The following is a 57,528-nucleotide window of genomic DNA, read 5'->3' on the forward strand; positions in this document are numbered from 1 at the left end:
AATATCTTTTCCGCTTTGTCAAGGTCATCAAACAATTCATAGAGTTCAAGCTTTTTCCAAGTTTCAACTTTAGAAGGTTCCTTTTTTCTATTTTTAAAAATCCCTTTGAACATATTTTTTTGCTTGTGACTAACGCCTAGCTAAAATGAGTATGCGCCCCAGTTGCTAGAAGCAGAAAAGATTCTTGTGTGCAATGTCATGTCAAAATGCTCAGTTCGCGTATTCATTTTAGTGTTTGTTAGACTTATTTCTTTTTAGGTTCAGTTTTGGCTTCTTTACCTTTTTTCTTCTTAATCTGATCTAATAACCCAATGAATGCTTTTTCAGGTAATTCTCTTATCACAAATTCCTCTTTGAATAATTCTTTAAATGTGTCTTTGAAAATCTTATTTTCTCTAAATTTCTGAAAGAGAGGCCACTCTTGATAGGCATCCTTATCTAATCTTTCATCATTCGAACCTATCTTTAACATCATTTGTCGAGCTTGGTCATAATCCTCTTTTAGAACAGCAACAGCCAACTTAAACTCATTTCCAATAGACCAGTCTTCCTTGTTAAGAATTTTAAGACACCCTTTGTTGTCTCCATCCAAGTAATACGAAAGAGCTCTATTTATCATTAACATTTTACGTGTTTCTTCACTTCCCCGCTTTGGAACTACCTCAGTGGCAAAATGTAAGAGCTCTTTTGCCAAGTCGAAATAGCCCGTTACAATCAAGTCGTAACAAATGCTATTGATATTCAAATTGGCTTCTTCTATTTTCTCTGGTAGAAATTTTCTCCAAAGTACTTGGCCTAATTTCACCCCAACTTCAAAGATTGCATGGTATGCTTTCTCAAAATACAGAGGGTCAACATCCAATTGATCGTTAATATTAATACCAGTTATCTCAGGTACGTTATGTTTTTTGCAAACATCTAAATATTGCCTTGACACTAAACCATTGCAATGGACGAATAGATTTCGTCTTTCAGTAACCTCTATGAAAGTGGGAAGAACTGGAAGTTGGGAAGTTAGGGTGAAGTCCTTGTCAGTTAACTTAGTGATTCTTTTTTCTAAAGTTTTCAGTTGCTCATAATGACTATTCCTCAAAAGTGTTTCAATTTCTTTCTCAACGACATGGTCCTTTAATTCCTCTATATCTTCAAATTTTAGAATTTCTGAAAATGACATTTCTCTTTCTAGAGAAAATATCAATTCACGAGTTGTTTGAAATAAGCTACGGTAAATTTCACCTAAGTATGCATCATATTGGCTAACAAGTGAAACCACGAATGTCCTCGGTAATATGTTAAAGGCTGCTTCTGAGCTTTTGAGTTCTCGAGTTAAACGATTGAATTCGTTAAAGTCATCTAATGGAATCTTGAAGGACTTATCATCATTATCTTTTGTTTTGCTCTCAAAAAATTTATCCAACTTTTTACCATTCGACTGGTACTTGATTTGAATCAATCCAATAGTTAAAGGAAGGGATTCAGCTAATGCATCAATTTCCAAAATGAAATTGTCGATTGCCGACTCAAAGAGTTCATAATCTTCGATTTGATTCAATTCATTAGTTTCCTCTATTTCTTCGTCCATTTAACTAATTAAGTCTAACATCCGTGTAAGGGAAACAAAACATTCCCTTATTTCTTTTATATCAACCTGCCAAATCATACACAATGCCCAAAAAGTTGATCTATTAAATTTTCAACAAAATACTAAGGTTTACAATTAAAAAGTAACATAACAATAAAATTATATATACAAAAATTATAATAAGTCATTGAAATTAATTTTGGGAGATAGGAGTATTATTCACATAATATGCGAATATCTCATTCTGAGCGAATGCTCATATACATTGTAGTCTTAGGATGTTTGGCTCGATACGCGGGTTATTGCGACAGTTATTGGATGTAGTTCATTGATAACAAAATGGAGGTTAGTAGACAGAGTGATACGAGCCAGAGGCTCGCACCAGCGACGGTCATAACGGTGTAGTTCATTGATAAAAAATGGATGGTTGGCAAACAGAGTGATACGAGCCAGAAGCTCGCACCAGCGATGGTTAAAGCAATAAAGTGATATGTATTTCATTTTTTTAGTTTGAAATATTTTCCTTCGACGTAAGTAAAGACAACTCATTGTCTATTCAACTTATCGTACTCTCGAGCTTTTCTCTCTACATCTGAAATTTCATTATCCAAAACACCATTATGAAGATTTGCTTTATAAATTTGATTGGCAATATATTCCATATAATTCTCAATATTCTTATTAGATCTAGCAATAGAGAGAATGGACCAAATTAGAACAATGCTAATAATAAAGGATACAGCAGCAGCAGTTAATGTAATTAATTCCATAAAAATTTTAATTTAGTTCAATAGTTAATATAACTAAATTGATCTAAAACCCCACCTTTATTATTCACATCACTCCAATCACCCAGTCTCCAATCACATCCAATGCCTCCGGCGCAAAAGTCTGCTCTATTTGAGGATACTCAGATACACTGCCGGTTTCACAATGCTGGAAAAGGTGGTTGAGTCCATCCATTAGTATTACTTGTTGATTTTTAGATTTGCTGGCCTTAAGGGCTTTGTGCACTGGTTCTAAATGATATTTTGGAGGCACCTGGGTGTCCTTACTTCCATAAAGGGCCAGAGCCGGGACCTTTAGCTTTTCAATTTCATCGGCAGGGTTGTAATTATAGAAATACCTTACCCACGGCGTGGTTCTGGTGGCTACCAGGTTTTGGATAAATTCTTCTTTATCTACGGTTGACGGCAGCAGTGAAGCCAGCAAGGCAGAGTTATTGTAAAACTCAGTCAGCTCCTTTATCACCTCAGCTACTTCCTTATCGGCAGCGGCGATGTCAATGGCCTTTTTTATATAATCTTCATACTGCTGCTCATCAGCCACCGGGAAGTTTCTAAAATCTACCGCCTGCTGTAGAGACACTTGCCTGCCAGAGGTGCCCGTACCAGCCAGCATTACTATAAAGGCTACCTCCTTACATTGATTGGCCACCATGGGCGCAATGATCGCTCCTTCACTATGGCCTATCAGGCCTATATTCTTATGGTCAATATCCTGTCTGGACATGAGATAATCCACGGCGCTTTTCACATCTGAGGCAAAGTCGGCCGTGGTGCTCGCCGCAAAGTTACCGGTAGACTCGCCAAAGCCTCTGTCATCATATCTGAGCACGGCTATTCCTCTCCTGGTGAGATAGTCTGCCAATATCAAAAAAGGCTTATGAGTAGCAAAAGACTCATCTCTGTCTTGTGGTCCACTGCCTGAGATGAGTATTACCGCCGGCGCCTTTTTATTGGGACCAGCTGGCAAAGTTAGTGTGCCGGCCAGTTTCACACCTGCCTTCTTATTCTCAAACAATATGTTTTCTTCCTGATATGGATATGGCTTTACAGGTTCTTGCGGTCGGGTGAGCTGTGCCTCTTTGAGTTCCTCACGGGTGAGCGTTAATGGAACGGAGTTTACGCCTTCCTGAAAAACCCCTTCAATCTTCTGAGTACTAGCGCTCCACGTGCCTGTGTATTTAAAACCAACATTAGAGGCATCGATAACCAGCTTTTCACCTTCCAGCGTGGTGGAACTTGTCAAAACACCTTTTACACCCTGGCTGGGAATGGCTATTTCAGTACTAAAAGTATTATCGCCTTTGGTTATGTTAAATATAAACAACAGCGTTCGTCCTTTCTGTACTTCAAGCTGGCCATTCCAGGTGCCAGTTATGTCCTGGGCTATTGCTATAGTGGTGATTATTAAAAAGCTTAAAAGTGCCATTATCTTTTTCATATGTTCTTTTTTAAGGGCATAGCTATCCTGTTACTGATAGTTTCAGCCGCTGTTAAAATCTTATTTTACATGATGATATCTACAGAAAGCTTCTTCTGTAAAATGATAATGCTGTGGGTACCTGGCTCAGCTTATGTTTGAAATGTAATGAGAAATAAACTTCTCCATCCAAACTCAAAGTATTAGTAAAGGGAAGGATTAAAAAATCACAGAAAAGCGAAAAAATTTTTCAATTTGCTCTAAGTGAGGATTTTAGGAAGTTTATAAGACGGACCTTCAACGGTGGCCTGATCACCATACATTTTTACTTCGTAGTAAGTTAAGTCTGACTGCCTGAACCAACTCCTGGAGGTTTCTGCCACTTCATAAATGATCAAATGAGAAGTTTCATAAATGATTACTGCCTCAAACTGATCAAAATACAACTTTACCCATTTCTGAAAATCATCCGTATGCTGAATTTGGCTAAATGAATACTTCACTCTATTCTGCTGAAAAGCTCCTCCCAAACCAAGAAAGATCGCCATACTCAAATCGAAGTTACTGTATTTGATCGCATGAAAGTCAAAGTCTGCTCTTATGAATTGAATCACATGTGTTATCAGCAGAACAATGACCACCTCGACCATAAAATACTTAGCCTTAATCCAAATTGTATGATTTCTTACTTTCATTTATTCAATAAACGGATGTGAATTAACTTATTTATTATCCTCAATAATGAGTCAATATAATAAAAATGATGAAGGTACTACAGTTTCATCAAATTAGACCACACATTTGTCCGATTTTGATCAGTGGTGTTTGCCAGTGGGCGATCGATTTCAGACACTCAACGCACCAATTCCACACAACCAACTGATTATCAATATATTAAAACAATGGCACACATATTGGCAAAGGCTTTTGAAACAGATACAAATCCTTATGCTTAAGAACTATTTCAAAATTGCGCTGAGAAACATGGTAAGAAACAAGCTTTTTACTGTGATCAATATTCTGGGTCTCTCTGTAAGTATCGCATGCTGCTTGCTGCTATTTCTATATGTGTCTGAGCAGCTGGGATATGACAAGCAACATGGAGAGAATGTCTATCGTGTAACGGCAGATATCACTCAAAAAGGAGGCAGCACACTTCAGCTGGCTTCTTGTTCTGTACCAGTGGCGCCAGCCGTTGAAGAGCAAATTCCTGAAGTAGAAACGGCCGCCAGAGTACTCACCACAGAGGTTTTTGGTAAGGACATTATCTACCAGAAAGATGATTCTTACTATATTCAAGGTGGAGCGGCAGTAGATTCATCAATTTTTAAAATATTAAAATACGACATTATTGCCGGTAATGCCGATGAACCACTACCACATGCTAATGCGCTGGTTTTAGAAAAGGAATGGTCAGAAAAGCTATTCGGAAGCGAGAATGCCATTGGCAAACTTGTAAAGATCAGCACCGGCATGGGAGTTTCAGAATATGAGGTAACAGCCGTTTATGACAAAGACTCTTACAAGACTCATCTCTCTCCCTCTTTTATTATCTCACTTTCCAATGCCGGCTGGCATGAATTTATAGAAAGCCTATCATCACAGTGGGTAACGAACAACCTGGCCATCACCTACATAAAGCTTAAGAATGATGCATCTTCTGAAACGGTAGTAGATAAAATAGACCAACTTTTCCGAACAAACGGCGCTGAAGATATGAAAGCCTATGGCATGGATAAAAAAATGGCCTTACAACCTGTAAATGACATCCATACGAATGATCTATTCTTCGAAACTGGCGGAAAAGGCGTGAGCTTAACTTTCATCAATGTTTTGATTGCCATAGGCATACTTATTCTTACGCTAGCATGTGTGAACTATATCAATTTATCTACCGCTCAGGCCAGCAATCGTGCCTTAGAGGTAGGCGTAAGAAAGGTAATGGGAATCTCATCCAGAGGGCTCATAGGTCAGTTTTTGGGCGAATCATTTATCGTGGTGCTTATCTCTTTAATAATAAGCTTCTGTTTGGCCAGCCTTACGTTACCTATATTTAACCAGCTGGTAGATCAGCCCATTGCATTCAATGCTAAAAATACGATTCAGATCATTGAATACATGGTGATATTCTTATTTGTAACCGCTTTTGTGGCTGGCATTTATCCCGCCTTTTATCTATCATCCTTTAAACCTACGGTGGTTTTAAAAGGGAAGAATAAGGATAAAGGCAGTGCCGCTCTTTTAAGAAAGGTGTTAGTGGTAGGTCAGTTTGTAATTTCCATAGTACTGATCAGTGCCATATTGGTGATCTCCGATCAGGTAGATTTCATAAAGAATAAAGATCTGGGTTTTCAGCCAAGCTCAAAGTTAATTATACCTTTAGCCAATGACTTAGATAAAAAAGCGCCTTTACTCAAGGACCGCTTCAAAATGCTGGCTGAAGTTTCAGAAGTAGGCGGTGGCAACTACATACCGGGAGAATATATTTTTAGTGATCTGTTCTTATACAAGCAAGGCGAAAGTGTAAATGAGGCTGTTCATCTTTACCAAAACTGGGTGGATGCGAACTATGTTAAAGCACTGGATATGAAGCTCATAGCAGGAAAACATTTTAGAGCAGACATAAAAGACGATTCTGTATCTGCACGTGTTATCCTCAATCGTGAGGCTGTCTCTCAGTTTGGTTTCACACCGGAACAAGCTGTAGGCCAGACCCTATATGGCCAATGGGGTAATGTGGAATACAACTATCGCATAGTTGGGGTAATAGATGACATCAACCAGACTTCATTGCATAAAAACATAGAGCCCACCATGCTGTTGTGTGGCGATGGCGAGGTAGGCCAGCTTGTGGTGAAAGCAGACATTCAAAACTACTCGAAAACCATGGCTGGTTTAGAATCTATCTGGAAAGAAATTATTCCTGACACTCCTTTTGAAGCTTTCACGCTAAACGACCATATCATTAAGCAATATCACAGTGACTTTAAGACTTTTAATCTCATCAAATATTTTGCTTTCATCTCCATTTTCATCAGCTGCATGGGGCTTTATGCGCTGTCAGTTTTTGTAGCCGAAAGAAGGTTTAAAGAGATTGGTGTGAGAAAAGTATTAGGAGCCAACATAAAAGATATACTAGTAATGGTTTCTAAAGACCTATCCTTATTAGTAATAGTGGCTTTTATAGTCTCAGTGCCTATTTCCATCTACGTAATGAACATTTGGCTTTCTGGCTTTGCCTACAAAGTAGATCAGCAGCCTGTCACCTATGTTATTGCCGGTTTCGCCACGATTATGATAGCCTGGCTTACTATTGGTTATCAGTCGGTTAAAGCCGCAAGGACTAACCCGGTGGATGTGCTGAAGGATGAGTAGGAATAGCTGATTTATTTAACCCCCAGCCCTTCGAGGGTTTTCAACGTTACGACGAAAACCCTCGAAGGGCTGGGGGATTTAAAATAAAATTTAGTCTTCAAACTCCAATTTTATATCCTTCCTTTCCAAACTCCTATGCACCTCAACAAAGACCTCCTTTCCTCCAAACCATTCAAGAACTTCTCCTCTCTCTACTCGTGTTGGTCTATCGGATAGATAACTATGCCAGCTGCTATGGGGCCAGTCTGAGGCATGCTTTACGAAACCATGGTTTACAGGGTTATTATGAATGTAAGCAATTAAGGTAGTGAAATAGCTATCAGAATCAACCAACTTACGGTGGAAGCGCGGAATGAATAAACTACCCCTCCTATCATACATTTTATTATAAGCCTGAGTATAACCATTAAAAAGGTGAGAAAACTTTCTACTTATCGCCTTTGATAAATCAGTACCACCCAAATTTTCAAATCCTTTTAAGCCAGTTAATTTATCTTCCGGCCTTACCTTTATCATTAGATGGAGATGGTTAGGCATTAAACAATAGGCATAAGTTTCTACCACTGGGTAGGCATATTGTCCATACTTTACTAAAAAATAACGATAGTTTCCGCTTGAGCGAAAAAGCTTTTCATTTCCGTTAGCATGGGTATAAATATGGTAAACACGGTCTGACTCTAAATAAAGACGCTTTTCTGGCATGAAACATTTTGCTTTGGCTTATTAATAAGATAATAATAAACTCAAACATTTCACACCCTCCTATCCTTCAAATACGCCTTCAGTTCTTCCCTGTAGCTGCCTCCCACAGGTATTTCCTGGTCATTTATTAATACAGATCTACCATTATATTGGTCGATCTTATTGAGTGGCACTATGTAGGATTTGTGAATGCGCATAAACTGATGAGGAATTAAAAAGGCCTCAATGGACTTAAGTGTCTTCAGCGCCAGACAGTATTTATTACCTGTGACTATTTTAGCGTAGTCTTTTAGCCCTTGAATATAATCTATTTCTTTCACCAGGATTTTGATGAACTCTTCACCATCTTTCACAAAGAAGGAAGGCTGTTCTGCAGATTCTGTATTACTGGTAAGCCCCTTCTCAAAACGGGTAATTGCCTTAGAAAACCGGTCAAAGGAAACGGGTTTTAATAGATAATCAACCACCTCTAAATCAAAGCTTTCTACAGCATATTCACTATATGAGGTAGTCATGATAAACTTCGCTTTATCTTTACACGACTTCACCAGTTCCATACCAGAAATCTCTGGCATAGCGATATCAGTAAATACCAGATCAACCTGATATCGAGAATCCTTTAGATAGTTAAAAGCCTCCACAGCATCAGTGAAAGTGCCAAGCACATCATAGCCATGAAACCTTTTCAGATGATGGGCAATTACATCAATGGCTAGAGGTTCATCATCAATGATTATGACCTGGTGACTGCTCATTTACTCAGATTAATAGTTAGTTTGGATCTAAAACAGTGGGAATCTGGTCTAATCATGAGAGAAAAGTCTTTTTGATAAAGTAAATTCAGCCTTTGTTTCAAACTATCTAATCCTCTGCCCTTTCTTGGGCTGTGCTGAAAATGTTTCTTCTCAGCCACACTATTCTTTACTTCAAACACCAGTTCACCCGCTTTAATGGTTAGCTTTAAATGAACATAAGCATCCTTCGCATTGGTGTAAAATCCATGTTTAAAAGCATTCTCTACCAAAGGAATCAGTAAAAAAGGCTCGATAAAAACCTCTTCATTCTCATCTTTTTCTATCACCAGATCGATAGAAGCATCCGTTCCGAATCTTAGTTTTTCTATGGCAATATACTTTTGAATAAAATCAATCTCCTTAGACAAAGGCACTTTTTCCAGGCTCACATCATCAGTAATGTAGCGCATCATGGCTGATAATTTCAGAATATAATCGGCAACTTCAGGTCTATTCTTTAATGATAAGCTATACAAAGAGTTAAAAGCATTGTATAAAAAATGAGGGTGAAGCTGATTGCGTAGGAGTTGCTCTTGAGCCACCGCCAGCTCCCTTTCCAGCTTCTTGAATCTATTGAATTCATCTATCCGGCTGATGAAATATAGTAAAAGATAAAAAAGTAAGGCAATGCCCAGAAAACTGCTGAAATAGTCAAAAGTGGATCTTCCAGAAATCAATTGATGGATCCTATAGTCCTTAAGTGCTGCAAGACCTGCCAAAATAAGCCCGAGGCTTGAAATCATTGCCGCCTTAAGCCATATACTCCTAAAGGTAAAGGCATAATAAAATAATACATAGGCCACTCCTGCGATGAGAACATTCTCAGTGGCATCACTAGTAAGAAAGAAAAGCCATTGATCCGGCAAGGTTTCCAGCGCTTTTTTAACCCAGAGAAATACAAGCACGGATATTAACCCTGAATGAAAAGTGATTTTAATGGCCTTTATGATCTTCGGTTGTTTCATCTAAGATTTCAGTTCACCGTAAATATAAAAAATTACCCCGCAGCTAAATCGATGAACTCGCCTGGGTTGTCGATAATCAGGGTGGGTTTGTCGATTACATTTCCCGGCAGGGCTTGCATAAGATAAGTTAGAGCAGATTTTAAGATTAAAAACATGCGAATTTACTACTTACTCATTGGCCTATGTCTCCTGGCTGCCACAGGATCTGGTCAGGTTTTAGAATTAAAAAAAGCCTCTCCTTTTACGGCAGTTAAATGGGATGCACGGGATCAGCCAGTAGTGAGGTTTAATGGAGAATGGTTTACGCTCAAAAAGGTAGGCACTTACCCTACAGAAGCCATCACATCCTTCTGCAAAAATCAATATGGTAATAAATGGAAAAAGAGATTCTCAGAAGACCTGGTGCAAGTGCTTACTGAAATGGGAAAACCGCCAGAAACAGAAATTGACCTGATATTATCACAAAATAACAATATCCAGCAAGTTACAGGCATTTTCACCCTTGAAAACAGGCAAGAAGTACTGAGATACAACAATGCAAACACTGTTTACCCTGACAAAATCACCTCAACCCAAGCGCTTGAAGACATAGTGGAGTTTGAAAGGATTTTAGAAGAAAAATCCTCTTACATTCACCTCACGGACTTTGATTATAAAAAGGAAATCGGCTTACTTAAGAGCCATTTAGCACTTCACCCCGACAGTGTAGATATTAATGAGTTAGCCCATAACCTGGCTAGAATCATGTCTGGCATAGGAGATAGACATTCCAGTGTAAAAAACGAAAGGATCAACACCAGTGATTTCCCCGCTTACATTTTGCAACTGCCTTTTACTCTTGCCCCGCTCAACAGTGAAGTGGTAGCCTTAAAACCTTCCGGAGACATTTATCGATACTACCTCAATAACTTCCCGTATGTGAAGTCCATCAATGGCATGTCTATAGATCAACTTTTAGACTCTCTGGTATATAAACCTCAAAAAGCACCTTGGGAGGCCCGTCTTAGTCGAAGTATAGCCGCTATTCAGCAATTGGGCCAACTATATTTTTCCAATAATCTAAATGTATCGAAAAGCGTAGAGGTAGTATTAACGGATAATATTTCAGATACAACTATCTCCATACAGCTTAGCCACGCCTTTAATAGCTATAAATCAAATATAGAAAGTCAGCAAGATTCTATAAATGACTCGATTAAACAAGGTCAATTCAATCATCTATATAAAATACTGAATGGAAATATTGGCTGTCTATCCATACCTTCGATGTATCACCTTGCAGATTACAAAGGTTTGGAAGCTGCTATTGATTCAGCCTTTGTGGTGATGAAAGACACCAAAGCACTCATCATAGACCTGCGATTCAATCCCGGAGGCCGAAGAGACTTGATAAAAAAGATTGGCTCATATATCATTGATCCTAAAGCATCTCCATGGGTAGCCAATGTGGCTTATCTGCGCACAGATAAACCTGACATGCAACATGAATCCATGCCTCCCCGGTTCTTGTTTCCTTATAAGTATTTTGATGCAAGATGCAGACACGCCATTGATATGTTTATGAGCGATTTTACACTTGAAAAGACCTTTAATCACTCAAAGTTTAGCGCTCCACATTATATGGTATTGGAAGGTAGCGACAAGCACTACGGTAAACCCGTTTATATTTTAGTCAATGAAAATAGCTTTAGCGCTGCCACTGTCTTTACAGCTGCTTTTAAAGGACTACCGCAAGTGACCATAGCCGGTGTTACTACAGATGGCTCCAGCGGCAATTCTCAGAAAATAAATCTCCCCCATTCACAAATCCGCGTAAAGGTTTCGACCATGCTTTCCTTCCAGAGAAACGGTAAAACCTTGGATGCCCATGGCACTACACCAGACCTGCCACTGATAGCAGATGAAGGGCAGGTATTAGGTAAAAAAGATAGTCAGCTGATGGGATTGGTGGAGTTTATTAATAAACATTGAAGATATGGAGGCACAAGTACACACTTGCGCCAGTAGATTTAATTCATTTTGTAAATTTCATGGGATAAGGCACATCGATTTGTCCATTGGCTATTTTCTTTAGTTTGGAGACCATCAACTTTCTAGTAAGTGGCTTAAGGTATTTAAGATAAAGAATGCCTTCGGTATGATCAAATTCGTGCTGTATCATCCTAGCTGTTAACCCTTTGAACACTTTAATCTGCTTCTCAAAATCACGATTATAGTACTCTATCTCTATTCCCCAAGGACGAGATATTTGATATGACAAATGGGGGATACTCAAACAGCCCTCCAGATCATTCCATGTTTCTTTAGACTGAGATAATATTCGGGCATTTATAAATGTCTCTTGCAGACCGTGATCACCCTCGAAGTATACACCTCGATCAACATTATCCAAGCTATCAAAAGTAGATTTACTATCCACAATAAAAAGCTTCAAGGGAAGATCTATCTGCGATGCCGCCAAACCACATCCATTAGCGTATCGCATGGTGTCCCATAAATCCTCAATGATCTTATCTAAATCGGGATAGAACGTATTTATTTCGCTACATTTCTTGTGTAGCATAGGGTTTCCATAAGCTAAAATTTGCCTTTTCATATTTCTAGACAAATTACAGACAATGCTCTGAGGCAAGCAATGAACCTATGTTAACTAATTTGCTTTCTTATCCTACTCAGACCTTGAGGAGTAACACCAAGATAAGAAGCAATATATTTAAGGGGGATGCATTTTAAAAGGTGGGGCTGCTCACTAAAAAGATTTAAATATCTCTGCTTGGCAGTATACTTCAAAAGCGATAGTTCTCTCTTTCCTTTGGCCAGAAAAAGTTTCTCCGCAGCATGTCGACCCAAATAATTTCCTGCCTGAGTATTCATATATACCTGCTGTAAATCTTCATAAGAAATCTGCCACACAACGGTATCTACCAAAGCTTGCAACTCATATTCTGATGGCTTTTGAGTTAGGAATGAATCATAAGCACATGTGAAGCTCTTATTGAAGCTGAAGTTGAATGTTAATTCTTTATCGTCATCAGGGATGTAATAACGCACCACTCCTTTTTCTATAAAAGAAAGATAGTTTTCTATTTCTCCTTGCTTGGTTATGATATCATGTTTAGAAAAAACCTTTCTTTCAAAATGGGAGGCAATATAATTCCACTCTGACTCCTGCAGCTGAACTATTCTTTCATAATACTCTCTTAATTGTCCCATAGTACAATATACTATATTTTAGATTTTCAGGCTATCATTGAGACAATCTCATATGCAAAATAGGATACGGTTTCCCTGTGGGATCTAGTTCAGATCTGCCATAAACTTCAAACCCATTATGCAGATAAAAGCCTACTGCCTGGTCATTTTGTTCATTAACATCTACTTGCTGCACATTCAACTCTTCAATTGTGCAATTCAATAAGGTTTTGCCCATTCCGAAACCTCTATAGTCTGGATGAATGAACAGCATCTCTAGGTTTTGATCTGCCACGCCTGAAAAGGCAACTATTTTTCCTACTTCATTTCTCACGCACCTTAGCTCCACCGCATCAAGGTAAGTATTCAGGATTAAAGGCTTAAAGTACTGAATATCTGCTTCTGCCAGAAAATCATGAGTGGCTCGCACGGAGGCCTCCCAAACTTCTACCACCTCAGGATATTCTTCTTTAGAAATATGATCTATGGTATGTTTCACTATTGATTAGAAATGAATATTTTACACTAAACTACTACTGAATCAGGAAACTCAATTCATTGATAGCCTTACTGGGAACAAATTCAGTGATCTCAAAGTCAGCCAGATCATGCTTTTTAAACGGATCGAGCTCTATAACCTGAATCAAATCTTCCTTAACTTTCATATTGGATAGAATCACCCCTCCTGTTCTAGGTAACTTCCGGCCTGAGGCTACAAAATGGCCTAAGTCATACTGCTCATTTAAATAGGCGACATGCTCCTGTAGATATTGATCTACTTTTTCTAATGGTACTTTATATGTGAGATTGATTATAAACATGGTTGATTTGTTTTTTGTATATGAATATGCCGCTGAGTTTTCTACTTTATCTTCACAATCTTATATCGTTTTCCGTTGCTGCCTTCATAAGTATTTTCAGCGCCTAGTTGATATACGAACTTATGTCCACGTTCATTATAATAGAAGGTTTTACTTTCTTTATCATATTTCAAAATGGTATTAATGAATATTTTCGCATTGCTACCATCAGCAAATTGGATAGCAGAATACGCAACCTTCAAAAGATCATTATCATAGACCAATTCAAACTTGACCACCTCTTCCAAAGTTTTTCCTTCTGAATAAGTACTAATGGTAGCCTGATATATGCCCGGTAGTTCATCATCATATAATTCCCTTCTAATCATTAAGTTATTGTCATAACGATCTATGCACCCATCATCAGTTTCATTCTTAAATATGACATCAGCAATTTTAGCAGTTTCTACAAATCCTGTATAACAGCTTTCATTAACTCCTACACTTACTTTTGAAAACCTCTCACCACGATAAATTAAACTCATTTTTTTTCCTTGTGGTATCAAAAAATCTATGTTTTCATTTTTTGGGTAAAGCAGTGTATCCGTAAACATGTACATATCTTGAGTAGCCTGGCTATGATTATCATTTTCATCAAGTAAGATTTCAAGTATTACATCATCGCCATCGTTAAATCTAACAGTATTTATAGCAAAATACTCATCACCTCCTCGAGCATACTTTATGATATTGAAATGGCCCATATTTGTGCATTTCCCTGCCAGACACACCTCATCCTTGCTATCAAGAAAACTTAGCAACCCATCTTTCAGACTAGTAGCCTTTACCACTGCAGGTCCAGATTTTATTCTGTGGGTAACTCCATTTACCTGTGCACTTGCCAACAGAGGGATAAAAATTATGATGATATACGAAAGGATGATTTTGTTCATGTTATCGATAAATTGTGGAGCTTTTGAAGAGGCCAATCTCATACTAATTCAAGCGGATAAAGTTGGGAGATAATATTTGTTCGACCTTCCCAGGTCCCTTTCTCCGAAAAAGGCCTGAAACGCAGTGTCGTAAATTCAAAATGAAAATCTTTTCTGTCTCGCTCCTTCATGGCATCTTTATGCCGTTTGGGCTGGGAAACAGCACTATGTCCATGAACCATCCGCTCCATTTCTTTCCTAGATTTCCAGATAGAAAATGTAGAAACCGTTCTGGGAAATTTAATGGCAGCAAGAGATAAAGTTGTACCTGGATGATCACGCACCAATTTTTCTACTGGCCTCCCCCATTGAATAAATCTGGGTAATTCTGTAAGCCTCATACGGGCAATGGTTACTGCCACCACGCATTCATCAGGTTCTTCCTTTTGAATATTAACATCCGGCATTGTAAATTCATTGATATGTCCCCACTGCCTTAAAAAGGTCATGCGCGTATGCCAACCTTTTGCCAGCATCTTACCAAATGTTTGAGTCTCCAGAAAATGATCAAGAGCGGCTTCACTTTCCCATTGGGCAAACACGGCCATTTGTCGAACTAGTATTCTAGAAGTGGAAAAAACAGGTGCTCCTAAAGTCATCGAAGTCATGCATTCCCAGTGTATTAGGCCAGGTACTTTTACCTTAGAAGGTGGAAATAAAAAGGTTCTAAAGGCAGTGATATGATTGGTTTTTACCAGATGAAATGTGAATATGCTCATGGACAGGAATAAATAACTCAGTGAAATACACACTTATCGCAATCTATTAATAAATGCTGTATATCAAATCATTCACAACAATGAAGTGGAAAAGTTTAGTCTTTTAATCCATCTAATTTATCACAAGATTAATTCACAACTCATGCTCAACGGCCATTCCCTTTAAAATTTTCTCCATGCCCCATTTGAGTAAATCTTTCGACTGCTCATTATCCAATCCACATACATCTTTGGTAACAATAATTGGCTCCATTCCCATAAGTATTGTGAGCAGGTGGATAAGGTTTTCTTTCTCAGTTTTATCGATTTTTGAATCTTTCAAAATCATTTGAAGCGTCTTCACTCTTCTGGCACCACGCTTTAGCTTAGAAGTGCTTGCAATAGCTACTGCCAGGTACTTCCTAAAAGCATTTTCATGTTCCAAAGCCAGGTTATTGTAATAATCCTGAACCTCTAAAACAGCCTCGCTAACTTTACGGTCCTTATTACTCTCGTAAAGTGCCTCTGGGGTCTTTGTCTTTATGGCTAAGCCTGCTTCTCCTGCTAGCTCATCCACATTAGAATAGTAGCGGTAAACGGTGGCTCTTGAAATTCCGGCATAGCCAGCAATATCATCTAACGTAAATTCTTTCCCCACTTTCAAAAAATGTTGGGCTGCTGCCAAAATATTATCTCTGGTACCCAACTTCTGATTTACACGGCCCTTGTCTAAGAAATCATTCTTCATGAGACAAATATCTCATAAAACTTTGAATTGTCAAAAGCTTGAACTACCTTCATGAGACAAAAATCTCATGAAATGAATACAATCACTACTAAATGGGTTCTAGGTCATAAGGTAACAGCCTACCCAATGAGCGGAAATTATGATTTGATGTTAGGCGAAACTCCACCTCAAGTTCCAGGTCCTCCACCACACTATCACAACTCTTACACAGAATCTTTTTTAATTGTAGAAGGCCAAATGGAGTTTATGATGAATGGAGAAACTAAGCTTGTGAAAGCGGGCGAGTCTGTAGACATTCCTCCAAAAACGCTACACACCTTTACCAACAAGCACGATGCCACCTGTAGGTGGGTGAACATTCACAGTCCTAAAGGCTTTGGTGAATTTTTCTCGCAAATAGGCATTGAAGCTGAAGAGAGTAATGCGCAGGAAAAGTCGGTGGCTCCTGAATTAATTCAAAAAGTAATAGCAAGTGCTGGTGACCATGACATGGTCATTGAGCTTCAGCACACTTAATAAAATTCCATGGAAAGGGCAGGCTGTGCATGAACCATCCGATGGCTCAGAGCCATTGGATGGACTCTTCTTAGAGCATAGGCTCGGCCTTATCTCCTATATGAATGGTCGCCCACAAAGGGAACCCATTATTATGATGACAACTATCAAGGTAATAAGGATAATTATTTTCCTAACCATGTTTTAATTTTGTTTATAAATAAATTCTGAAATTCCCTGATCCACAACCATTCTCAGGCTCTCATTAATCAGAACATATTTATAAGTATATTTTACTTCTTCTCCTTTTGAAGCATCAATTTCAGATACCAGACCATACTCTTGAATGAACAGGGTATCATATCTCACATCATAAATAATCTTATTATCTATTAGCATTTCACAGCGGTATTCACGCCCCTCCTGATTAATATTCAGTAATAATGTATCTGTACATCCAGGAGCAACGGAACATGTCCATTTACTGGACGAAAGATCTGATAAATTTAAATGGTCAATTTGAATTGGTTCTCTATTCGGATGAATCTCTATTGACTCACTCTCCTTTGAATCTTTTAGCGGGTCATGATCCTCAGTTAACCCTACAGCATTCTCAGAAGATGAGCTCGATTGCTCATTTTGGGTTTTATTGATGCAGGAAATTAAAAGTACCAAGATTACAAATACACTACTTCTCATATGGATCTATTTCTAAAAATCATTAATTCTGAGAGAATCTTCAACCCTATTAATGCTCCTTGTTGTGTACTTTATGATGTGTTAGTCTGTAGCTCCAGTCTATCTGTTGAAATAAATATCAATGTTCCGATTTGCTGACTTTCCCATTCTTCATTTATAATCGCCTTATCTTCACGGGGAGAATCAATTATTATAATCAACATGATTATGGATATAAACAATGCTAGCAAAGTCAATACCCCCGCTATCATACTAGATTCTTTTGTAAACTGATATAATCCAAATCCGATAGCTCCTCCTACCCCACCAACTATAGCACTTACCAATATACTATTAATACCTAATAGGAGCGACAACTCACGTCCAAGATTACTGGCTGAGACCACAGGAATAACTGTAAATAATGTCAACCACAATTGGTCATTCTTTATTTCCTTATTTTCCGTCGTTTCCATAGACCTTTACTTATTAATTAGGATCAATTCATAAAGAAATCATCGCAACTTCTTCCTTAACCAAGCTCTTACAGGCTCATCAAACCATTTTAAACTAACGTATGCAAGCACTATAGCACCGGCAAATGTCAGTAATGCATATGGCCATGCTCCTGCCAGGGTAATGCCGCTGTGATTACTCACCCAGGCTACATAGAAGTAGACCAGCACATAATGTGTCATGTATAATGGGTAAGAAAGATCGCCTAAAAACTGGCATATTTTATTTTCGTTTTTGCCGTGTACCACGCCGCTAGCCCCCATGTATACGATAAGTGGAAATATAATAATGATACATATAGATTCAAATAGACCGTTAGCCCAAAGATGCTCTGCACCACCTATTCGGGGCATGAATAGCACAACAGCCAAGAGCAGGCTACACCACAAAAAAGCATTTTTTATTTGCTTGGGCTTAGCCACTCGCTGAAGCAGCAAACCACCAAAGAAGGGGAACAGGGTTCGGGTTATTCCTATACGCATATGTTCAAAATTGAGCGTCCAGCCGCCAGCTACATCACCGTTAGGGCTGGTTACAGCCAAATGAACCAGCAAGGCTCCACATAGTATCACAAAAACAGTAAGTGCCTTATTGGAAAGTTTTCTTAGCCCAAGGGCATAAAGAATGTTGGCTACATATTCAAAAAATAGAGACCAGCCCACACTATTGAGCGGGTGCATTTCCTGCCAACCGCGAATATCCATGGAAAGTGGTAGCGGGAGTAGTGTATAACCGATAAGCAACACTACCATCAGCTTCCAAAATGGAACCGTATGAATAAGCGGCCATATGGTGGAATCTGTAAAGTAAAAACCTATTGCCCCCAGTGTCATACCCAGAATAACCAATGGCTGTAACCTTTCCAGCCTGCGACGCAAAAAGCCGCCGGTGGTAAGCTTACCCCATCTATCATCATAGGCATAACCGATAACATAACCAGATAGTAGAAAGAAAAAATCTACTGCCAGATAACCGTGATTAACCACGTTATCCAAATGGCCCGTGGCCAATGGTTCTGTAAGATGAAAGAATACTACGATGATAGCCGCAACCCCACGAAGTCCGTCTAAGATTTGATAATGTGGCTTGGTAGCCAGTTTTGTATTGTCCATAGATAAAGAAAGTCGCTGTTTTGGCGACTTTTTAGAAAGTCCGAAACCTTAAAAGTAGCATAAATTTTATATTCTGTATAAAATGAGAGAAAAATGCTACGGCTCCAGGGTGCGTTACGGCTTGGAGGTGTAAAGGGAGGAAACTGAGAGTCAACGTGTAGTTTTTATGAAAAGAAATTATTCATTTGAAACGGATTTTAAATCTTGCCTTAGAATCCATAAACTATTCTTTATTGGATTATGATTTTCCAGACCATAACTATCCAAATCACACTCAAATTTCACAAGTACTCTCTTCCCACCTGGCTCAATTACAATCCCCCTTTCTCCAATTAGCTTCCAATAATCTTCGTTTGAGGCCTGAGGATTTAAGGATGTCAATGTTCCATTGAACTGAATTAATTCTACATCATCATTAATCTTCATTAGGTGAAATTTTAGTACCGCACCATGGACAATAATTCATTTCAATTCCTGAAGTACCACCATCATGAATGATAACTCTATAAGATTTAGTTTGTGAAGAATAGTCAATCAAAGTGTCAGGGCACTCGTATTTATCTTTATGACGACTACAGTGAAAAGAAGTGTGGTAATCCATCATTTCACAACAATGTAATTTATTCATTTATAGATTATTAGAAATTAAAGACCTTAGCTTCATAGTTATTTCAATTTCTCCAGATATTCCAGCGCTTTAGCAAGCACCGGATCTTTATGTGACAAGAAATCAGACAGAGACGTTTCCACTAATACATCCGGCTGAATGCCCATACCGACAAATTCCCGACCATCAGGGTAAGTATCCTTCTTCACACATACCCTTGCCACGCCACCACCAGGCAACTCAAAGTTCATAGGCAGCCCTGTACTTCCAAAGCTTGGCACTCCAAAAGTGACCATATGCTCTTGATTGTCAGCATAAACGAGGAAATCTTCTGCTGCTGAAGCCGTTAGGTGACCAATTAGAATAGCCGTGGGTATTTCAATGCGGTCAATATTTAAATTACTGGTGTTATAGGCCTCAGAAGACAATGAATAAAACAGCAGATCATGATTGGCCAGGTAATAATCTTTCAAAAATGATTGTCTCGACGTATCCTGCACAGAAACCTTGCGCCCCCAAGCCTTATATGCTGGAATATGCTGTCTGGTTTGTGATTTTGCTCTATACAAAAGCGTATCATTAGTGAGGTATTTGATGAGTTCTCGAGCCACAGCATCATTACCTCCACCATTATTTCTTAAGTCAATAATCAACTTTTCAGCTTTATCAAGCTCGGGCTTTATCTCTGAGAATAAATCCATAATCTTCCAGTCAGAAAATGAATTAAAGGCCAGATAAGCTACACCTTTCTCCTGCCATTTAAACTCCAACAACTGAGCTTCCTCTTGCTCCGGATACATTTTCACTTCCCCAGATGCACCCGCGATAAGATGCAATTCCTTTACTTTTCCCTTAGGTGTTCTCACTTCTATATCATACTCAGTGCCTTCATATGCCTCCAGCAGGTATTGCACTGATAAGTCTAATAAAACATGTGGAGATGAGGTAGATATAAATGGTTTAACCATTTCATCAATATACTCTTGAGTAGCAAGGCCATTTATTTTTATAATCTCGCTACCTGGTGGCAAATCCTTCTTCTTATCGTCATTTATCTGGACTATAATGGCTTTATTTTCAATGCTTTTAAGCACAATCTTATAATCACCAAAATCAGTGGAAGATACTTTGTCTCTTATGCTTTTCGGAAACCAGACATTGGTATGCCCGTCCTTCAGATAGGCACTCAACCTTTGTAGCACTCTATAATATTCATAATCATTTTTGGTTTCCAAAACCTGACTTATGGCCTCACGATATTGCTGATCCCAATCAGCCTTATCTATCTTATACAAGTAGACAAAATTGTAATTCACCTCCTGCCAAAATTTTGAAAGGCCATAGAGCTTCTCGGTGTCGGTGAGCTGATCAGGTTTCTGACTAAAACTAAATTGAGACGTAAGACACACAATGAGGGCTATTATCAGAGTTTTTGAAGACATTGCTTTGACTTAAAGATGGATTATCTAGTTCAAGAGAAACAAATATATTAATTTTTAAATATTATTTATTGTTCTCTGGTTATTATGTTGCTGATTGGGACTCCGGCTCTCCGCTGCGCTGCGGCCGGAGTGACGAATAAAAGAGAATAGAGCTGCGGTCGGAGTGACTATTAAGAAAAAAGGTAACTGTGGATGTAGTGATAATCAAGATAGACGAAAGCTACGGCCGGAGTGATGTATATAAGAGAAGGGAGCTGCGGCCGCAGTGACATTTAAGTAAGAAGGGGGACTACGGCCGTAGTGATGAAAGAAAGGGATTTAACCAGTGTGAGAGGAGTGTAAAATGATAGTTTGTAGCAATAAAGAAAAAGGCTGTGCGGAAGGCCTTAAATGGCAAGATAGAAAAATAGAACTGACTATAAATTTACATTGCCACCTTCTCCGTAGCCGGTTAATGACTGCCAGTTATCAGTATTATTACCACCTGGCTTCACTTTCCTGTTTTGCTTTGTAATGACTTCATATTTTGGCGGTTTAATTATGTAGCTTACAATGGCTCCCCAGAAGAAAGGAAGCAACCAGGTTAAGACAGTATTTAACCATTTTATTCTCCGGTTAAATATAATTGATTTGAATATTTTCCGAGTTACGCTAATTGCATAAATGCAATGAATTAGAAAAAATATATAGAGTAATTCCATGTTAAAAGTCTGGTGCTATCCTAAATAGTTATTTCATTTAAGGATGGTAAATGAAGCGGTAAGTCCCACGCTAAAGTTTCTGGGCAACTTATGTACTCCGAAAATAGCTCTTGAGTGCTCCCCTTTTGCTCCTAAAATTTTAACAAACAAGTCTGACGCTCCGTTAACAACTTTTGGAGAATCATCCCAATCATCACCTGATTGAAAATAGGCTTCAATATGATTTAAACCAATTATATTATCAAAGCCTACCTTTTCATTGATTTGGGCCAACACATTCAGCGCACATAATTCCATGGCCTTATAACCATCTGTCGTATCCAGCTCATCGCCCAGCCTGCCTAGATACAAATACTCTTCATTTAGAATAGGAAACTGAATCGCTACATAGGCAATATTGTCCCTTACATTAACCGAAAGATAACTGCCGCCTGGTGTAGATACATTGGGAAGCAGGTAGCCGTATTTAGTTAAATTTTCCTGGGGTGTCATCTTTTAGGGTCAATTATTTAATAATTGCTCTACCATTCTCTCCACTCCTCTGTAATATGATATGAAAGATCGTTATATCCTTTATCATGTCCCGCTATAATAATAATCTCACAAATGTCTTCTCGCTGTTCGGTTTCGATGAGTTCATCTCCACATTTCTCATTCAGTGTGTTTAACGCCAACACTGCCTTTTCCACTTCCTTCATCCCCTCTTCTTTCCCAGCTGATTTACCTATATTAACTAAATATCTATCAATAATTTGCATGCAGCTTTCTACATCAGACTGGTCATATCCAGTGTCTCCCTCCACTATAAAATCAATCATTCCGCCCTTAAGACGCTCCTTAATCTTCTCTATTTCTGAATTCATTATTTACTCTGATTTAACGAGCTCTAAAATAGGAAATTTTAACTGAGTGCATCCAGTACTAAAAATGTCATTTTTTATGGCAACTGAAATATAATCTCATTAGTAGCGTGATTTCCAAATCCATACAATCACCGTGACTACTTAAATCTATTGAAGCTTCTCTCCTTTTTTCATCTTTTCAAGGATCACGTTCATTCTTCTGGCTCTGGTTTCGGCCTTTTTTGCGGTTTGAAGGCGCCATGCTATGGCATATACATTGGCCTTATTCAGTGTCTGAAAAAATGCTTCTGCCTTTTTATCTTTTGCCAACTCAGCCAGAAAGTCTTCTGGCACCACCATATTGCTTGCAGAATCATAGGCTTGCTCCCACCTTCCATCTGCTTTGGCAGCCTCTACCTCAGCAAGACCTTTTGGCTTCATTCTGCCTGATTCTGTTAGCCTTGCTATGTGCTCTCTATTTCTTTTGGACCAGATACTCTTTGGTCTGCGGGGAGTAAATCTTTGCAACCATGAGTCATCATCATACGATTTCTTTTGTCCGTCAATCCAGCCATAGCATAAAGCCACATCAAGCGCCTGTGCGTAGTTGATTGACGTAATTCCTGACTTTATTTTATACAGTCTCATCCAAATGCCTGTTGATAAATTATGCTGCTCTGCCAACCATACTTCAAATGCATCACTATCCGTGAAGGGCATAACTGGCAAATACAGATTTTGCGAAGATTTATCTGCGCTCATTTTATTTCATTTAATCAGCTTTCTGCTTTATCGCTCAACCTTTCTCTGGCTGATAATACATAAGCATGGCTCCACTTTTAAATATTCTAGTTTTGGCAAGTTTGAATATTATCCTTTCCTTGATTTCATCAAAGAAGCGTAAGCCTTTGCCTTCCAACATTGGGTAGATGCATAGTTGAAATTCATCAATCAGCCCGAGGTTTAATAACTGCACTATTAAGCTGCGGCTTCCTACAAAAATATCTTTACCCAGTTCTTGCTTGAGTGCCAGGATTTCATCTTTTAAATCGCGTGTCGCCACTCTGGCACTCGCCCAATCTACTTCTTTTATGGTTCTTGAAAAAACTATTTTGGGAATGCGATCAATAGCTACAGCAAAATTGTTCATAGATCTTTCTTCTGAAGGCTTTTCTAGAAATTGTCGCCAATACTCCATAAGTTCATAGGTGGTTCTGCCATATAAAATGGCATCACCCTGGCCTAAAAGATCCGTGTAATGATCATGTATTTCCTCATCAGGCAGGCCCGCGGTATGATCACAGATGCCATCAACAGTCATGTTTAATGCTGCAATTATTTTTCTCATCACAATTAAGTTAAGCTTGTAAAACAAGTTATCATTCTATACTCAAACTTATAATTCCATAAGAATATAATGAAGGGTAAATCTTGCCATACTGGAGGGCTACTAGCGACGTTGAACCATTAATATTTGAAACCTCTTTTCACTGATCATTAAGAATCAGATCGTTGTACAAGGCCTCATACAAAGTATCAAATGTCATGGATTTACTCTCCCAAAAACCTGGCCTTTACCCCTTCTCTAAATTGTTCATCACCTGCCTGTTTTCTTTGCTCATACATGGCTTTAGCATCTTCACCTGCAGGATATCTTAATTTGTGCTTTCCATCGGTGGCAGCCTCATACACCACCTCGGCGATCTGCTCTGGCGTAGAATAACTTTTCTGTCGCTCAGGATCTCCAAATACGGACATCACTTTCTGCATAGTATCATTGTAGGCCTCATGAGCCGTTAAATCAATAGATCGGCCGGCAAAATCTGTTGAGATGCCACCTGGCGATACTGTTTTCACTTCAATCCCTAATGGATTCAGTTCAAAGGCCAGGCTCTCGCTCCATCCTTCCAGGCCCCATTTAGTAGCATGATACACTGAATTTAACGGAAAGGCAACTAGACCGCCAATGGAAGTAGTGGTTATAAAAAGGCCGCTTTTCTTTTCTCTGAAATGAGGAATAAAGGCCTGTGTCACTCTCATTACCCCTAGTAAGTTGGTATTGATCTGCCTCACTAGCTGCATATCAGTAGCTCCTTCAAACGGGCCTGCTAAGCCATAACCAGCATTATTAAAGACAACATCAATAGGTCCAAAAGCAATTGCTTTTTCAGTGGCCGTCTTAATCTGCTCAGGATCAGTAACATCTAAGGCCAATAGCTCAACGTTAGGTAGTTTATCCAGTTCATCCTCTTTTTCAGGGGTACGCATGGTGGCTATTACATTCCATCCTTTGCTGGCAAAGAGCTTCGCAGTAGCTTTACCCAAACCTGTGGATGCTCCGGTTATAAATATTCTTTTTGACATATAATCTTATTTTCTTTAAATCTAAGCGATAAGTTATTAGGACCAACTTTCTAAGTAAAGTATTCACCGTCCCACGGCTTTTGGAAAGAGATGGTATTGCCAGGGTAAAGGTCAATACAACATTTTCCCATCGGCTGTTTTTCCCTAAATAGTGAGTATGGTAATCTTCCATGCGTGAATAGGAATTCGCCCTGGAAGTTTTGATTCAGGCTTATTAGATTTTCTAAATACCTTAAACAATATTGATAGTTCATAAAGTATGGAAAAGCCTAATCATTGGCCATTCCTATATCTTTCAAATCTAGTGATTTTAAAAATGACTATGGTTGATATGGCCCTCCTGTTTCGCCCCAACCCCATTTTGGCATAGGTTCATGAGTATCCATGGCTATTTCCTCGGCATTTGAATTGATTACCGCCAGCCGTGTTCCCCATTCCAGATAGCTTACGAAAGCCGAACGAAATTCCGGGTCATCAGGAAGCTTTAGCTCATCAGCGGCTTGCAGTAAAAGATCCATCCAGCGCTTTCTCTGCGGCTCTGAAATATGCTTTTGAAAATGCTTCTTCACCATACCGAAGTGACTGCCTCCATTTTCGGTATATAGCTTAGGTCCGCCTAATACTTCGGAAATAAAGTGAGCCACATTGATCTGGTGCTGCTCAGACATATGCTGAAAAAGACCCTTTAGTGTATCATCCTCCACTACTTTATCATAAAACCTGGTGATTAGGGTTTTAATAGTCTCTAGCCCTCCAGCCCACTCATACAAGGTCGGAATATTATGATTTTCCATATCCTGGTTGTTTAATGATTTGTTGTACTAGAGTGGTTATACGCAGAAAACGAATTAACCATCACAAATCTGTTCGATTATTTTAGGATAATTCTCTCATTAAATAAGTGGTAATGAATATACCTGTGCGGGATATAGAAGGCCTGAAAGCCTTATTTCTCTGCTCTTCGCTCTAATATTTCAGTAGCTGCTGAAACGGCGTAGTCCGCATAATGATCTGGTTGCTTCACCACCGTTAACAGTTTTTCAGTTTCCCAGTCAGCACAGGTTTGAAGGAATTCCTTTCGTTTCACATCATAAAGATGTTCTCTTCGGCGCTTTTCCTTATCAGTGACTGTATTAAACTTCAGTTTTGGGTAAAACACTTCGGTCTCTTTAAAATTGACATTGAGTATGGAAAGCAGAGTTTCAGGGTCTATGGTAAAATGTGTTACAACAAATACCGAATCTCCGGCTGTAAATCTCAAATATTGGTACAATTCAAATGGTCTTTGAGCGGTCCTGGCTCGTACCAGCTCCACCTGACTAATTTGCGATTTTTGGAACTCAAGCGTCTTTCCCTTCTTATCGATGGTAAGCACTTTAGATTTAGGGTTGTATTTAATAACCTGTTCACTATCATTTTTCCAATACTTAAAATTCAACAGCAACTTAGGTAAGATGGCAAGAAACAAAATAGCCGACATCACCAGAAACATTATCGGGGCAAAAAAATCGTGAGAGCCATCTACTATTAAATAGATAACCGGAACGATCATGATTAATAATGGTGTATATAGGTTCAGCTTGTTGTAATTCAGCCTAATCTCAATATCATCTGTTACTTCATCCTCAAGGGGAAATAACTTGAGCAAGTTCTTAAGTTCGCCTTGATAAAATTCACTGATACAATCCTCCACGGAAATACCATGTACCCGTTCTAAAATATTATTAGAAATAAAAAGCTCTCCATATTTCAAATTGCACCTGTAATGAACTAAAAAGCCTGAATCATCTGTAGCTGATATGGAAAGATAATTACTGTCCGTTTTGAAGAAAAATATGGTAGGCGCTGTAGTCGATCGGTCAGACTCAATGAGTTTAAGAACTCCTTCAAATTGATCCTGCCAAGGGAAGGCATTGAATAAATCCATGGCCTTAAGAAAATCCACAGTTCCATTTTCTTCATTAATCTCTTCAGGGTCGAAGTTAAAGTATTGATAACCGAAAGTGATTGGCATTTATGATTTGATTTTTACTAAAATATTGATGATGAATAGCCGTTACTTTTTCACATTATGAAGATTACTTTCTTCAATAATTCTGGTAATCTCATCGATGTTTTTAAAATTTTGGCCGAAGGCAGTTAATCTTGGACCTTTATTGATATCGTTAATACTATTAATCAATATTCCTTCTGCAGAATGTCTGATTGTGATGTTCTGGCCCCATGATTGATTAACAAACCCAGGGTTAGTTTTTAGTATAACCTCATGGTTGGTTTGAGAATATATGGTCCACTTATTTTCAAGAGCAATCTTCTTCACTAATTGTTTGAATGACTCTTGGGGAATGGAAATATCCTCCAACTTAAACTCTAACTTACCTTTTTGAATCATATAAATAAAAACGGCAGGGATGAAGGAAAATAAGTCCTGGAATTAAAAGAGAATATGACCACTCTTGCACATTGATGATTGTGAGTACAATCATAGCCAAGCACATTATGGCACATAGTAGCGCCTCACTAAAATATATTACCTGATCCAAAGGTTTTAATTTTACAAATTTTTGGGACATGGGCTATTTATTATAAAAGCTAATTTACATCATAGAATTTATAGACCTAATTCCATTTTGAAGGAATATCAACCTGCCACTCTGCCATCTCTACACCCGAAACTGAAGATTCCATACTGGTAGCTGAACTTTGACTTTCTATTGAGCCGGTCAAGTGCCAGTTATATCCTATTAACTGACTTCTGCGAATTACTTCAAACATCAGTTCTTCTTTTGAATTACAGTTAATTAGTAAGGTAAAATTTCCTATCCACCTTTTAGACTCCCAATGAGCTTCATATTTCACCTCTAAATCAGGTTGATTCAATTTCATCAAAATTTGATTCAGTATTCCACGACACTTCACCTCACTTTTAGCATTTGTCCATACTCTCCAAAATGACTCTTCCATTCCCAATAATAATAATTAAACTTTATCACTCATAACCTGGAATATTCAAACCTAAAATAATATCCCTGTGAGCGGTCCAAATATCATCTTCCATGGTCAGCTTTATAATTCCTGAGCCGCCTCTATTCTCCTGAGACAGTCTTTCTTGTTTAGTAAGTAAAGGGTCACTGTTAAAGAGGTAGCTATCAATATAATAAGGTACGGTTCCTGGTTCTTTTAAGTAAATATGAATGTGCTCAGGTTCTTGTGCTTTAGGATAGGCCGCTGGTCTGAAGGTATAAAATGTAAACTTGCCATCACGGCCTGTTTTTAACCAGCCACGATATTGCCCATGGCGTATCTCCCATCCTTTCGGATTTGCACTGGGCTCATAATAACCCTTCCTGCTCACATGATATAGGTAGAGTATCACTCCGTTGGCTGGGGTTTTTCCATCTTTATGAAAAACGGTGCCTTTGATCTTTATTTTTGGGTCATTATCCATAAATCCTGGCAGGGTATCCACGGCCTGAGGTGATGGGTTCAGGATTTTATAATCCATAAGTGCCTCACAGTCTTCACATGGCCCACCCACCTGCTTGCTCTGTGCGTGAACAATACTCTGGGCGATAATAAATGACATAGCTAAAAGGAATAGTTTCATAGTCTTTCTTTTTAAGTGATAATTTTACTTTCATCACTAATGTAAAGAGCTAAAACAGACCTAGTGACTGCTAATTTATAACCTGAGTAGTTTGCCTTATAACCTGATGGATTGGTGCAGAATGTCCTTCAATGTTTTGGCATAGTTCCTACTTAGTCGCACAGTTTCACCACATTTTAAAGTCAGATCATAGTCGCCGTTACCGCGAGACTTTGAACTTTCTATTTGATGAATATTGACAATAGTAGATTTATGGATCCGCAGAAAATTTTCAGGAAGTACATTGATTATATTTTTCAAGCTATCCAGCACCACATACTTTTTGTCTGCAGTAAATACTTCCAAATAAGGTCCATCTGAACATATTCTATTTATCTGATGCGTTTCCACTAATGTAGTTTTGCTACCTTGTTTTACCGGGAGCGTATCAAAATTATTGCTCCGAACATCATCGCTCCCAGGCTTAGTAGACTTAGTACGAAAATGATCATACACTACCGTGAATAGAATATAAAACGTGAGTGCTAAATATAATCGGGTGGACAGTTTTTGGGTAATCAGGCCTAAGAAAGACCAGGGCGTATCACTGATTCCATATGAAAGCAGGTGAAGTAATAGTGAAAAAGCCAACAGGTGCAGCACTGTAATTAAGATAATTGCTATTGCTTTGGCGAATACCGTATACCTACTCTTTAACCTCCACACCTCTTTCAAACTTAGCATCAAATACGAAAAAGGTATAAATAGCAACCAAAATAACTTGTATGACAATGACTGCGAAATAAAAAAGCTACTGCCATGCAACATGGATGTGACATAATCCTGAGCCAACTCCAGCACCGCCAATAGAGACACTACCATGGTAAGTCCGTAAAGCACCCGATCACGGCTGACCTGTTTAGCAGAGATAGCAAATAAGTTGGTAAGAGATATGTTTAGAAGGCTTTTCATAGCGCATCTAAATTTAAGGATCTAAATCAGATTAGGTGTGGTTATTTGCCAATTTTCATCACGATAGTTCGGGTGAGCCATACAAGGGCCACTGTTACTGCTAATGCTAAAAGCCCGACTATGGTGATGGCAGTACCAGCCACCTCATTTCTTCTCTTATGGTAATAATCTGATATTTCAGTCAACTGGAGGTTTGGTCTTTTTTCTATTTCAACCATTTCTCCGTAATTAGAATATCTCCTTAAATGCTGGCTACCAGCATTATAACTAAAGAATTTATCGTGTGCTGTTTGTCCAAAAACCAGATCTTCCTCAGAGTTTATTTGGGTTATTTCATTGATGATTTGCTCATCACTACAAATGAGATAGGCTTTATCCGTGACATCTATCATGCGGATTTGGCAAGAACTATTGACTGGAACATAAAAAGAATCTCCAATCCCTATATCAACGCCCTTGAATTCTGAAACTAGCACTGCACCACCAAGCCCTAAAAAGTAAATCGTAAAAAAGAACTGGATTGGAAGAAAAACCGCTAGAAAAATGCGCCTTTTTCTCCTTTGTTCCTGACGGGTCGAGAAATAGGTTATTACTCCGAATATCACAGAGATAAGCCCACTTAAAATCCCAAGCATTACTAAATGAATAATAATTACGAATCCTATTCCCATTTTAACTCAACCAAATTCTATCTGTGCTTTTCACAGTCATTATGCTTAAGATTTCTTATGCTTCTACTTAAAAAAACCAATTTCAAATCCTCATTTATCACCTCTTCTTTAAATTTCTGGTAGCCCAATTTTTTATAAAGAGCCAAATTCTTCTCACTTTTATGCCCTGTGAATAGTTCATAGGTGGCACAACCATCGAATTGACGCTCAATTTCCAGCATTAGTAATTTACCAATACCTTGATTTTGATAATCAGGTTTTACAATCAACTTACCAATCTTGCACACATCTCCATCCTGGTGCGCTCGTACGGCACCTATTATTTCATCTTCCTTTACCGCTTTAAGTATCGTTCCGTTTTGCCACTCTAGCCTCAAATCGGTGAGAGTTTGGTTTAGTGGCTGAATACTAAAATCATTGTAAATTTCAGCTTCCTGTACATATGCCACTTTTTGTAATTCAAGTATGTGTGTTAGATCTGACTCCTTCGCAAGAGTGATAAGTAGTTGCTCCATGATTTAATATGTTTCACAAAATAACAACTGATTTTACTACCTAAATTAACTCCTTTTCAACTAATAAGCTCATCAAAGCATAGCTTCAATCACCCCATTAATTATTACAATACTTAGTGAAATAAGAAATACCAGACTTAGTATATTAGACGGAGACTTGCCAAATGATTTACCATCTTTAGCAGGCCACCAAAACCTGAGCATGGCCTCAATCAGAAAATCACCACTACCTTGTTTAAAAGGACTTAGAAACATTATCATTTTATTGGTGCCATCTCTCTGATTCATAACTATTGAATTGACTAAGACGCGTAAATGAAATGATACACCAAAAACCACTATTAGAAAGACCTGCTTATCAGCAAAAAACTCTGTGAGTAGTGTATGATGAGTTGCATTCATTAAAACTGTGTTCTCTTCAATTTCCGACCTTCAAGCACAAGAATCTGAGATCATTCTGCTTCCATAGCATTAAAGAAACTAAAATATAAAAATTTAATAGAGTTAACACCTCTACAAAACTTCAATCTTCTTTAAAATTGTCTGCCTTTCAGCATCGGTTTTTGTCAATTTTAGTGCTTTTTCAAGATTGGTTCTTACCCTGTGATTATCAGTACCTTTATAGAGTTCTGCCAGCAGCAGGAAATAAAAGCGATTGTTTTCCAGCTTTAGTTTCTCGGCTTCAATGATAGCCTGCTCCGTACCATTAGCTTTGTAAAGGGCATAGGTTCTATTAAGAGCAGCCATAGGCGAATAGGCAATCTTCAGTAGGTGGTTATGAAGTTGTAATACATTTTCCCATTTTTCTTTGGTATCTGATTTTACCGTCATCCAGTAGGCTATGCTGGCTTCCAAATGGTATTTTGAATAAATATTACCTTCTGATGCCTGCTTAAGATGAAGTGCTCCCTTGGTTATCAATGCTCTATCCCACAGGGATTCATCTTGCTCGTTGTAAAGAATAATTTCACCATGGTTATTTTTCCTTGCTTCAAACCGAGACGCGTGAAAACACATGAGCGCGTACAGGGCATTTACCTGTGGCTTATTGGTTAGATTGTTATCCAATAGCAAGGTGGTTAAGCGCATGGCCTCATCACAAAGCTCATGTCTTAGCACCGCCTCGTTACTTTCTGAATAATAACCTTCATTAAATAGCAAGTACAAAGTGGTGAGCACGGTTTCCAAACGATCATTGAGTTCTACCTCTGAAGGTAACTTAATTTCTACATGATCAGTCCTTAGTTTTTCTCGCGCCCTTACTAATCGTTTATTGATCGTTTCTTTGCTAGTAAGAAACGCGCTGGCAATTTCATCTATTCCAAAGCCGCAGAGAATGCGCAGTGAGAGAGCAATTTGGGCTTCGGCAGAAATAGCAGGATAACAAATAGCGAAGAGCATCTGCAATAAACTATCAGTAATATTTTCTGCAGAAAGATCAATCTCTATTTCCTGGCTGTGTTCAGATGAGTATTTTAATTCGCTGGATATTTTTTCAACAAAGAGCTTATTTCTGGTGAAATAATTTCTGGCCTTATTTTTCGCGGTGGTGTAAAGCCAGGCGGTAGGATTTTCCGGTATTCCTTTATAGGTCCAGGTTTCGAGCGCAGCTAAAAAGGTTTCGCTGGCAATGTCTTCCGCTACCTCCATGTGCTCTATCCCGAATAATTTGGATAGAACTGAGCTTATTTTACTAAACTCAGTTCTGAATAAATGAGGAATTAACTCATTGTTCTTTTGCATAGAAATCTGAATGTCTTGCTTCAAAAATCGGGGCTTCTAAAAGCACAAATTAAGAGTTACTCTGTACTTTTCTCACCTCTATGCTATTTCCATCCGCTAGTAATACTGGCGAACCTTTTGCAAACTCAATAGCCTCTTCTATCGACTCCGCTTTTACCACAATGAGCCCACCAAGGGTCTCTTTGATATCACCGAAAGGGCCGTTAGTTACTACCACTTGTTCACTTTTATTGATAACCACCTTAGCATCGTCGAAGGGTAAACCTACGGAGCTTACAAATTTGTTTTGAGCTGCAATGCCGCCGATCCAATCCATAGTTAATTTCATCCATTGTTGGATCTGCTCCGGAGATGCTACCTTAGCACCGTCCTCATGTCTCATGATTAATGCGTATTCTTCCATTTTCTTTGTTTGATTTTAGTAAATATTTGAATTACGCCCTAATGACAAGTGAGATTTCTGAAATAGGACATGGTAGGGAAATTATTTATTGATGTGATTCATTCATGAAGATAAAGGCCATTTTTGTCACTTCACTTTATTCTTTACCACCCACTCCAAAGCGAAATCATTTACCTCATCAAGATGATCAATCCATTCTTTTTTGCCGGTTTCATCTGCTTTGGTTTCCATGAAGAAGTGGTCGCAGTTAGGAAAAACTTTATAGGTCAAATTGCCTTTCCCCTTTCTCATGAACTCAAGCTTGGCGTAGTCCATATTCATAATACTATGATGATCATTCCCTCCAGCTACATATAGTATGGGAATATCCAGCTCAAGCATATTTTCAATAGGCGATTTTAATCATCCTAATTTCAATTAACTGTCAGATCCAAAGTTCTTACAAGAATTGTCATTATATTTCGATAATTTTTTAACCCTTCAAAATTCACTACTAAGAGAAAAAAAACAACAAGCATTGGAAAACAGTACCAGTATGACGGAGAATTGAATATGATGCTTATAAGCAAACCACTTGCAATTATGGCCACTATAATTATCACTAATTTGAATTGATTTGATGGCTCCAACTTCATCTTAACCTGACCGTTTGAAAAAGTGCCCCGTACAATGGGAGTAATCCAAAGTCCAGCATTCACTGAGTATATTTCAAACTCTTTATTTTGAATATTGCCGTTAAAGAAATTCGGCGCGTTCTGATTCTGCACATTCAGCAAGTCACTCAGTCGCTTAAAAATTTCCGACTCTGAAAGCTGAGTCTGACAGTGAATTTTTTGTTTAAGTTTGAGAATTTGCATGTGTTATCTATGAGCCACCGTATTTAAAAAGCATCACCAATACCATTAGGAGTTATTTCTTTCCTTAAGATCCCTGATTTCCTCAGTTAATTCATTAATCTTGGTGAGGAGCTCTCTCATCACAGGATTTGAAGTAGAGGCATTTCGCAGCTCTTCTTCCCTGAGCCCTAGAACAGTATCTATTCTGCCGATGATCAACGATGCTATGATGAATAGAATAAATAAAATCGGCATTGAAATGAGCAAATTATTAAAGATGAGCTCGCCAATGGCAGTATGCTTGTACGCCTCTAGCAGTACAAATAAAAGCATTAGAAATTGAGCATACCCAATATACATCCGCGCTCTATCAATGTAAACTTTCCAACGAATGAGCGTTTTCTTATTAGCCTTGATTTTAGACATTATGGTGGATCAACGTTCTGCTTTCCTCAATATTTTAACAATCCTGGTATTAATAATTTCCGATAAATTCCAATTGTAAAGTTTAGGGTCGGTAGTACTATAAAACGCTACCACAACAGCATCAAGGTCTTGATAGTATTCCGCAAAGCTCTGATAACCAGGCACCCAACCCGCATGCTTATATTCATATATGGAAGAATATATTTCCTGCTCTCCTGGAGCGAACAAAGAATCATCATTTAGAGCCCTGAGGAACGTGCCTACATCTTCGGCTGTGGCCAACATACCATGTTCATCGGCCTTTAGATCATACGGGTGCCCCACATGGTAGCCACTCATTACATCATCCATATTCACTTCGGCGAGTGAACCAAAGGTGTTTTTAAGATTGAGTGGAACCAGAATTTCCTGTTTGATGAATTGAAAGTTATTATACCCGAGGGCATCATCCATTATCTTATTGATTATAAGATAATTAGTGTTACAGTATTCGTAATCTTCACCGGGCTCAAAATTGGCCGGTTTATCTAGAATCAAAGCTATACTTTCTTCAAACGTATGTGTAGGTGCTCCCCAAAAGTTGGGAGTATCCGTAAAATTAGGCATACCACTTCTATGCTGAATCATCAGTCGTAAAGTGATTTTATCGGCATTCTCAATGCGATCTGCAAGCTCTGGCAGATAATCAGCCACAGTTTTATCCAAAGAAAGAACGCCACGGTTCACTAGCTTAGTTACTGCCACAGCATCATACAACTTACTTATGCTGGCTATTTTAAAGAGAGCTTTAGGTCTGGCAGGCTCTTTAGATTCTCTATTGTGCCAGCCAGCGGCATAATATTGAGGTGGCTTACCAGCCTGGTCTACATATACAATCATTCCATCAAAACCATGGCCGATGGCTTCATTCATTTGCTCCTGAACTGTATCTGGTAGCGGCAGTATCCATGCTTTAACCAATAACCATGGCACAAAAAATAAGGAAACAACAGTTCCCACCAGCAAAATGATTCTAATAATTAGTTTGGTTGGTTTCTTAGTCATCTATTTGTGATTATGGCACGAGGGTAACAACACCCTTGCTCCATTTGTGGACTGCACTAAAATAGCGAAGTCTGCCGGGGCTCACAACTAATGCTGCTTATGGAAAAAGCGGGGTAATTAAATTTGAGAATGAATCATTAATTAAGCTCCGTGTTATTATTGGTTTGTAGTGACCCTGGCGGATTACTGCAAACAGCTGATCTACAACTCTTCCCTTATTATTATTTCCTGAGTTAGAGTATCGTATATTAAAAGGCCTTCTTTATCATCCGACAACTTTCCTAGAAGCTCTCCTTTTTCATTCCAAACAGCACTTTGTCCTGCACCCATAAAATTATCGCAATACCCTATATTATTTCCCATTATAACAGGCATAGAATACTCATTGGCAATCGTAGGATAATGATTGAAGGCCTTATTGATCCCGTTCTGAGATTTGGCTACGCTGGCTAAATAAATATCCGCACCATTAATTTTCACATTTTCAGCATGTGCTTTTTGTAAAGACTCATAACAGATGGCTGGTGCAATGCTTTTATCGGCCACCTTGAAGATCAGTTGCTCGTGCCCTTGTACAAAATATGGCAATTCATCATCATGTAAAATTTGTTTTGAATAGATCTTTCGAGCTTTATCTGGCTGGAATATTATCATGCTTATCATTACACCTTGCTCACTTTGAGTAGATACTCCCAAGGCGATTGAAATGGCATATCTGTCACTCGCAGCTTGAAATACACTGAGTCCAGGATCATTGAAGTCCATTGCTAGCTTCTTAGCCAATGCGGGTTCATACCCGGTAAGCGACAACTCCGGAAAGGCTATTATATCGGCCTTTTCAGTTACCGCAATTTTAATCCACTTTTCATGGGATTCAATATTCTTTAGAATATCTCCTTTAGCTGGATTTATTTGTGCTACGCTAATTCTCATCAGATTTCACCAATAGTTAAATCTAATTTAATGAGTTTAATTTTGATTCCATTCTTAGGATAAGGTCTAATCAGACATTCACTGATTTCCTAGCAGGAATTTTTCGATTTTCACTTCAACCCGATCAAGGCCTGATAAACAGCATCAATCACCTTACTCATTCTCGCTAAATCAAGCGTTTCAATGGTGTCTGTGTTTTGATGATAATTCTTATTTCTATAAAATGCAGTATCTGTGATCATAAGAGCGCTATAATCAAAGGCCCAGTAGTTCAAATGATCAGAAAAGTCGATTCCGGGTAGCTTTGCAGGAGCCGTAAATTTTTTAGTTCGGACTAGCCCCATACTTTTAAACTGTTTGTTGAATTTTCTACAGAATTTTCCCTTGGAAAATTTATTGACCAGCGTGATATAGTTGCCTTTATTTCCATATATCAATGATAAGATGCCAATGGGGTAATCCTGGGATCTTTTTGAGTCATCGAAATAGCCTATGGTTTCTAAGGAAACCATACCATAAACATCTACCTGTTCTTCATACAAGGACTTTGCATGAATGAAACTGCCCATGTTTTCCGTTCGAAAAAAGGGTGGTTCTTCCAAGGTGTAGGCAACAATCTCTATTCTGTAGTTTAATTTTTGCCCCTTTAATAATTTGGCCAATTCTAATAACCCGACCACGCCACTTGCATTATCATCGGCACCATCCTGGCTACCACAAACATCATAATGGGCCCCTATCACTACAGTTTTGGCATTCTTATTACCAAAGACGCACACCACATTTTTATATTCCTGATTATTAACATGATATGGTTGATAATATACCGTATCAGCATATTTATTAAAATCATTAAAAATGTAGTCAGCTACATAATTCAGGGATTCAATATTTCTGTAGCTTCTGGGTCTTTCAGTATTTATAATCTTGTTTAGATGCGTCTTGATACTCAGCGTATCTATCTGCTCTGCCATGGCTCCATTCACCAATAAGAGCATAATAACGATAAAGCTATATATTTTCATAGGTAGTTTTGAAAGCCTCAACTACTAACGTTAGTAAAGGCTTTAAATTTTCCGGAAGAGTAGATAATCTAATTTTACGATCAAGATAGACTGCTCAAACTATTCCACTACCCCTCTAAAAGTGCCTTCAACCTTATAACCTGCCTGTTCCTGGAGTGCTCTAGATTATTGAAACCTGATCGAAACTAATCTCCCGTAAAATCATACAAGTTGAGCATATTCGGATAACCAGCACTTTTGAATTGCTTTTCTTCAATCAACTTTGCTTCCTGGGTCATAATACCATTGATATCTTCAAGGGATAAGGTAGGATCCATTTCAGGTCTGTAGCCCGTGAACAAGAACCACACCCTGCTGTGGCCTTTGAGTTGTTCAAGGTTTTTGGCGTATTCCTCGGCAGTTATGGCATATTCATATTCGCCCAATATATAATCATCCACTTCGTACTTAGGACCATAATAACTCATATAGAGATCTCCAGAACCATGCACATATAACACATCACCGGGCTGCTTATGCTGGTTATAATAGGAAAGCATTTTCTTGACCGGTTCAGACTCTACAGGAAGGCTTGTGGCCCCCAAAACAACGAACAAAACCGATGGTAATATAACTATCATGGCTATAGTGTTTGTTAACCAGGGTTTTGCCCACCGTGTCTTTGTTTGTAAAAATGCTAGGCCAATCAGTGGTAGTAATAAAAATGGCCACAAACCATAATATGCTGTTCTACCTGCCATTGGTAAAATATAAAAACCCACCAAACCTATCATCATGATCACAGGAAGGATAAGTATGAAAAAGTCTGCTCGTTTATATTTAATAATGGGGTAAAGTGTAATAGCAGATAGCAGCAGCAGAATAACACTCCGTACTACAATTACAGGATTATTGGCGCCAATTACAGTAAGGAAATCACCCAAATTTAATGTCAACTGCTCTGGGAAGAATAAAATATAGTCTATCACTCCTGAAGGAGGAAGCATGTTGGAGTGATGCCCGGCCATAGCCGTAGCAACATCTGATGAAATAATGAGTTTAGCATAAATGATATTCCAAACTCCGCCAGCCAGCCATAATACGATCATGGGTATGTATTCATATACTTTAACATCTTCCTTTTTCAAAAAGAAAACAACCGTTAAAGCAATTACAAATATGCTCGCAGGAAATGAAGCTGACGCTCCCAAAAAACCAATCAGGCCATAAGTCCAAATCTCACTTCTGTTGAGCGTACGATCGAGAATGGTAAGCCCTATCCAGACGAAGAACATCAAAAACATAATATCGCCTGTATAAGGTTTCGCATTGAAAGACTGCCACCAGGGGCCGATAACGGTGGCCATAAAAAATACAGCAAGTACCAGCTTGGTGGAAGTAAGGAATTTCCTGGCGATTAAATAGAATAGCCAAAGTGTAATAAGTGATCCTATAAATGGATACAAGCGGAAAGCCATTTCGGTGCTACCTATTAGGGAGTAGAAGAACTTCTGAATCACATAGAACCCAACTGGTGCCACCTGGTTATATTCAGGTTGTTGTGTCATCAGCTCCCAAAAGGTCATTTTCTCTATATTGACTACAGAGAAAAGCTCATCTTTCCACATGGAAGGTTCTGCAAAGAACTGGACGGCACGTATGATGATGCCAATAAGAAAGGCAATGGCCAGAAAAATTTGAACAGATAAAGAATGATGTTTCATAAGATTTTTGAGTTGTGTTGATACCCAAAATTGAATTTAAACACCTTCTGCTAAATAATAATGTGGTTGCATACCCTTACAACTTCGTCTTAATAATGTTGCAATGAGTATTAATTATGTTGTGTCACAAGGTAGAATCGTACTTACCCAGATTCATACGGGTGAGCAAATTGAGGAATTCTGGGTTGGAATGAAGAAACTGGAAATGAAAGTCATACTTGATTTTACTTAAATCCATAATCTTCTGATCATAACCTTTATTCAACCATGATAATGTTTGCTCCTCATCATTTGTGAGCGCATATGCTTTGGCTATCATATATGCATCAGTCCACTCACCTCTTTGGTTTATCATTTCTTCGATGATCAGTTGATATATATTACTGAGGCCTCCGGTTTCAAATGCTGATATTACTTGCTTTTCATTACTCAGGCCTAATCGTTCACAATAATTTACCAGAGCTTCTACAGCTTCATCCATGCGCTTCTGTTTTTGATAAGCCACAGATGCTAACCAATAGCTACTGGCTTCATTGCTATCAATTTCTATGGCAGTGGATAATTCAGCCAATGCCAGATGATAGTCCGCCAGAGCGATGTATTGCTCTGCAGATAACAGGTAGTGATAAATAAATAGCGGGCAGGCTAATTTTGCACTTTCTACTAACTCTCTGGCATCTTTAAGCCGGCCGGAAACAAATGTTTGATAGTGACTATAATAAAACTGCGCAACGCAGTTGTTCACATCATTCTCCAGTGCCAACTGAAACTGCTCATCAGCAGCTTTCCAATGCCAGTCACACTGGTAATAGATCATACCTAAGATGCGATGACCTTCTGATAAACCAGGCTCAATATCAAGTGCCTGACGTGCATGTTTCTCAGCCTTTAGAGATCTTTCTTTTGATATCCGTGGGTAGCAGCTGTAATAGTTTATCTCTGCCAGGCCTATGTAAGCAGGTGTATAGGTAGTGTCAATAGCCAGGCTTTTGTAATAATATGTGGTTGCTTTCTCAAAGCTTTCGGCAGTGAACTGGTACATGAGGTGCTGCCCTTTGGTGAAAGCCACTTCTGCCGCTTTAGTAGTATTTTTATCTGCCTCCTGATCGTTAGTTGATCCGGTAAAGTAAAACGCCGAAACTGTGATCAATAAAAAAAATACAGCGATTCCAATGAGACCAGACTTACTGAATTGCTTCTTTGTGTGACTAACCGGAGCAGGATCTGCCTGACCTGAAGCTCTGGCCTCTCCCGGTGTAAGATTGAAGTGGTCTTTATAACAGGAATTAAAATATGTCGGGCTTTTAAAGCCCACCTGGTAAGCAATTTCAGCAACAGTAAGTTCTGTAGAAAGAAGAAGTTTTTGAGCATGCAACAGCCGGTGTTCTTTGATTAGCTGACTGGCTGACTTACCCGTTAATGCATGTATTTTTCGATGCAATTGTGACCTACTCAGGCATATCTCATCAGCCAGCTCTGTAACTTCGAAACTTTCCCTAAAGGCCTGCTTATCTAGTATAGCCTGTACGCGCTGTAAAAAGTTTTCATTGCTCATTTAATAATAGTAGTACTATGTCTTCGCTGAAGATGTTTTGGTAATTGATAAAATAAGGTTTGGCAACCTATTCTGTATTAAAATAACACAAAATAATCAACACTCTAAGAACTAGCGTAAGTATCTGACTATAATTACCTGGTGCTATATTTATGTTTAAGATTTGTTGGGAATTTTTATAAATCCACTTAATGGTTACATTTCATTCTAATGGGGCGTTGAAGTCAGAATAATTGTCATCAACCAGATTACCGGTTCATCCACTGCTTAAATTCGCTGGTTTTTGGACGGCTCACTATGAATTGCTGATCTCTGGGATTGGTGACAGAAAGGATCACTCTGTGGTTGAAATAAGGCTCTATTTTCATAATGGAAGACTTAGCGACTATTTGTCCCCTATTGATTTTGAAGAATGCTGACTCTTCCAGCGTGCTGAACAGTACATCTATAGTCTCATCAATAATAAAGCGTTTGTCCTGCGTAACGCCAAACGTTATGCTATCTTCAGAATAGCAATAGAGTAAATCGGCTATTTTCAACTGCACAAATCCACTACCTGATTTAACCAGTATACCTTTTCTTTCCGCAGGCACTTGCAAATCACTGAGCAAATGTTTTAAGGTGTCTTGATCCAACGTTGCTGACCTATTGGATTGCAGGAACTTATTGAGTGCTCCCTTTAAATCATCCTGCTGAATAGGCTTCAACAAATAGTCGACGCTATTGACCTTGAAGGCCTGAATGGCGTATTGATCAAAGGCTGTGGTAAATATAATAGGAGCCTTTACGGTTGTTTTCTGGAAAATTTCAAAGCTTAAGCCATCGGCCAGCTGAATATCCATGAATACGAGATCAGGAGTTTCGTTTTCTTCAAACCAGCGCGCAGCATCTTCCACTGTATCTATAATCTCAAGCAACTCAAACTTGAAGTCGCATGTTTTGAGCATTGATTGCAACTGATTTACCGCCCTTATTTCGTCTTCAATAATTAAAACTTTCATTATTCTTCCTTAAGCAGGTTATGATTCAATAATGGCAGCGAAACGGAAAACAGAGCACCATCATTCACTATTTCGATGGATCTGTCGGAGATGAGCGCATACCGCTTTTCTATATTTTTCAGTCCCATTTTAGTGGATGGCAACTGCGTAGATTTCTTTTGAATTTTATTAGCCACCACAATGACATCATTCACAGCTTCCACATTGATTTCCAGTGGCTTAGCTCGGGAAACCACATTGTGTTTGATGGCATTTTCTAATAGCAGTTGAAGGCTCATTGGTGCCACTGCCTTGTTCTCCAATGCTTCCGGAATGTTCCAGTTTAACTTGAGGTTCTCTCCAAATCTTTCGGACTGCACATGGATGTATGCTTTCGCAAACTTCAACTCCGCCTTCAAAGAAATTAAATTGGTACTGCCTGACTCTAGTAAAAAGCGATAGATATCCGAAAGCTTATCCACAAATTGCCTGGCATCTTCTTTAGGACTCTGGTCTATGATATCCCGCAGGGTGTTCAACGAATTAAAGAAAAAATGGGGCTGAGCCTGATTGCGCAGCGTATCCAACTCGGCCTGTATGATCGCCTGCTTGGATTGCTCTTCTTCGCGCACCGATTTTTGGAGCAGAGCAAAGAAGTAAATAGCTTCATAAATGGCCATAACCATAATGGTGAGAAAAACTATCACCAGCAATGACCTGGCTCTTTCTGGAAAATTATAATGGGCATTTTCCGCAATGAGAGAGATAAAACCAACCACCAGAAAATCAATTAATATGACGTTGATTACTGTGCCAATGCAAAGGACCGTAACCCGCTTAACGCTGTTCTTTAAACCGGGATAGAGCTTCCGTACTTTTATTAAGAGTAACCTATTCACCAGCCAGTCACACGTAGATAAAAAGAAAGAGGCACAGTAAGTAAAAATGAGCTCAACTGTGGTGAGGTGCGCTACTTCAGAATTGAATACATACAGGGCCGATATGCCCAAAAGTAAAATCCCGATGATAGTAACCCACTTATCATCGAAGCCCAGATATTTTATACGTTTCTCCCTATTAGTGATCATCTAAATCTCAATGTACCAGCACTTTACTTCTTTAACTCCTGGTAAGATACAGTTTGATCATCAATTTATGAAAAGAGATGGAGTGGAACCATCGTTATAAGGGTTTGAATTATAGCATGTGGGTGCTGACCACTTCCTAATTTCAGCTTAGGCATGATGGGATTATTGAGAATGCGGCCAGTTAAAAGATTATAGCTCAGATATTCCCTCCTCACAAACGAGTTACCACATTGGTCTGTGACGTTACTCCTTTACTTCTAATTCAAATTCGTTTTCAAATGATACTTTCTTCCCGTTTTGCCAATAAGTAGACCTTAATTTGATCTTATGCGTCCCGACCTTTTTACCAATAATATTGATAATGCCATCCGACTTACTATTAACATTGGATGGCAATTCCACAAACCCTTCATCGTTTTGCGGATCATCAATTTCATATAAAAATTTCACGGCAACCATTTTAGCTTGCGAAATTGCCTTTCCTTTAAAAGTTTCTCCCTTTTTTATAGAGAAGTTGTCACCAACTGCAATAGGCTCAAAATAATCCACCTGCTGGAAGTAACTGCCAAATTGATTATGAATGCTACTAATAAAATCTGAATTAAACAGAAGTAACGACAATATAAAAGATTCTTTTCTTCCCGTTTGTTTGAATTCATCATACGCCTGGGTGATAAAAGAGCTATCTATAGCAATTGTATCATATTTATTATTAGCCATTGCAATCAAGTCCAAAACTGCATTTTTTGAAGGCATTTGATCTCTCTCTATTTCTGAGATAAGATTTTGTGTCTGAATATTTAATTGCTCACCAATTTTCACAAATTCTCGCCCAACCAGTGAATATCCTGTTTCTTTAACCCGTGTATTAAGGTCATGAGTTTTACCAATTATCTGTGCCTGAACGAATTCTTTCTGCCTGCTTAAATCCACAGAATTTGATTTTTTATTGCACCCCAGCAGTAAAAGACCGAAAAGAATTAATAGTAGGTTTTTCATTATTTCAATGTCTGATAATAGCTCCCCTCCAAATTATATTTGAACGAATAATCATTTTTCTTCTGATCTCATCAAATCCATTTTCCTTTATTCTGTAAATCATTTCTACCAAACTATTCTTCATGAATCTAGCTTCGTCCTGCTGCTATTAGTGCTTAGCCTTGACTGCCAGTTTATTTATTTTCTCCAACCAACTTGCTCCTTTTGAAAAGAGAAGGCATTATCAAAGTTCAAATTTTAGTTTTATTAACTTCTCCAGCTTCAATCCATCGGTGGTCTTCATTTCAAACTTGAATTCATAAATCTGATCTGAAAATTCAGTATTATTTAAAAATTGCTCATCAAAGGTAACAGATGCTCCAAAATAGGTTCTAGTATGGACAAGTTCATCTATTTCGATCAGGTTGGAACCTGGTTGGATTGTGTTTCCATTTAAAATAAACTCACGGTCAGTTGTTACTTTGAAAGAAGTTATATCCCAATCATTCTCATAATTCTGATCACAACTGCTAGCATAAGTAGATTGAATGAGATTTAAGCCAGACAAATTCGTTGTTTCAATTTCCCAATCAATTCTAAATGGGTTTTTTATGACACCAATGGTAGACTCTTCAAATATCTCTCCTGTCTGCAAGTTTCTAGCTGTAATCACTCCACCACCAACTATCCGATAAGTCTCTTTACAGCAAGCAGTTACAATTGCAGAAAGTAGAAAAAAGAATAAGTAAATTGATAAGACCTTTTTTATTTTTTTCATTGCCTTTGCTTATGTGGAGGAGAAACGATATACCGACCATAATACCCATCTAAATGTAGTAAAAAGGATTGATTTGTCAATCTGCTGGTGGCCTGTCTTGGTGTATGTTGGTAGTTATTTCTTCATAGTCAGCTGGTCAACAAACAGGTCAAGCTGTGTTTTAAACTCAAATCCTGATTTGACATCCTTAGTCAATCTAATCTGATTGGGATATGTAAACGTCTCAATTTCTCTACCAGATTTCATGGCTTTAACGTCTTTTGAATTACCTGTTCCATACATTTCAATGAAGAACTTATTTCGTATATCTCCATTCTGTTTGCTGAAACACAAAATAATGAGGCAATCTCTGTAGATTCCATAAATGCTTGGCTCGTAATTCCAGCCTGTATTTCTCTCAGAAATTTGAAAATCTGCTGATATGAGGAAGTCTCTTATTCCACTTGTAGTTAGGGAATTTTCAACTCTATTATGCTCAGCATACCCCAGGTAGAATATCCAAGAAAACATTAAGGTAATTCCGAATATTAGCAAAATGTAGTGAGTCGGATTTGCTTTTTCTGAGAAAGAAGAGAGAAAAAGTGCCATCATTCCCATATATGCAAATAATAAAAGGAATGTTGTCTTTTTTAATCCTTTATAATGCTCTACTATACTCCTATTCATTTCAATTAACGGATCGGCCATGAATAGTGCGGAAAACTCGGAGTCTGGGACTTTGGGTTTTAGCACTGAACTTAGCAGAGTTTTGTTTTGGAAAGTAATTTAGTGAGAAGACTTTTCGAAACAAAACGAAGCGGGAGGTAAAGTGAAACAGTTCATAATAGGTTATTTATAGCTATTGTTATGCTTTTATTTTATTTTTTATTACAATCAATACGATTCCAATTCCGATAAATAAAAGTATTCCAATGCCGTATTTTTTAAGCCTATTATTTTCTTTAAGGAATTGAGGAGTTGTTATTGAGTTTTCAATTTCACCAGATTTAAGGTCAATCCTTATTTCTTTAGAGTCTTCTGTTTTAATTTTTAAGTAAGTCGAGTCCGAAAGATAGTTAGGGATTAACTCATATTCATCAATCCAAATTTGATGCGAAACAGTATGTGAATAATTATCGGCAATTAATTTTAGGTCTTTTCCACTTAGTTTTCTAATATTTTTCTTAGTGTATATTACAACTTGATTTGGTGGTTCTTCCATGTCCAACCAAAAATTGATGTAAACATAAACTTGGCCATCATTTGATAATATTCCGCCTCCATACCCGTCATGGTAAAACTCTGAAGACCAATTCAAATTAGAGTCAGGTTTAAGTTCAAATATGTTAATAGTCCATCTTCTATCCCATGGTTCTTTTAAGGAATCTGCTTTGTCAAATTCAATGTCTGCTCGATATAAACCATTATCGGACTTAATTGAAAATTCGCACCAACAAGGAGGTTCGTCTGCCAAGGCAAATTGACAGAATCCGACAAATAATATGGTTAACAGTCTTTTCATTAATTGAGCATAACATCCGTATAAGGGAAACAGAACATTTCCATATTTCTTTTATGGGTCAATCTAATTAATTTCATTTTAAAAATGACTAGCAGTGTTGGTGAGACTTTTAATGTAGGAGCTCGCCTATGTTAAAAGTTGTAGTAGTTATACCACCATGCCGAGCATGGCGGCAACGGAGCTTTTACTTTCTCCAGTACCTTATTTGTTCTAAACGAACCTTAGCCTGTTCCTCTGTATATTCCGTCTTTTTAAGCTGTTCTACCAGTTGATATTCACCAAATGTCAAACTATGAATATTTGGACCTTTATCAATCATGTTGAATTCTCCACAAGAATTGCATTTTACAATATCAAAGGCAAAATCCGGAATTCCGTCTTCTTTTTTTGTTATGAAAGTTTCGAGTTTAGCATGGCAGTTAGTACAATCTTGCGAAAGAGTTTCTATCACTTTTGACGAACCTTTGAAAATTGAAGCAACCTTCAACATTCCATTTAAGAGTGAACCGTATAACCATTTGTACAATTCATCTTTGAAGTTGACTTCTACAATCTGACTTAATTCTAAAAAATAATCACAGATAAATTCCCTCTCCTCAGTATCAAAATCAGCCTTGTTGAAAGTTGCCAAACCTTTCTTTAGTTCTTTTTTGAAAGCCTTGTTTGTGGCACCATTTTCAGAAAGTACTATAAGGTTCTGGCAGCAGTCGTTAAGAAGTTCATACATCTTCTGAGACAGCTCCAAAGAGGATGGGTTTAACCCTCTATTTTCCCATTCAGAATTGCTGAATTTATTTTTTTTCAGAAACCTTTGAAGTTCGTTCATCATTTTATCAACTGCTGCATTGCCGATAACGTCCGTAATAAGAGAAACAAAACATTCCCTTATTTTAATTATATAGATCTAATGAATTTAAAAGAAGCGATATGGTCAAAATATCTACAATGCGAGATTGAAGCCACATGCTTTACCTCAAATCATCCTATCAAAACAATTCAGCCAGCAAACCTCTCTGTTAACCTAATTTGAAGCAGTAAATAATATATCAGACTTTTAACTTTTGACTTCTACCGATGGTCAAATACAGAATGGAACCCAGCAGGGGTAAAAAGATAATTAGAAGCACCCAAACAAGCTTATTGTTGCTGTTAGTAAATTCGCTTTTCACAACATCAATCAGTGCCCACAAGGCAAATATTCCAGGCATAAGCACAAAGAGGATGAGGATTAATTCCCAGCTACCAATCATACCCAATATTAACATTGATTTCATAATAAATATATTTTTTAGATAACGCCTGCTTAAGCCAAAACAATTGTATCATCCCGATCAAAGCCACAGGCAACACCCTAATATATGAAAATTATTATATTTTTTATGCATTAAGCGTCCTTAGCCAATAATTATGTGTTTGGCACAAGGGGCCATTCATGTGTCATAATTACTGAATTGATCTAATTAGCGATTCTGAAGAGTAATTGGAGGCACAAGTGGACACTTGCGCCAGTTGTGGGTAATGATTTCATAGCTTTTGTTGCCACACGTGTTTTTTATTTATTCAGCTTTTCTTCTATTTCTGAGATTGTTCTATTCAATTGCCTTTTGTCAAAATCGTCTTTAGCAAAACCACTTTGAGCAAGTGTTTTAAAGAATAAAAGGTCTCTCTCGTTCGGTAATTCAATTCCGTATTTGTAAAATTTCTGCATTGGAGACCAATCAATATCCACATCAAACCTATCATCAAGGTTAGAGACATACGAGCCACTTCTTGAACTAATTTTCTCGATTGGAATATTCAACTCTTCACTAAGTTTTTCTTTTACACTTTTGAGCTTAATCCAGATTTCGTCACCCCCACCGAGATTCATTTTTGTAGGATCAAGTCTTATCAAAATAATCTGGTCGTAATAAGGGCTGAAATTGTCACCATAATCTGAAGTATTGTTAATGAAAACAATAGTTTGTATTTCAGCAACTTCTTGCCCTTCAAGGACACTTAAGGACTTTTGATTTATTGAGTCTTCAATACTTTTCTTAATAGCAAATAATTCAGGGTGAACAGCAAAGTCATAGTTATATCCGAACCACTTAAAAAGAGAATTGTAAATAAGTGGTCTTGCTTCTTTACTTTCTAAATTTTGGAATGTTTCAATATACTCTCTGATCCAATCCTTGAGTTTGCCACTTTCGATTGTGTCATTGTTGTTAAGTAGATTCTCGAAATCGTTTAATAGGAAGTCTCTTGTTTCATGGTCGTCGAAGTGAGCCAATCCCATATGAGTAGAAATAGCGTACTCATAACCTGGATGGTCATTCCTATTATGATTTGAAATGAATTCCATTAATGCTGGTTTGCATTCCTTTAGGTCGTTGTCCGTAATAATTTGGCAGATTTCAAAAATAAGAGGCTTGGTTCTCTTTTTCAGGTGGTCATTAATATAAGGTATAAAGTCCCTGCTATCTAACTGAATAAGTACATTTATTACTAATTGGAAAATATAGTCTTCTTCTGTCTCTAGCAAAGGCAAAAGAGATTTAGCAGCAGGTTTATACTTTATTTCACCGAGTGTTCTAATTATTTCAATTTTACCACCATCAATTCTATTCATAACTGGATCCATCAGATTGGAAGGATAAATACCGCCTTCTCCTGCTACCCCCAAATGAGCAAGAAGAATTGGACCAATAAATTCAGGGGCTTCATCTGCAAGCTGTCTCACTACTTCTCCTTGAACAACGCTATTCTCATTGTCGAGCAGTAGTACCAATATGTCTCTCGACTTTTCATCATTAACTTCACCAAGCAGCTTGGCTAGTGCATAGCAAGGTTTTGGCTTCTGCTCGTTTGCTATTATTTGAAAGACTGGGTCGTACGACTTAAATGAACTTAGGTACAACATCATTAAGTATTGTGCAGAAATCTCAATGGCTGCATGGCTTTTTACCTTATTCAGTAATTCTTCATGAAATTTTGAATTTTTAGTTTGTGAAGTGGCTTTCAAAAATGTTTCGAACTCAGCAAGGGGATAATAATTTTGTTTGCTGTAATATGATGTTTGTAGCAAGTCGTATTGGACAGTTTTTCCTTCGACTCTCAGATCACCAGATGTTGGCGTCCAAACATAATAGGCATTTCCTGATTTTATTGCTTCATAATAATCAGTTAACTCGGGCTCTTCTTCAATCTGTTCCTTCCAATATTCAAGAGCTCCTTCAGTTGGTTCATAGAAATTAAGAAAAACAATGTACTTATCTCCTGGACTCATGTTGTCAATGGGTCCATATCTATTGCTAAACCCCGAAATCCAAATTTCCTTTGTGTTTAGCTTTCCCTTGTAGATGTTCAGAGGTCTAGCTTTGGCTCGAAAGTCTCCTTGTGATGTGTATTCAACTAATGCGATTACATCCGACCTATCAATCATTTCTTTCCAGTCAGGGTCAGTCCAACTGTCTGCTTTGACTTGAAATGTTGACAAAGTCAGTAGGAAAATCGTCAATATGATTGTTTGTAGTTTCATTTTTTGCATTGCTGGTAAAGGCCAGCTATGATGAGTGGGGATTAGATAGCACTAACCTCTCCTCTCGCACATAGCCACGCCTTGATTTAAATTTAATACTTGTGACGGATTTTCCAATTTGCACCAAACTATTTAATTGGTTGGTTAACAATCTTAAATATTTCATCTTGACTTCCATCATCACAAAATAAATATGATGCCTTCTTACCGATTTTGCTGTTCCTAGAAAGCACCTTTGGCTATGTGTGCTTATTGTTTGTTGGGCAATGTTTAATTTAAGTGCTCAAGAGTTAAGATACAGGGTGCTTATATAGATAGATAAAAGTCATTACCAATAATATCCACAGTAATAATGTGCGAATTTTACTTTCTGTCTTTTCCTTTTAATTTCTTCATCACCATTCGTATTAGTAGAAAAAAAGAATGGTGCTAGGATCAAAATGTTGGTAAAAAAATTTTCTATCCTTAGATAAAAAGTTAGAAAGCTTAATTCTTTTATACTCTTCTCAACTGATTTTAGATAGTTAAAATGAAATCCGATTTTGAAAGCCCAAGCTATTGCTATACCTAGAATTAGTAGATTCGATATTTCTTGTTCATTCATCTGCCTTTTGAAGTCCTAATAGTGCCTACCGCTCAGATATGGCGCTGTGGCCTCCGGGTTTTTTTAATTGTGATAAAAGTAGCTTATCTGCCGGTGTGATCAAAGTTTCTGATTCTCACTGCGCTATGAAGATAAAAATCTCCCACGAGCAAAGGCAGATAGAAAGCACTAGAGTTTCTTGGCGGTAGATAAGTGGGATGTTTAGCAGTCTCTTAGCAAAATGTTAATTAAGGCTATGCGCCATCATCCTTTGTTAGCACATGTGTTTACTCACCCCACATATGATAGAGAGTCATCTCATTTTGTTCAGAGTTCAGAATTATAAAACCATTTCTTCTTATTTCTTCCTGTGTTCCTGGGTCTATACTTATGAAATTTGTAGTAAACGTCAATACTTTAATGTCACCTGAAATCCATCTTGGATAATCAGCAAATCCGGAATAACTAAAATCAAAATGTGAAATAAAGCCCTTGTAATATAATGGGAAAATTGGCTTATTATCGTATACCCACTTATTGGTTAAGGATGAATTATATAGAGAATTGTTCTGTAACTTCCATCCATTATCCTCCGCAAACTTAATTACACTGGGTATGTTGAATTTTCCAATGTCTTTTTTCCAGTGTATTATTCTTTTCCCACCCCATGGTCCTTGGTCGCTATAATTTTCAGTTCGATCGTCTTCTTGGTAGTTAAGCCAAAAACCTTCAGGTGAAGGGAATAGTGAACAACCGGAAAGAGTTGATATAAGGATAACAAATAATGTGGTTTCTAAGAATCTCATTTGCCCATATGTGCTAACGCCCATGTATGATGCGTGTGCCTGACATGAGCTCTTTAGCGGAAAAGTAGTGAAATCTGTTGAAGCTCACAACGGTTCTAATGAAATGCTGCGTTCCACAAGATGAAAACTCCCGCGGACTGAACTGACCAAAAACCTAAAAAATATCCCGGCAACAGATGAGCGGAGAAGGCAATGAGTGAAGCTGGATAGTAGCACGTTGAACACGCATTTCATACATAATGTTATGGGCTTTTTTTATCGTTCAGTAGATTGCTGTTGTTCCCAGTTGAAAAATCAGGATAGCATGTTGGTTCGGCAGCAGTTCCAGTTTTGAAATTATTAAGTCGTCATGGCCGATATATGTAGTTCGGATGTTGAAAAATCCCAAGAGAAAGTTCCAATTGAAATTCACCTCGCTTGTTCGTGGTTGTCCCCGAGTTATCGTTTACAATGATGTTCGTAGCTGAAAGAAAAGTACTATCGTTTCGCGAGTAAACCAATCCGGAAATTTTACATTTGCCATTCAGTTGTTCGTCCGTTAAAATTGTTCTTGAAATCTCTCCCTTAATTCGATTCCCAGATTTAGTTTTTCGTACCGCTCCGCAGTTCGCAAGAGTTAGAAGTGAAAAAGTAAGGATTATAAGATTCAGTTTCTTCATCGCGACAATATTGCCCATAACGGTTAAGCTAAAAATTGTGCCCATCCTTTCCAAGGTGGGTATGATTTTTTAGCTGGTGTTATCCTTTTAATATCCCATTTAAGTTCATCAACAGCATACATCTCTAATTCCTTATCACCTTGAATACGTTTTTCTAAATCGGTCATATTATCAGGTATTTTTAACTTCTTACTTAATTTTATGACTTTCTTAGCAGTTTCTTCTAATTTAAAAGGATATACACTCAGCTTCTTTGGAAGCAAAAGGTTAATAAAATATTTTTCTATCAAATTATTGCTTTCATTTAAAAACTCACTCAAAAGAAAGCTATATCTATCAAATAAAAAGGATTCATTTAACACAAAATATTCTTTATCAGAATTAACATCAAAAATTAATGAGCTTCTATTGTGAAGCTTTGAGTTATCATTGTTTAAGACAGCTAAATTAGATAAATCTACTTCATAGGATTCTGTAGTTTCATCCCATAAATACTCTGCATCTATACAGTAATACAACATAAATAGAGCATTACATTTTATTCGACCTTTAGAGTTTTTAATTATCTCTTGGATTTTTTTGTTAGTCTTTATTCCACCAAACACTCTAAGGCATGGGTCAATAAATTCGTTATTGTTTGTTTTAATCAGTTGGTCAATCAATGGGTTAAATAAGTACTCTGGAAAAGACTCAACAAATTCTAATATTCGAGGAACAAATTGAGTATGCTCTTCCTCATACAAAATTCTTTCTAGTTCTTTAAAATCCTCTTCAATTAGATTATGCCTGTTGTTTTTCAAAACCCTTAAAGAACTCTGATAACTTTTGTCATCCCATGTAATAAATACATCTTTGAATTCTTGATATAATTCTTTTACTGTCATAGTGATTGAGGATAACATCCGTATAAGAGAAACAAAACATTCCCTTATTTCTTTTATGGGTCAATCTAAAAGATTTCTTATTAATTTCATAAAGGTTCATAGCTTACTCCCGTTATTCACGGGTATTCGTCTGTATCAGACAACCATTTCACTTTTTCAGCTTATACTTTCAGGCCTGCTTGCACACAGCCCTAGTGTGGTCATAAAAGTAGTGAACAGGAATAAATGATCATCATTGAACTTAAGCAATTCTCTGCCGATTGGGAATGAAATTGAGACCAGGATAAAAGTAATTGTAACAGTTATATGGTTTATCCGAATGGAAGAAATGAAAGCTGAGTTAATAAAGAGAAAGCCTACTCCAGCTAATCCAACCGCAAAAAATGATAGATATAAATGAATGCTTCCGATTCCAAGAGTCAGGGTGAGAGTCCCAAAAAACAGAGCTATTGAAATTATTCCCAACGTTAACAGGGATTTCCACTTGATGTATCGGACAGAATTCCAGTTAGCAAGCGGTATTGAAATTCCGAATAGGAAAGGAAAAATTATTCCACCCAAACGATCGTTAAGCATTATTCCTACCCAACTAAAAAGTTGACCAAGAACGAGAGTTAGAAAAATTTGTGTTTTGCTCAATTCTGTTTCGGGTGGGATGAATGGTAACGGACAAGTATATGCAAATGTGGGCAATTGCGGGCTTCAAATTTATCAAACCGTAGAAATTTAAAGCGGGCTAGAGCCCTTGAAGTCACTAGTATCTGGCTCATTTTGTAAATACAGTGTTAGCTGTGGATTGTTATTATTTTATTTCATATCCGTTTATTATCTCTTCGAATATTTTCCTTGAATTCACTGTCTTAAAAAACGATTCTAAAAACAAATTATCAAGAATTAATGGATTCTGTCCGGTTTTAAGATCTCGCTTGAAAATCATCTCACTTTCAATCTTATCGTCAGTGTTTAAGTCCTCACAAATTTGCTCTGCTCGAGTTATCAACTTATCATTTAAATTGTCAAAAAGTCTTATTCCCGAATTCGGTAATTTGCAATTATCAAAAACCTCTTTTCCATAAATAGTTACGTTGTCAAAAGTCAAATCAGTCAAGTCGCAATTTTTAAAAACAGTTTCGTTATTATGAATCTTTGAATGTTCATCGTTCAGTATCGGATTTTTCATTAATCCAGACATGAAACAGTTATGAAAATATTGCCCCATAAACAAATCGGTTCCAACAAACTCACAGTTCTCAAATCTGCAATCAATATACTTTGCTGGTTTTCCAAGCGAGCTATATTTTCCATAAAATTTACAGTCAATGAAAACACATTCTAAAAATTTAGTATCAAATCCAAGATAGCTATTCTTAAAATGTACATTCTTAAATTCAACTTTCTCAAGATCAGCCTTTCTAACCACTAATTCCTCGAATAAAATATCTGAGAATACTTTGTCTTTAATCTTCCCAGTCCATTCAATTTTATTTTCTTTAGTTCTCATTGCTCTGGTGTGTCTTCAACGCCCAACTATGATGAGTGGGGATTAGAAAGCACTAACCTCTCGTCTCGCACATAGCCACTCCTTGATTTAAAATTAAAACTTGTGGCGGACTTTCCAATCTCCACGAAAGTATCCGGACGGATAAACCCCCATTCATTCATAGCATCTGTTGGGCTCAGTTTTACCTTATCCATCCCTCTACTTTGAAAGTTTGTTCTCCAATCTTCTGTTCGTCCGTTCCATCCGTTGGCTTGAACCAAACTTCAAACCTAGCGAGATAGTAGCTCTCCCAAACTCCATCGTAAACAGTAAATTCTTGGCTAATTGGCGATTCACCTTTGCTCACCTTCAGCTCTGTTCTTTCAGTTATTCGTACCAACTCAAAGTTATGGATTGCGTCATAAGCCTTGAGGTACAATTCACCTTCTTCGTTAAGGTCAGTCCAAACGAAGGATTTATACATTCCTGGTTGTCCGTAGTTAGCCAATAGAATCTCGAAATTGGAATTTTTCATGGCCATCAGAGAATCTACACTTGATTTGTTATTCAGGTTAATTGGAAGCTCAAAATCAGTGTTCTCTGGTATTTGTTGGTTCGAAAAGAAAAGGTCTCTGGGATAGAACATTACGTAGAATATCAGGAGTACTATAGGAAGACCCATTAACTGCAAAATTGCAAGTGTCCATTTTTTGTTCCTCAGGTTACGGACGACAGTTGTTAAAACCATTATCGCACATGCGCCTAATAGGTAAGGATAGGTTAAAAAGGTTATTGCCGAACCTTGAGTTAGACCGAAAACAACCAGAACCATTATTCCAAGGAGGAGAAGGAAAGAGAATTTCAATATCGTTTTGAGTTTTTTTATGCGATCTACAATTGAGCCCAACATCCGTATAAGAGAAACAAAACATTCCCTTATTTCTTTTATGGGTCAATCTAATTAATTTCATTTTAAAAATGAATAGCAGTGCTGGTGAGACTTTGAAGGTCCGGTGCTCGCCTGCGCTAAAAAATGCAGTAGTTATACCGCCACGCCGAGCATGGCGACAACTGAGTTAAAAGGATTAACTTGTCAATCCGCCAATCAATATCCATGACATTTAGTTAATGTGGTAGATCGTTTATTCTTCGCCAAACAATTCAGAAATCCAACTGGAATATTTAGAAAGGCTATCGAATTCCCTAAGCCCATCCCAATTCCACGTCTTAGTGTCAAGATTGTAGTACTCTACAGATTCCTCATGATCAAATAGATAAACAGACTTATCACTTTTGTCTTTGAGGTCAATTAGGAAAAAGTCACCGCCTCCATTCTCACCAATGCATAGTTTGTTTTGGATTATTGCGGTGTCTAAATGAAACTTAAGAGTATCATTCAGGTCAATCAAGTATTCAGGATCATCAATAAGATAGTTTTTACGAATCTCAATATAGGGGTCATCCTTAGGAATCCTTCGACTATCGATTATAAAGTCAATATAATGCGATGGAAGCTCAATATTGAGGATTTCTTCAACTAATTTAATATCTTTTTTATTCATTAAAATCAACGAATGATCTACAACGTCTATGTGTGTGACGTTGCGGGCTTGGAGGGTAAATGAAGGAGGAACGACTGATTTGCCCGACTGCTCCGAACCTGTCCCACGACACCGAACGTTTTTTTAAACTAAACTGCAAAATTACACCGCACCCCGAAATGGCACATACATTTTGTTGGGCGTAGTTATTTTATCACCGTTCCCTTGTCCGTGAGCAGCTCGAAGTCTCGTGTCCAATTTGTGTTACTCTTCGTCAATTTAACGTCAGCTTGTTTATAATTTCTCTTATTTAAGAACTGAATGAATATTGGATAGCCGATCTCGTCGTTTATGTCAACAAGTCCGTTGTCCGTAATTTTGAATGCGGTAAAACACCAATAGCTGTGGTTGTCACTTTGAATTAATTGAACAGACTGAATCTCAAACGCTCCATCATTGTCAAAGTCACGCTCAAAATCAAGTCTGTCTTCGTACATATTGTCAAACGAGTACTTAGTAAATGTCCCCTTGTCGTTTTGGATCAGGTAGATTGGCCGATAGCTTAAACTCAGTCCGTTTGAATTGTAGTCGTAAGTTACTTTGATGTCCAGTAATGAATCACCGTTCAGGTCAGCTACTTTAACAGGGTGTCGTGAAACATAAAATGGCATGTAGTCCACTTTGTCATTTCTGAAACTTTGCACTGTTTCCTTGCCTTTGTAAATCCTGATTATATTTTTTGCATCTTCGCTCGAGTTGTCTACCGTGAATTGAATTGTCAATGAAATACTGTCAGCATAAAACTTCGGTATCGTTACTGTCTGATGGATTTTATTCTCGTCCTTCTTTTCAATCAGTTTCCAGTCATTATATGATTTAAAGTCAGGTCGGCCAAATTTGTCAAACGGATACTGTCCTTGTGCCAAAGTCACAATTGTCAAGAATGTTATTAGTAGGGAAATCTTTCTCATTAAATAATTACGCCCAACGGTTTCTGTATGGTTCGTATCACGAAGAGTATGCACTATACATCTTGTTACATGGCGTTTCTTTTTTATAAATCGTTTTTGTTTATGATTCCACCCCAATCTTCTGAGTAAACATATTTACCTTTTTCCAAATCATTTACATAATTAGATATCCATTCTTTAAATGAATTAGCAATTAATTCTCTTTCTGCGGAATCATGCCACATTCGGATTATTTGGCCACTTGTTCCACTCTTGTCAGGGTCTATATCAATGCAATAATGATTTCCACTTCCATCATATGAAATTGGAATCCATTTTGAGTTCCACCAATCTGATTTTATTCCTTTATCAGGCTCGGATTGACTATCCTTGAAATCACCTTTGTCCAATAATTCTTTCCATACAGACCACTCTTCAATTATACGTTCCGTTGATAAGAGTTCTTCAGTATCAATTAAACCTTCACTATCACGATTTTGTCCGTTATGAATCTTTAAAAATTCGATATACTCTTTCGGGAGCTTTCCGCCAATCGTTTTTTCAAGTTTGGCTATATCATTTTCTGACGCAGAAGGATTCAGTTCAGATGTTAAGTGAGATGCGTTTTTAGCTAACCAATTTTCAACACGATTCCAGATTGACGGGATGTCATCAGTTTGTTTTTTGAGGAATGAAAACATTGTGAGTGATAATATTAGTATTGCAAATATCTTTTTCAATTACAGTTTTTCTTTTATATGCCATGTAACATCCGTATAAGGGACACAAAACATTCCCTTAATTTCTATGGGTCAATCTAATTAATTTCATTTTAAAAATGAATAGCAGTGTTGGTGAGACTTTGAATGTCCGATGCTCGCCTGTGCTGAAAGATGCAGTAGTTATACCGCCATGCCGAGCATGGTTGCAACGGAGGCTTTTATTCTTCATTCCATTGTTCTAAATCCTCAACTGGACGAGGAAGTCTACCTTCAAGCCACTTCATAAGTATACCAGGCTTAAACTCCTTATCTTTAGTTTCTATAACCCATGATAGGTAGTCATACGGCCCACCATTCATGTACGGCGGGGGGAGAAACTGGATAAAATACGGTTGGCAACCTCTCATCAATTGACAAGTAGTTTATTATGTGTCCAAATTCCTGAACCACACTCCATGCTAATTGATTTTCTATGTCAAGTGAGAATTTTACCCACCAAAATCCATCTTCATCACCATATGATATAGGTTTCTGAATTGAAGGTACTTTCTCCAAATATTCAATCAATGTCTTAAAAGCTCTCTCATCCATATTAGTTCTCATTAATTGTTACAGGCAAATATTAGTGTTTGTTAGTGGTTTATTTATTCAAATGATTTATACAGCAAACTTGAGTTGTTAAATTTTTGTGTAGAAATCCAAAACTAGTTAAGCCAGAGGTTATTGGTATGAATTCAAGATATTGGCACTAATCCATTTTACATCATATTCACTGCTATAAAAAAGATACTTTTGATCAGGGCCAAAATTTGGGCAGTATTCATAACTGGTTGTAT

The 57,528-nt window shown here is 37.8% G+C and carries 66 protein-coding genes (2 of these 66 only partly in view); 3 read left to right on the plus strand and 63 right to left on the minus strand.

Features of this window, described 5'->3' with window-relative positions; all coding sequences use genetic code 11:
- From LVD16_RS21820 to LVD16_RS21840, 5 genes are all read right to left on the minus strand, one after another.
- On the minus strand, positions 1-113 hold the 5' end (the start) of the coding sequence (locus tag LVD16_RS21820; RefSeq protein ID WP_233770412.1) for a hypothetical protein. Its footprint begins 232 nt before the window's first position; 113 of the gene's 345 nt are visible here — the first part of the coding sequence; the start codon lies at positions 111-113; the stop codon falls past the left edge of the window.
- Positions 114-244: 131 nt separating this feature from the next.
- Complete coding sequence (locus tag LVD16_RS21825) at positions 245-1,582, minus strand: hypothetical protein (protein ID WP_233770413.1); 1,338 nt, start codon at positions 1,580-1,582, stop codon at positions 245-247.
- Between the two features lie 545 nt (positions 1,583-2,127).
- Positions 2,128-2,352, minus strand: coding sequence for a hypothetical protein (locus LVD16_RS21830; RefSeq protein ID WP_233770414.1), 225 nt, complete (start codon positions 2,350-2,352; stop codon positions 2,128-2,130).
- Between the two features lie 64 nt (positions 2,353-2,416).
- Positions 2,417-3,808, minus strand: a complete 1,392-nt coding sequence (locus LVD16_RS21835) for an alpha/beta hydrolase family protein (protein WP_233770415.1) — start codon at positions 3,806-3,808, stop codon at positions 2,417-2,419.
- A 239-nt stretch (positions 3,809-4,047) separates the two neighbouring features.
- Entirely contained in the window at positions 4,048-4,482 is a 435-nt protein-coding gene (locus LVD16_RS21840; RefSeq protein ID WP_233770416.1) for a hypothetical protein, read from the minus strand.
- Between the two features lie 253 nt (positions 4,483-4,735).
- Between LVD16_RS21840 and LVD16_RS21845 the strand changes: the two genes are divergently transcribed.
- Positions 4,736-7,162: an ABC transporter permease gene (locus tag LVD16_RS21845; protein ID WP_233770417.1), complete on the plus strand. Its 2,427-nt coding sequence runs from the start codon at positions 4,736-4,738 to the stop codon at positions 7,160-7,162.
- A gap of 90 nt (positions 7,163-7,252) precedes the next feature.
- On the opposite strand, the gene LVD16_RS21850 is transcribed toward LVD16_RS21845, so the two are convergent.
- The 3 genes from LVD16_RS21850 to LVD16_RS21860 are packed head-to-tail and all read right to left on the minus strand — an operon-like array spanning position 7,253 to position 9,623.
- Positions 7,253-7,864, minus strand: a complete 612-nt coding sequence (locus LVD16_RS21850) for a transposase (RefSeq protein ID WP_233770418.1) — start codon at positions 7,862-7,864, stop codon at positions 7,253-7,255.
- Positions 7,865-7,914: 50 nt separating this feature from the next.
- Positions 7,915-8,619 (minus strand): LytR/AlgR family response regulator transcription factor, encoded by a 705-nt coding sequence (locus LVD16_RS21855; protein WP_233770419.1) that lies wholly within the window; start codon positions 8,617-8,619, stop codon positions 7,915-7,917.
- Positions 8,616-9,623, minus strand: a complete 1,008-nt coding sequence (locus LVD16_RS21860; protein ID WP_233770420.1) for a sensor histidine kinase — start codon at positions 9,621-9,623, stop codon at positions 8,616-8,618. Before LVD16_RS21860 ends, LVD16_RS21855 begins: the two co-directional genes overlap by 4 nt.
- 153 nt (positions 9,624-9,776) lie before the next feature.
- On the opposite strand from LVD16_RS21860, the gene LVD16_RS21865 reads away from it, so the two are divergent.
- Entirely contained in the window at positions 9,777-11,594 is a 1,818-nt protein-coding gene (locus LVD16_RS21865) for a S41 family peptidase (RefSeq protein ID WP_233770421.1), read from the plus strand.
- A gap of 43 nt (positions 11,595-11,637) precedes the next feature.
- Here LVD16_RS21865 and def read toward each other — a convergent pair whose 3' ends face one another.
- The 7 genes from def to LVD16_RS21900 all read right to left on the minus strand — a co-directional run bounded on the left by def (position 11,638) and on the right by LVD16_RS21900 (position 16,053).
- Positions 11,638-12,219 carry a peptide deformylase gene (gene def / locus LVD16_RS21870; protein ID WP_233770422.1) on the minus strand — a complete coding sequence of 194 codons (582 nt, stop codon included), beginning with the start codon at positions 12,217-12,219 and terminating at the stop codon, positions 11,638-11,640.
- A 50-nt stretch (positions 12,220-12,269) separates the two neighbouring features.
- Complete coding sequence (locus LVD16_RS21875) at positions 12,270-12,836, minus strand: Crp/Fnr family transcriptional regulator (RefSeq protein WP_233770423.1); 567 nt, start codon at positions 12,834-12,836, stop codon at positions 12,270-12,272.
- 34 nt (positions 12,837-12,870) lie between these two features.
- A complete protein-coding gene (locus LVD16_RS21880; RefSeq protein ID WP_233770424.1) occupies positions 12,871-13,314 on the minus strand; it encodes a GNAT family N-acetyltransferase in 444 nt (147 codons plus the stop codon).
- A 34-nt stretch (positions 13,315-13,348) separates the two neighbouring features.
- Complete coding sequence (locus LVD16_RS21885) at positions 13,349-13,636, minus strand: YciI family protein (RefSeq protein WP_233770425.1); 288 nt, start codon at positions 13,634-13,636, stop codon at positions 13,349-13,351.
- A gap of 41 nt (positions 13,637-13,677) precedes the next feature.
- The gene (locus LVD16_RS21890; protein ID WP_233770426.1) at positions 13,678-14,568 is read right to left on the minus strand and encodes a hypothetical protein; all 891 of its coding nucleotides are present in this window, start codon (positions 14,566-14,568) and stop codon (positions 13,678-13,680) included.
- Between the two features lie 38 nt (positions 14,569-14,606).
- Positions 14,607-15,326 carry a hypothetical protein gene (locus LVD16_RS21895; RefSeq protein ID WP_233770427.1) on the minus strand — a complete coding sequence of 240 codons (720 nt, stop codon included), beginning with the start codon at positions 15,324-15,326 and terminating at the stop codon, positions 14,607-14,609.
- A gap of 133 nt (positions 15,327-15,459) precedes the next feature.
- A complete protein-coding gene (locus LVD16_RS21900) occupies positions 15,460-16,053 on the minus strand; it encodes a TetR/AcrR family transcriptional regulator (protein WP_233770428.1) in 594 nt (197 codons plus the stop codon).
- Between the two features lie 51 nt (positions 16,054-16,104).
- Between LVD16_RS21900 and LVD16_RS21905 the strand changes: the two genes are divergently transcribed.
- Positions 16,105-16,569, plus strand: coding sequence for a cupin domain-containing protein (locus tag LVD16_RS21905; protein WP_233770429.1), 465 nt, complete (start codon positions 16,105-16,107; stop codon positions 16,567-16,569).
- A gap of 183 nt (positions 16,570-16,752) precedes the next feature.
- Here LVD16_RS21905 and LVD16_RS21910 read toward each other — a convergent pair whose 3' ends face one another.
- The 48 genes from LVD16_RS21910 to LVD16_RS22145 form a co-directional block, all read right to left on the minus strand.
- Positions 16,753-17,247, minus strand: a complete 495-nt coding sequence (locus LVD16_RS21910) for a hypothetical protein (RefSeq protein WP_233770430.1) — start codon at positions 17,245-17,247, stop codon at positions 16,753-16,755.
- A 71-nt stretch (positions 17,248-17,318) separates the two neighbouring features.
- Entirely contained in the window at positions 17,319-17,702 is a 384-nt protein-coding gene (locus LVD16_RS21915; protein ID WP_233770431.1) for a hypothetical protein, read from the minus strand.
- A 39-nt stretch (positions 17,703-17,741) separates the two neighbouring features.
- Complete coding sequence (locus LVD16_RS21920; protein WP_233770432.1) at positions 17,742-18,854, minus strand: acyltransferase family protein; 1,113 nt, start codon at positions 18,852-18,854, stop codon at positions 17,742-17,744.
- Between the two features lie 177 nt (positions 18,855-19,031).
- Positions 19,032-19,280 (minus strand): hypothetical protein, encoded by a 249-nt coding sequence (locus tag LVD16_RS21925; protein WP_233770433.1) that lies wholly within the window; start codon positions 19,278-19,280, stop codon positions 19,032-19,034.
- The gene (locus LVD16_RS21930; protein WP_233770434.1) at positions 19,270-19,482 is read right to left on the minus strand and encodes a DUF6980 family protein; all 213 of its coding nucleotides are present in this window, start codon (positions 19,480-19,482) and stop codon (positions 19,270-19,272) included. The genes LVD16_RS21925 and LVD16_RS21930 overlap by 11 nt, the downstream gene beginning before the upstream one ends.
- A gap of 38 nt (positions 19,483-19,520) precedes the next feature.
- On the minus strand, positions 19,521-20,903 hold the full coding sequence (locus LVD16_RS21935; protein ID WP_233770435.1) for a S41 family peptidase: 1,383 nt from the start codon (positions 20,901-20,903) through the stop codon (positions 19,521-19,523).
- A gap of 416 nt (positions 20,904-21,319) precedes the next feature.
- On the minus strand, positions 21,320-21,481 hold the full coding sequence (locus LVD16_RS21940) for a hypothetical protein (protein ID WP_233770436.1): 162 nt from the start codon (positions 21,479-21,481) through the stop codon (positions 21,320-21,322).
- A gap of 156 nt (positions 21,482-21,637) precedes the next feature.
- Positions 21,638-22,096 (minus strand): RidA family protein, encoded by a 459-nt coding sequence (locus LVD16_RS21945; RefSeq protein ID WP_233770437.1) that lies wholly within the window; start codon positions 22,094-22,096, stop codon positions 21,638-21,640.
- Between the two features lie 29 nt (positions 22,097-22,125).
- Positions 22,126-22,467, minus strand: coding sequence for a hypothetical protein (locus LVD16_RS21950; RefSeq protein ID WP_233770438.1), 342 nt, complete (start codon positions 22,465-22,467; stop codon positions 22,126-22,128).
- A 147-nt stretch (positions 22,468-22,614) separates the two neighbouring features.
- Positions 22,615-23,208 (minus strand): YdeI/OmpD-associated family protein, encoded by a 594-nt coding sequence (locus LVD16_RS21955; protein WP_233770439.1) that lies wholly within the window; start codon positions 23,206-23,208, stop codon positions 22,615-22,617.
- Between the two features lie 34 nt (positions 23,209-23,242).
- Positions 23,243-23,794: a dihydrofolate reductase family protein gene (locus LVD16_RS21960; protein WP_233770440.1), complete on the minus strand. Its 552-nt coding sequence runs from the start codon at positions 23,792-23,794 to the stop codon at positions 23,243-23,245.
- A 203-nt stretch (positions 23,795-23,997) separates the two neighbouring features.
- Positions 23,998-24,810 (minus strand): SDR family oxidoreductase, encoded by an 813-nt coding sequence (locus LVD16_RS21965; protein WP_233770441.1) that lies wholly within the window; start codon positions 24,808-24,810, stop codon positions 23,998-24,000.
- A 320-nt stretch (positions 24,811-25,130) separates the two neighbouring features.
- Positions 25,131-25,604 carry a group II truncated hemoglobin gene (locus LVD16_RS21970; protein ID WP_233770442.1) on the minus strand — a complete coding sequence of 158 codons (474 nt, stop codon included), beginning with the start codon at positions 25,602-25,604 and terminating at the stop codon, positions 25,131-25,133.
- A gap of 152 nt (positions 25,605-25,756) precedes the next feature.
- Positions 25,757-26,824 carry a PH domain-containing protein gene (locus LVD16_RS21975; RefSeq protein ID WP_233770443.1) on the minus strand — a complete coding sequence of 356 codons (1,068 nt, stop codon included), beginning with the start codon at positions 26,822-26,824 and terminating at the stop codon, positions 25,757-25,759.
- 42 nt (positions 26,825-26,866) lie between these two features.
- Positions 26,867-27,202: a hypothetical protein gene (locus LVD16_RS21980; RefSeq protein WP_233770444.1), complete on the minus strand. Its 336-nt coding sequence runs from the start codon at positions 27,200-27,202 to the stop codon at positions 26,867-26,869.
- A gap of 227 nt (positions 27,203-27,429) precedes the next feature.
- Entirely contained in the window at positions 27,430-27,774 is a 345-nt protein-coding gene (locus tag LVD16_RS21985; RefSeq protein ID WP_233770445.1) for a hypothetical protein, read from the minus strand.
- A 25-nt stretch (positions 27,775-27,799) separates the two neighbouring features.
- Positions 27,800-28,417: a peptidase associated/transthyretin-like domain-containing protein gene (locus LVD16_RS21990; RefSeq protein WP_233770446.1), complete on the minus strand. Its 618-nt coding sequence runs from the start codon at positions 28,415-28,417 to the stop codon at positions 27,800-27,802.
- A gap of 96 nt (positions 28,418-28,513) precedes the next feature.
- Entirely contained in the window at positions 28,514-29,368 is an 855-nt protein-coding gene (locus tag LVD16_RS21995; RefSeq protein ID WP_233770447.1) for a LytR/AlgR family response regulator transcription factor, read from the minus strand.
- A gap of 41 nt (positions 29,369-29,409) precedes the next feature.
- A complete protein-coding gene (locus LVD16_RS22000; RefSeq protein WP_233770448.1) occupies positions 29,410-30,003 on the minus strand; it encodes a hypothetical protein in 594 nt (197 codons plus the stop codon).
- Between the two features lie 53 nt (positions 30,004-30,056).
- Positions 30,057-30,554 carry a GNAT family N-acetyltransferase gene (locus LVD16_RS22005; RefSeq protein WP_233770449.1) on the minus strand — a complete coding sequence of 166 codons (498 nt, stop codon included), beginning with the start codon at positions 30,552-30,554 and terminating at the stop codon, positions 30,057-30,059.
- 72 nt (positions 30,555-30,626) lie between these two features.
- Positions 30,627-30,956 (minus strand): hypothetical protein, encoded by a 330-nt coding sequence (locus LVD16_RS22010; RefSeq protein WP_233770450.1) that lies wholly within the window; start codon positions 30,954-30,956, stop codon positions 30,627-30,629.
- Between the two features lie 111 nt (positions 30,957-31,067).
- Positions 31,068-32,297 (minus strand): RNA polymerase sigma factor, encoded by a 1,230-nt coding sequence (locus LVD16_RS22015; RefSeq protein ID WP_233770451.1) that lies wholly within the window; start codon positions 32,295-32,297, stop codon positions 31,068-31,070.
- 49 nt (positions 32,298-32,346) lie between these two features.
- Positions 32,347-32,700: a YciI family protein gene (locus LVD16_RS22020; RefSeq protein ID WP_233770452.1), complete on the minus strand. Its 354-nt coding sequence runs from the start codon at positions 32,698-32,700 to the stop codon at positions 32,347-32,349.
- A 126-nt stretch (positions 32,701-32,826) separates the two neighbouring features.
- Positions 32,827-33,090, minus strand: coding sequence for an alpha/beta fold hydrolase (locus LVD16_RS22025; RefSeq protein ID WP_305039005.1), 264 nt, complete (start codon positions 33,088-33,090; stop codon positions 32,827-32,829).
- A 512-nt stretch (positions 33,091-33,602) separates the two neighbouring features.
- Positions 33,603-33,962: a hypothetical protein gene (locus tag LVD16_RS22030; RefSeq protein ID WP_233770454.1), complete on the minus strand. Its 360-nt coding sequence runs from the start codon at positions 33,960-33,962 to the stop codon at positions 33,603-33,605.
- 9 nt (positions 33,963-33,971) lie between these two features.
- Positions 33,972-35,006 (minus strand): serine hydrolase domain-containing protein, encoded by a 1,035-nt coding sequence (locus tag LVD16_RS22035; RefSeq protein ID WP_233770455.1) that lies wholly within the window; start codon positions 35,004-35,006, stop codon positions 33,972-33,974.
- Between the two features lie 201 nt (positions 35,007-35,207).
- Positions 35,208-35,939 carry a carbon-nitrogen hydrolase family protein gene (locus LVD16_RS22040; protein WP_233770456.1) on the minus strand — a complete coding sequence of 244 codons (732 nt, stop codon included), beginning with the start codon at positions 35,937-35,939 and terminating at the stop codon, positions 35,208-35,210.
- A gap of 110 nt (positions 35,940-36,049) precedes the next feature.
- Entirely contained in the window at positions 36,050-36,964 is a 915-nt protein-coding gene (locus tag LVD16_RS22045) for a M28 family peptidase (protein WP_233770457.1), read from the minus strand.
- Positions 36,965-37,149: 185 nt separating this feature from the next.
- The gene (locus LVD16_RS22050; protein WP_233770458.1) at positions 37,150-38,667 is read right to left on the minus strand and encodes a glycosyltransferase family 39 protein; all 1,518 of its coding nucleotides are present in this window, start codon (positions 38,665-38,667) and stop codon (positions 37,150-37,152) included.
- 124 nt (positions 38,668-38,791) lie between these two features.
- Positions 38,792-40,222, minus strand: a complete 1,431-nt coding sequence (locus LVD16_RS22055) for a helix-turn-helix domain-containing protein (protein WP_233770459.1) — start codon at positions 40,220-40,222, stop codon at positions 38,792-38,794.
- A 248-nt stretch (positions 40,223-40,470) separates the two neighbouring features.
- Positions 40,471-41,223 carry a LytR/AlgR family response regulator transcription factor gene (locus LVD16_RS22060; protein WP_233770460.1) on the minus strand — a complete coding sequence of 251 codons (753 nt, stop codon included), beginning with the start codon at positions 41,221-41,223 and terminating at the stop codon, positions 40,471-40,473.
- A complete protein-coding gene (locus LVD16_RS22065) occupies positions 41,223-42,290 on the minus strand; it encodes a sensor histidine kinase (RefSeq protein WP_233770461.1) in 1,068 nt (355 codons plus the stop codon). Before LVD16_RS22065 ends, LVD16_RS22060 begins: the two co-directional genes overlap by 1 nt.
- Before the next feature lie 243 nt (positions 42,291-42,533).
- The gene (locus LVD16_RS22070; RefSeq protein WP_233770462.1) at positions 42,534-43,289 is read right to left on the minus strand and encodes a hypothetical protein; all 756 of its coding nucleotides are present in this window, start codon (positions 43,287-43,289) and stop codon (positions 42,534-42,536) included.
- 223 nt (positions 43,290-43,512) lie between these two features.
- Positions 43,513-44,046: a hypothetical protein gene (locus LVD16_RS22075; protein WP_233770463.1), complete on the minus strand. Its 534-nt coding sequence runs from the start codon at positions 44,044-44,046 to the stop codon at positions 43,513-43,515.
- A gap of 114 nt (positions 44,047-44,160) precedes the next feature.
- Positions 44,161-44,733: a DUF6095 family protein gene (locus LVD16_RS22080; protein WP_233770464.1), complete on the minus strand. Its 573-nt coding sequence runs from the start codon at positions 44,731-44,733 to the stop codon at positions 44,161-44,163.
- A gap of 157 nt (positions 44,734-44,890) precedes the next feature.
- Positions 44,891-45,547, minus strand: coding sequence for a hypothetical protein (locus LVD16_RS22085; RefSeq protein WP_233770465.1), 657 nt, complete (start codon positions 45,545-45,547; stop codon positions 44,891-44,893).
- 184 nt (positions 45,548-45,731) lie between these two features.
- Positions 45,732-46,376 (minus strand): DUF4844 domain-containing protein, encoded by a 645-nt coding sequence (locus LVD16_RS22090; protein ID WP_233770466.1) that lies wholly within the window; start codon positions 46,374-46,376, stop codon positions 45,732-45,734.
- A gap of 217 nt (positions 46,377-46,593) precedes the next feature.
- The gene (locus tag LVD16_RS22095; protein WP_233770467.1) at positions 46,594-46,821 is read right to left on the minus strand and encodes a PLDc N-terminal domain-containing protein; all 228 of its coding nucleotides are present in this window, start codon (positions 46,819-46,821) and stop codon (positions 46,594-46,596) included.
- Between the two features lie 278 nt (positions 46,822-47,099).
- Positions 47,100-49,067, minus strand: a complete 1,968-nt coding sequence (locus tag LVD16_RS22100; RefSeq protein WP_233770468.1) for a HEAT repeat domain-containing protein — start codon at positions 49,065-49,067, stop codon at positions 47,100-47,102.
- 870 nt (positions 49,068-49,937) lie between these two features.
- On the minus strand, positions 49,938-50,456 hold the full coding sequence (locus tag LVD16_RS22105) for a hypothetical protein (protein ID WP_233770469.1): 519 nt from the start codon (positions 50,454-50,456) through the stop codon (positions 49,938-49,940).
- A 682-nt stretch (positions 50,457-51,138) separates the two neighbouring features.
- Positions 51,139-51,999, minus strand: coding sequence for a hypothetical protein (locus LVD16_RS22110; RefSeq protein WP_233770470.1), 861 nt, complete (start codon positions 51,997-51,999; stop codon positions 51,139-51,141).
- Between the two features lie 802 nt (positions 52,000-52,801).
- Positions 52,802-53,500 carry a hypothetical protein gene (locus LVD16_RS22115; protein ID WP_233770471.1) on the minus strand — a complete coding sequence of 233 codons (699 nt, stop codon included), beginning with the start codon at positions 53,498-53,500 and terminating at the stop codon, positions 52,802-52,804.
- 181 nt (positions 53,501-53,681) lie between these two features.
- Positions 53,682-54,161 (minus strand): hypothetical protein, encoded by a 480-nt coding sequence (locus tag LVD16_RS22120; protein WP_233770472.1) that lies wholly within the window; start codon positions 54,159-54,161, stop codon positions 53,682-53,684.
- Between the two features lie 460 nt (positions 54,162-54,621).
- Positions 54,622-55,041 carry an SMI1/KNR4 family protein gene (locus LVD16_RS22125; protein WP_233770473.1) on the minus strand — a complete coding sequence of 140 codons (420 nt, stop codon included), beginning with the start codon at positions 55,039-55,041 and terminating at the stop codon, positions 54,622-54,624.
- A gap of 185 nt (positions 55,042-55,226) precedes the next feature.
- Entirely contained in the window at positions 55,227-55,946 is a 720-nt protein-coding gene (locus LVD16_RS22130; RefSeq protein ID WP_233770474.1) for a hypothetical protein, read from the minus strand.
- 128 nt (positions 55,947-56,074) lie between these two features.
- Positions 56,075-56,710 (minus strand): SMI1/KNR4 family protein, encoded by a 636-nt coding sequence (locus tag LVD16_RS22135; protein ID WP_233770475.1) that lies wholly within the window; start codon positions 56,708-56,710, stop codon positions 56,075-56,077.
- A gap of 321 nt (positions 56,711-57,031) precedes the next feature.
- Positions 57,032-57,283, minus strand: coding sequence for a hypothetical protein (locus LVD16_RS22140; RefSeq protein WP_233770476.1), 252 nt, complete (start codon positions 57,281-57,283; stop codon positions 57,032-57,034).
- A gap of 129 nt (positions 57,284-57,412) precedes the next feature.
- Positions 57,413-57,528, minus strand: partial view of a TolB family protein gene (locus LVD16_RS22145; RefSeq protein WP_233770477.1) — the final stretch only. It continues 757 nt past the right edge of the window; 116 of the gene's 873 nt are visible here — the last part of the coding sequence; its start codon lies off the right edge, out of view — the gene reads right to left on this strand; the stop codon is at positions 57,413-57,415.

The organism is Fulvivirga ligni, assembly GCF_021389935.1.
Classification (GTDB): domain Bacteria; phylum Bacteroidota; class Bacteroidia; order Cytophagales; family Cyclobacteriaceae; genus Fulvivirga; species Fulvivirga ligni.

Excerpts from the sequence above, each read along its gene's own strand:
- LVD16_RS21825 (WP_233770413.1), bottom strand. The coding sequence starts at position 1,582 with ATGGACGAAGAAATAGAGGAAACTAATGAATTGAATCAAATCGAAGAT.
- LVD16_RS21830 (WP_233770414.1), bottom strand. The coding sequence starts at position 2,352 with ATGGAATTAATTACATTAACTGCTGCTGCTGTATCCTTTATTATTAGC.
- LVD16_RS21835 (WP_233770415.1), bottom strand. The coding sequence starts at position 3,808 with ATGAAAAAGATAATGGCACTTTTAAGCTTTTTAATAATCACCACTATA.
- LVD16_RS21840 (WP_233770416.1), bottom strand. The coding sequence starts at position 4,482 with ATGAAAGTAAGAAATCATACAATTTGGATTAAGGCTAAGTATTTTATG.
- LVD16_RS21845 (WP_233770417.1), top strand. The coding sequence starts at position 4,736 with ATGCTTAAGAACTATTTCAAAATTGCGCTGAGAAACATGGTAAGAAAC.
- LVD16_RS21850 (WP_233770418.1), bottom strand. The coding sequence starts at position 7,864 with ATGCCAGAAAAGCGTCTTTATTTAGAGTCAGACCGTGTTTACCATATT.
- LVD16_RS21855 (WP_233770419.1), bottom strand. The coding sequence starts at position 8,619 with ATGAGCAGTCACCAGGTCATAATCATTGATGATGAACCTCTAGCCATT.
- LVD16_RS21860 (WP_233770420.1), bottom strand. The coding sequence starts at position 9,623 with ATGAAACAACCGAAGATCATAAAGGCCATTAAAATCACTTTTCATTCA.
- LVD16_RS21865 (WP_233770421.1), top strand. The coding sequence starts at position 9,777 with ATGCGAATTTACTACTTACTCATTGGCCTATGTCTCCTGGCTGCCACA.
- def (WP_233770422.1), bottom strand. The coding sequence starts at position 12,219 with ATGAAAAGGCAAATTTTAGCTTATGGAAACCCTATGCTACACAAGAAA.
- LVD16_RS21875 (WP_233770423.1), bottom strand. The coding sequence starts at position 12,836 with ATGGGACAATTAAGAGAGTATTATGAAAGAATAGTTCAGCTGCAGGAG.
- LVD16_RS21885 (WP_233770425.1), bottom strand. The coding sequence starts at position 13,636 with ATGTTTATAATCAATCTCACATATAAAGTACCATTAGAAAAAGTAGAT.
- LVD16_RS21890 (WP_233770426.1), bottom strand. The coding sequence starts at position 14,568 with ATGAACAAAATCATCCTTTCGTATATCATCATAATTTTTATCCCTCTG.
- LVD16_RS21895 (WP_233770427.1), bottom strand. The coding sequence starts at position 15,326 with ATGAGCATATTCACATTTCATCTGGTAAAAACCAATCATATCACTGCC.
- LVD16_RS21900 (WP_233770428.1), bottom strand. The coding sequence starts at position 16,053 with ATGAAGAATGATTTCTTAGACAAGGGCCGTGTAAATCAGAAGTTGGGT.
- LVD16_RS21905 (WP_233770429.1), top strand. The coding sequence starts at position 16,105 with ATGAGACAAAAATCTCATGAAATGAATACAATCACTACTAAATGGGTT.
- LVD16_RS21910 (WP_233770430.1), bottom strand. The coding sequence starts at position 17,247 with ATGAGAAGTAGTGTATTTGTAATCTTGGTACTTTTAATTTCCTGCATC.
- LVD16_RS21915 (WP_233770431.1), bottom strand. The coding sequence starts at position 17,702 with ATGGAAACGACGGAAAATAAGGAAATAAAGAATGACCAATTGTGGTTG.
- LVD16_RS21920 (WP_233770432.1), bottom strand. The coding sequence starts at position 18,854 with ATGGACAATACAAAACTGGCTACCAAGCCACATTATCAAATCTTAGAC.
- LVD16_RS21925 (WP_233770433.1), bottom strand. The coding sequence starts at position 19,280 with ATGAAGATTAATGATGATGTAGAATTAATTCAGTTCAATGGAACATTG.
- LVD16_RS21930 (WP_233770434.1), bottom strand. The coding sequence starts at position 19,482 with ATGAATAAATTACATTGTTGTGAAATGATGGATTACCACACTTCTTTT.
- LVD16_RS21935 (WP_233770435.1), bottom strand. The coding sequence starts at position 20,903 with ATGTCTTCAAAAACTCTGATAATAGCCCTCATTGTGTGTCTTACGTCT.
- LVD16_RS21945 (WP_233770437.1), bottom strand. The coding sequence starts at position 22,096 with ATGACACCCCAGGAAAATTTAACTAAATACGGCTACCTGCTTCCCAAT.
- LVD16_RS21950 (WP_233770438.1), bottom strand. The coding sequence starts at position 22,467 with ATGAATTCAGAAATAGAGAAGATTAAGGAGCGTCTTAAGGGCGGAATG.
- LVD16_RS21955 (WP_233770439.1), bottom strand. The coding sequence starts at position 23,208 with ATGAGCGCAGATAAATCTTCGCAAAATCTGTATTTGCCAGTTATGCCC.
- LVD16_RS21960 (WP_233770440.1), bottom strand. The coding sequence starts at position 23,794 with ATGAGAAAAATAATTGCAGCATTAAACATGACTGTTGATGGCATCTGT.
- LVD16_RS21965 (WP_233770441.1), bottom strand. The coding sequence starts at position 24,810 with ATGTCAAAAAGAATATTTATAACCGGAGCATCCACAGGTTTGGGTAAA.
- LVD16_RS21970 (WP_233770442.1), bottom strand. The coding sequence starts at position 25,604 with ATGGAAAATCATAATATTCCGACCTTGTATGAGTGGGCTGGAGGGCTA.
- LVD16_RS21975 (WP_233770443.1), bottom strand. The coding sequence starts at position 26,824 with ATGCCAATCACTTTCGGTTATCAATACTTTAACTTCGACCCTGAAGAG.
- LVD16_RS21980 (WP_233770444.1), bottom strand. The coding sequence starts at position 27,202 with ATGATTCAAAAAGGTAAGTTAGAGTTTAAGTTGGAGGATATTTCCATT.
- LVD16_RS21985 (WP_233770445.1), bottom strand. The coding sequence starts at position 27,774 with ATGGAAGAGTCATTTTGGAGAGTATGGACAAATGCTAAAAGTGAGGTG.
- LVD16_RS21990 (WP_233770446.1), bottom strand. The coding sequence starts at position 28,417 with ATGAAACTATTCCTTTTAGCTATGTCATTTATTATCGCCCAGAGTATT.
- LVD16_RS21995 (WP_233770447.1), bottom strand. The coding sequence starts at position 29,368 with ATGAAAAGCCTTCTAAACATATCTCTTACCAACTTATTTGCTATCTCT.
- LVD16_RS22000 (WP_233770448.1), bottom strand. The coding sequence starts at position 30,003 with ATGCTTGGGATTTTAAGTGGGCTTATCTCTGTGATATTCGGAGTAATA.
- LVD16_RS22005 (WP_233770449.1), bottom strand. The coding sequence starts at position 30,554 with ATGGAGCAACTACTTATCACTCTTGCGAAGGAGTCAGATCTAACACAC.
- LVD16_RS22010 (WP_233770450.1), bottom strand. The coding sequence starts at position 30,956 with ATGAATGCAACTCATCATACACTACTCACAGAGTTTTTTGCTGATAAG.
- LVD16_RS22015 (WP_233770451.1), bottom strand. The coding sequence starts at position 32,297 with ATGCAAAAGAACAATGAGTTAATTCCTCATTTATTCAGAACTGAGTTT.
- LVD16_RS22020 (WP_233770452.1), bottom strand. The coding sequence starts at position 32,700 with ATGGAAGAATACGCATTAATCATGAGACATGAGGACGGTGCTAAGGTA.
- LVD16_RS22030 (WP_233770454.1), bottom strand. The coding sequence starts at position 33,962 with ATGTCTAAAATCAAGGCTAATAAGAAAACGCTCATTCGTTGGAAAGTT.
- LVD16_RS22035 (WP_233770455.1), bottom strand. The coding sequence starts at position 35,006 with ATGACTAAGAAACCAACCAAACTAATTATTAGAATCATTTTGCTGGTG.
- LVD16_RS22040 (WP_233770456.1), bottom strand. The coding sequence starts at position 35,939 with ATGAGAATTAGCGTAGCACAAATAAATCCAGCTAAAGGAGATATTCTA.
- LVD16_RS22045 (WP_233770457.1), bottom strand. The coding sequence starts at position 36,964 with ATGAAAATATATAGCTTTATCGTTATTATGCTCTTATTGGTGAATGGA.
- LVD16_RS22050 (WP_233770458.1), bottom strand. The coding sequence starts at position 38,667 with ATGAAACATCATTCTTTATCTGTTCAAATTTTTCTGGCCATTGCCTTT.
- LVD16_RS22055 (WP_233770459.1), bottom strand. The coding sequence starts at position 40,222 with ATGAGCAATGAAAACTTTTTACAGCGCGTACAGGCTATACTAGATAAG.
- LVD16_RS22060 (WP_233770460.1), bottom strand. The coding sequence starts at position 41,223 with ATGAAAGTTTTAATTATTGAAGACGAAATAAGGGCGGTAAATCAGTTG.
- LVD16_RS22065 (WP_233770461.1), bottom strand. The coding sequence starts at position 42,290 with ATGATCACTAATAGGGAGAAACGTATAAAATATCTGGGCTTCGATGAT.
- LVD16_RS22070 (WP_233770462.1), bottom strand. The coding sequence starts at position 43,289 with ATGAAAAACCTACTATTAATTCTTTTCGGTCTTTTACTGCTGGGGTGC.
- LVD16_RS22075 (WP_233770463.1), bottom strand. The coding sequence starts at position 44,046 with ATGAAAAAAATAAAAAAGGTCTTATCAATTTACTTATTCTTTTTTCTA.
- LVD16_RS22080 (WP_233770464.1), bottom strand. The coding sequence starts at position 44,733 with ATGGCCGATCCGTTAATTGAAATGAATAGGAGTATAGTAGAGCATTAT.
- LVD16_RS22085 (WP_233770465.1), bottom strand. The coding sequence starts at position 45,547 with ATGAAAAGACTGTTAACCATATTATTTGTCGGATTCTGTCAATTTGCC.
- LVD16_RS22090 (WP_233770466.1), bottom strand. The coding sequence starts at position 46,376 with ATGATGAACGAACTTCAAAGGTTTCTGAAAAAAAATAAATTCAGCAAT.
- LVD16_RS22095 (WP_233770467.1), bottom strand. The coding sequence starts at position 46,821 with ATGAAATCAATGTTAATATTGGGTATGATTGGTAGCTGGGAATTAATC.
- LVD16_RS22100 (WP_233770468.1), bottom strand. The coding sequence starts at position 49,067 with ATGAAACTACAAACAATCATATTGACGATTTTCCTACTGACTTTGTCA.
- LVD16_RS22105 (WP_233770469.1), bottom strand. The coding sequence starts at position 50,456 with ATGAGATTCTTAGAAACCACATTATTTGTTATCCTTATATCAACTCTT.
- LVD16_RS22110 (WP_233770470.1), bottom strand. The coding sequence starts at position 51,999 with ATGACAGTAAAAGAATTATATCAAGAATTCAAAGATGTATTTATTACA.
- LVD16_RS22115 (WP_233770471.1), bottom strand. The coding sequence starts at position 53,500 with ATGAGAACTAAAGAAAATAAAATTGAATGGACTGGGAAGATTAAAGAC.
- LVD16_RS22120 (WP_233770472.1), bottom strand. The coding sequence starts at position 54,161 with ATGGGTCTTCCTATAGTACTCCTGATATTCTACGTAATGTTCTATCCC.
- LVD16_RS22125 (WP_233770473.1), bottom strand. The coding sequence starts at position 55,041 with ATGAATAAAAAAGATATTAAATTAGTTGAAGAAATCCTCAATATTGAG.
- LVD16_RS22140 (WP_233770476.1), bottom strand. The coding sequence starts at position 57,283 with ATGGATGAGAGAGCTTTTAAGACATTGATTGAATATTTGGAGAAAGTA.